The sequence below is a fragment of the Actomonas spartinae genome, from assembly GCF_051209155.1.
In the GTDB taxonomy this organism is placed as follows: domain Bacteria; phylum Verrucomicrobiota; class Verrucomicrobiia; order Opitutales; family Opitutaceae; genus Actomonas.
In genome coordinates this window covers 403,345-459,592 of the sequence record NZ_JBPJGB010000004.1, presented here as the reverse complement: position 1 = coordinate 459,592, position 56,248 = coordinate 403,345, and the positions used below count along the sequence as shown (strand labels likewise).

Below are 56,248 nucleotides of genomic sequence, written 5' to 3'. Positions count from 1 at the left end.
CCGTCCAACCAGTTACGCGGTGGCCCTCCGTTCAACGTCGCGAGGGTTTTCATCTTCGGGTCATCGATCGAATTTTTTCCGTATTTGAGGCAAACTAGATCGATTAAATTGAACTTCTTAACGTCATCAATTTCTGGTGCCTCTTTTCGAGTGAGAACATTGTATCGGTGGGCAAGGGCCTCAAAACCGTAGGTACTGGTGCTCATGTTCCAATGAATCCAGAAGCAGTTCAATCGGTCTCGAACGAACTCGAAGAAGTCGGACAAAAGTTCGGCCTCCAACTCGTCGTAGTTGTCACGAATTAGCTCGCGGGAAATGTTTCGCCTCTCGGCTACGAGGTGGATAGCGAAGCTTTTCGTAATTGAGGTTGTGTAATTGCAGACCGCGATGGAAGCGATTCGCGGAGAAAGTCCATCGTCTCGATCCCCGAGGTTCTGGCAGGAATAATGAATCAAGAGAATGTTATCTTTCGCGGTTCGAAGGCGATGAAGTATGTCCTTGAGGTTCATGGCTCGGGGGTCGGTGCTTAGTGAATCCTGAGGACTTGTTTTGTTCGTCGAACAAACTCCGGGTCCGAGGGGAGCTGTTTTTTAATATCGGTCAAGCCAAGATAAGTCAAAGAGTGTCGGCCGACCGTTCGTTTGAAGTGGAGCGAAAGTTTTAAAGTCGGCTTCGGGACAAAATATGAATAAGAGGTCGGTTACTTCGAATACCAAATCTCCGAAATGACGCCACTCGCGTTCATGGGTCGCGTCGAAGCTATCCTTGATCACGTTGATGTACGGGTGCAGTTCCTTCGGAACGAAGTGATAGACCTTTCGGTAGGGACGTGAGGAATGAGTAGCTTTCTTCAATAAGGACTCGCGGATATTCAGGCATGGATTCGCCCCCTTTTCAAAAAGCCACTTTCGGTCGAATCCGATCCCGTACTTCGCGTTGAACACGCTTTGGTGGGCACTTAAGCCGCTGAGGGTTGCTTCTGTGAAGCAAACCGATTCCGGCACCTCTAGATTTACGAAACTTAACGTAGAGGGATCAAATGTATCGCTTTCGGGCTGGTAGGGGTACCATCCCGCAGGGGCGGCTTTCAGCCTCGGCGGGCTACCGTCTACTAGACCGAGAATTAAGCTTAGTATTTCCCGCGCTTGTTCGTCAGTTCGCCACTCGTGCTGACGAATGAGGTGACTGACTAGAAAACCGCAGTCTATGGACAGTCGTGCGAGCTTGGCTGCGTCTTTGGGGTTTGATTTCGCCATAATTCAGGTGGTGTAGAGCCAGACCAGGGCGGCCAGTCGTGGACCGGGGTTCAATTCGGTCGCACCACAGAGGCCTTCTGCCCGGAATACGATTCGCGAGCCAGGTTGAGGAATCGTGCGCGGAGCGACTGGAGAGTGTTACCAAATTCTTGTGCCTCGGTTTCGTTTAAACACGAAGTGTCTACCTCAAATGCCTGCGAGAAAAACTCGGTGATCTTTCCGTGAAGGTTCGCAAGGTCGTTAATGATTTTCTGCGCCTCGGGAATCTCGGCGAGAACTACTAAGCTCTCTAGCGAGCTCAAGCGATCGAGCATGGAGACGTTTTTGAATTCTTCTTCGTACCGTTTCGAAATCTCATTTCGCGCATGTGAAAGCAGTGCAGGATCATCCCGATGGCGTGCTGCCGCCCTCGCCAGATGACATTCGCTGTAAAACGCTTTCGTAATTGATGAAAAATCTGAAACAGCTCGTTCAATCAGGTCGCGGCGTCTGTTGCGATTCTCTGCCAATATTTCATTCCGAACTCGGTGTTGGGCGAGGAGGTACGCGGTGAGTAGGCCGACCAAGCCACCGCCTAGTATCTTGATCGCATCGGAGAGAAGAACAAAGAGTTCGGGCGGCATGGGCTCAGGAGGACGCTGGCTGCCGTTCGTTTACGGTTCGACCGGAATCGACTGAAGGCGGACGTCCAGGACCCCGTTTGAAATATTCCGGAGGGATCGCAGCAAGTGCGCGAAGGGCAAATCCGGGTTTAAGGTCCGAGAATTTCGAAACCAGAACGGCGCCGAATGCCGATGCTTGCATATGATCAACTGCAGCTACCTCGCCGAGTCGGGAGATCACTTCTTCGTCTACACGGACATTGAAACTCTTCTTGGCCATGCTCGAAAAGTGTAGAAATTTCTTGCACCTAGCAATAAACTGCTGCAAGACACTCGCAATCAGCATCTTCGGAAGCCCTGTTTATTGTGCGTTACGCAGGGTAGGATTCGACCGGAAAGATTCTGGCCGAATAACTGAGCTGCTCAGGCACTCTTTTACCACGGATGGACACAGATTCACACGGATCGATTTCAGGCTAAGGCCGAGACGACTTGCAGCTGTCGGGCGTAAAGCCCGCCTCAAATATCTGCCGCGCGAATCGGGTCGGACTCGCTGAGCGAGAGCGATTGGACGAGACCACAGCGGATCTGTGTCCATCTGTGTTCATCCGTGGTCAAAATTCCGAATCAGGGCGCGATGCCCCAGTGGCTTGTGAACGGATAATAGATGAACAAGGGCCGGCCGACGACGTCTTCGGCTGGGATCGCGCCCCAATAGCGTCCGTCGAGGCTGCTGGCGGAATTATCGCCCATGGCAAAATAATGGTCCTCCGGGACCGTGATGATATCACCCCGGCCCATGTCGCCGACATTCCGGTATCCGGGATATCGGTCGATTTGCTCTGAATTTTTCGCGAACGCATCCGAGCCTTCGATCGGTTCACCATTCCGATACAGCACGGGCGATTTGATCTCCAGCTCGTCACCCGGCACCCCCACCAAACGTTTAATGTAATATTGATCCTTCGGCGCGCCAGGCATCATGGCGTGCAGTCGCGTGAGCTGTTTCGTCCGGAAAACGAAACCGTCGCCGACACTGGGCTTCACAAAATGGTAACTGATGCGATCCACGAAGAGCTGATCCCCCGTCAGGATGTCGAACGACAGGATCCGGTCGCCGGTTCTGGCCCGACGCTCGGTATCGATCACGTATTCGCGTTCGGCCACCAGTTGCACCCGCGGATCGCTGCGTGACGGCCAGCCGTCCTCGTCCGGGAAGAACGTATCGGTGAGCAAACGATCGATGTCGAAATCAGCCGGCACGGTGAATCGCACCGGCGTGGTCCCTACCCGCATTTCGATCTGCTTGAGCTTGGCTGGAATCACGAGCCACTTGCGGCCGCTGACTTCTTTGTGCGGCAGGATGATGCTGATATCACCGCTGGCCGGCGCGTCGATGCGCACGGGTTTGGCGAGTTGCGTCACGAAGCGCACCGCTTGCATCGCGGTCCCGGGTTCGTCGGCCCGATCCTCGAAGGTCTGCGCGGTCATGCCGTTGTAGCTCGGCCACATCGAGTTGGTCGGGATCTTGAACGGCTGCACAAAATACGCGCGGATGCCGAGGATCACGATGGCCGCGACGAGGAAGAACTCGACGTATTCGACCAGCGAGCGCTTCGGGTAGAACGTGCCGCCGGTTTTGCGGAGCACGGCTTCGAGCTGCTCGATCGCTTCCTTGAGTTGCGCGGCGTCGGCCTTGTCGCGAACGAGTTTCTTGAGCTGTTCCTGACCGCGTTGCAGCTCGATCAGGTCGGCCGGCGGCAGGACATCGCGGCGGTAATCCTCCACCTTCTCCGCGAGCTCCAGCCAGTTGCTGGCATGGGATCGCAATTTGCGTTCTTGGGAAGCGAAAGGACCAAACACGATGAAGGAGAATTAAAGGCGGCGGATCAATGAGATGCCCACGAAACATACGAAAAGACACGAAAGAAAACCGAGGTTCGGACCTTTTCGTGTGCTTTCGTGTATTTCGTGGGCCATCAGCACGCTCAGTTTTTGAGGACTTGGATGAAGGCGTCGGGCGGGATGGAGACTTTGCCGATGAGCTTCATCTTCTTCTTACCCTCTTTCTGCTTTTCGAGCAGCTTGCGCTTACGGGAGATGTCGCCGCCGTAGCACTTGGCGGTCACGTCCTTGCGCATGACGCGGACGTTTTCGCGGGCGATGACGTTGCCGCCGATGGCCGCCTGAATGGCGACCTTGAACATCTGCGGCGGAATGATGTCGGCCAGCTTTTCGCAGAGCTCCCTGCCCTTTCCTGCCGCTTTTTCGCGATGCACGATACTCGAGAACGCGTCGACCGGCTCACCGTTGATGAGGATATCCATCTTCACGAGGTCGCTTTCCCGGTATTCGCCCAGCTCGTAGTCCATCGAGCCGTAGCCGCGGGTGATGCTCTTCAGCCGGTCGTTGAAATCGACCAGGATTTCATTGAGCGGCAGGGTGCAGGTGAGCATGACGCGGGTGGCGTCGAGGGTGTCGGTGTGGTCGATCGAACCGCGCTTTTCCATTACCAGGGACATGATGTCGCCCATCGCCGTATTCGGAATATGGATCGAGGCCTGGATGGTCGGCTCGCGAATCTCGTTGATCGAGCTGGGGTCCGGCAGCATGACCGGATTGTCGACCAGGATCATGTCACCACCCGCTGGATACACGTGGTAAACCACGCTGGGGTAGGTTGAGATGATCTCCACGTCGTGCTCGCGGCGGATACGCTCCTGGATGATCTCCATGTGCAACAGGCCGAGGAAGCCGCAGCGGAAGCCGAAGCCAAGCGCGAGCGAGCTCTCCGACTGATACACGAAGGCGGCGTCGTTGAGGCGCAGACGGCCGAGCGCAGCCTTGAGTTTTTCGTAGTCGTTGGATTCGAGCGGATAGATGCCGCAGAAGACCATCGGTCGCACCTCCTGATAACCCGGTAGCATCTCGGTGGCGGGTTTGATCGCGGTGGTGATGGTGTCGCCGGTGTTGATCTCGGCGGTGTCCTTGATGGTGGAAACGATGTAGCCCACGTCACCGGCATCGAGCGACGGCTTCTTGGTCATCTTCGGGGTGAAGACGCCGACCTCTTTGATTTCGCTCTTCAGTCCCGTGCTCATGAGCTGCAGGTTTTCACCGGGCTTGAGGCTGCCGGAAAAGACGCGGGTGTAGGCGATGACCCCGCGGTAGGCGTCGTAGAGCGAATCGAACACGAGCGCCCGGGTGTGCGGATGGTCGTGCCAGCGCGGCGGCGGGATCTGCTTCACGACGGCTTCGAGGATCTCATCAATGCCGATGCCGGACTTGCCGCTGGCGAGAATCGCCTCCTCGCCCGGGATCATGAGGATGTCCTCGAGCTGCTGCATGCAGAGGTCGAGGTTGGCGCTCGGCAGGTCGATCTTGTTGATGACCGGAATGACCTTGAGGTTCTGTGAGAACGCGAGGTGAGCGTTGGCGACGGTCTGCGCCTCCACGCCTTGGGCGGCATCGATCAGGAGCAAGGCGCCTTCGCAGGCCGCGAGACTGCGCGAGACCTCATAGGAGAAGTCCACGTGGCCCGGTGTATCCATCAGATTGAGCTTATAGATGTGCCCATCCTTGGCCGGATAGTTCATCGTCACCGGATGGCTCTTGATGGTGATGCCGCGCTCGCGCTCGAGGTCCATCGCATCGAGGTGCTGGGCGGTGAGCACGCGTTGCTCAACGGTGCGGGTGTGCTCCAGCAGCCGGTCGGACAAGGTCGTCTTGCCGTGGTCGACGTGGGCGATGATGCAGAAGTTGCGAGTAAGAGATACGTCCATGGAGGGCGTGAAAGGCGTTGGGCGAAGGAGGCTGACCGCGGGCGGTGATCAGCCCTCCAAATCGGCCATCTCGGCGAAGCTGGTGACCGACCAGGCGCGCTCGGTGCGACGTGCGAGTCCGGCGAGCACCCCACCCGGCCCGAGCTCCCAGAAGGAATCGGCGCTGGCGGCGGCGGCGCGCATGCAGTCTTCCCAAAGCACGGAGGAAACAACCTGCTGCTCGAGGGCGGATTTGATGGCGGCGGGATCGCTGATGGCGGCGCCGGTGGTGTTGGTGAACACGGTGAGTTGCGGCGCGTTGAACGGGATGTCGGCGAGGAACGCGGCAAAGCGCTCACGCGCCGGCTCCATCAGGCGGCTGTGGTAGGCGCCGGCGACGTTGAGCGGCATGACGCGCTTCATGCCGGCGGCTTTGCCGGCCTCGACGGCGGCGGCGATTTTGCCCTTTTCGCCGGAGATGATGATCTGGCCCGGGGCGTTGAAGTTGGCGGCCTGCACGTCGTTGGCGGCGCAGAGTTCGGCCACGGCTTCGCGGCTTTCGCCGATGATGGCGGCCATGGAACCGGAGGTGGCCTCGCAGGCTTCCTGCATGAGACGGCCGCGGGCAGCGACGATCCGCAGGCCGGTGGCGAAATCGTAAACGCCGGCGGCGCAGTAGGCGGTCAGTTCGCCGAGGCTGAGGCCGAGCGCCATGGTGACGTCGCTGAGTTTGCCCTGCTCCTGCAGGATAGTGTGCAGCGCCATGCCGTGCACGAAGAGCGCCGGCTGGCAGACCTTGGTCTGGGTCAGCTCTTCGTCCGGACCTTCAAACGAGACCTTGGCGAGGTCCCAGCCCAGCACGTCGGACGCCTCCGCATAGAGAGCCCGCACCGATTCCGATGCGTCGTGGAGAGACTTTCCCATGCCCACTTTTTGGGCACCTTGTCCGGCGAAAAGAAGCGCTGTAGCCATGATGTAAACGATCAGGGCTAGAGTCGCCCCGACATGAAACCAAGCCCTAAAAGCGGTTCAACCGGGGGAAGTATTTTTCGTCGTCGCGAGCGGGTGGCTGCCAAGCCGAAGCGGGCTTTTTTTCCTCACTGTCCGCGGGGTTGCTCAAGGTGGCGGCCGGGGGCTGGTTGCCGAGTTGGATCTCCGTCGCCATGGGTTGCAAAGTGTTGGCGCTGGCCGGACCGGGGTCGTTGAGGCCGGGCACGGTGAATGCCGGCTCCCGCTCGCCCCCACCGGTCCCACCGAGAGAAAAATCCTGCCAGTCCGCCAAAAACGGGTTGGCCGTTTCCCGGGGATCGCCGACACGGCGGGTGGACGTGCGATGGGCGCCAGGGTTGGCGGAGAGGAAGGCAGCCAGGCCATCGGCTTCCACCACAGCGCGGTCTGCCGCCTTGGCACCAAGTTGAGCGAGCAGGGTCTTTTCCGCGTTGGCTGCCTGGGCGCTGGCTTCATCGGCCATCAATCGCCGACTGTCGGAGCTGAGCCACCCGGCCATGAAGTCGCCGAGGGGATTTTCGCGGACGACCGACTGCTTTCCACCCGAGGGCTCGTTAACCGCAGCGTTATCGCGTCGGTTGGAGTCGTCTTTGCTTTGCATGTCGACGGCCAGCGCGAGCCAATGCTCGGCGGAGCCTGAATCTGGCAGGGATGAATCCGGTTCAGTCGCATCGACCTCGGTCCCCATGATTTCCTCGGCCAACGCCGCCTCGTCGGCGGCCAATTCGCTGCGGCGCATGCCATCGACCAACCAGTTGTCTTTCTCCCATTGCTCGCGCCGCAATTCCTCCAGAGTCTGCGCCGCATCTTCGGAACCATTCTGCGGAACGATGGGAAGGATGGCTTCCGCCGCGGCGGCTTTCTGATCCAGACTGGCGTTGTTCAACAAGCGCGAGGTCGAGAGGTCGCTCGCCGATTGATCGGTGACGATGCCCTTTTCCATGAGCCTGAGGTTCTCCAAGCCCTGCACCGTCGCCGTGACGTTGTCCTTTTTGGCTGGTTCCGCGGCGCGGTGGGTTTGACCACGCAGTCCCGCGCTCAGGCAACACGTCCCCACCAGCGCGGCCAGCGCCGCGCGAAGTCGCGCTTGGCCTGACGGGCCGCTGGGCATGATCAGTTGAAGAAAATACCCTTCAGGTTCATCTCGAGCGCCTGTGGGTTCGGCGAGTAGCGCACGCCGTCGGCCTTGGAGATCTTGCCCTCTTTGATAAGGCGCATGATCTCACGATTAAACGAGAAGCTGTGCGAGTCGGTGCCGGCATCCAGCAGGCTCTGAATCTTGTCGTTCTTCCCTTCGAGAATGAGGTTCTTCACCGTGGCGTCGGCGGCCAGGATCTCATTGGCGGGCACGCGGCCCTCACCCTCGATCGTGGGAATCAGTTTTTGGCAAATGAAGCCGCGCAGCGAACCCGCGATCTGGCGACGGGCCTGGGCGAGTTGCTCCGGCGGGAAAAATTCGAAGAGGCGCGTCAGCGATTGTGCCACCGTGGCGGCGTGCATCGTCGAGAAAACCAAGTGGCCGGTTTCGGCCGCGGAGATGGCGGTCTCAAAGGTTTCCCGGTCACGCATCTCACCGATCAGAATGATGTCCGGATTTTGGCGCAGCACGGCTTTGATCGCCAACTCGAAGTTGGGCACATCGGTGCCGATCTCGCGCTGCTGGAAGACCGATTTGTCGTCGATGAAGGTGTATTCGATCGGATCCTCGATGGTGACGATGTGGCGGTCGAGGTTGCGGTTAATCCAGTTGAGCATCGCCGCCATGGTGGAGCTCTTACCCGAACCGGTGGCGCCGCAGACGAGCAGGATGCCGTCCTTGGCCTGGGCTAGATTGAGCAAGGGTTCGCCGTTGAGGCCGAGTTCCTCAAACTCCGGCACGCGGCTCTTGATGTGGCGAAACACGATGCTCGGCGTGCCGCGCTGGTGGAAGGCGTTGACGCGGAAGCGGCCGACATCTTCGGCCGCGTAGGCGAAGTCGACCTGGTTGTTGTCTTCCCAATTCTGCTTGAAGACGCGCGGCACGTGCTCGTCGACGAAGGCGCGCACCTCCTCGGCGGTGATCGGGTCCATGTCGACGGACTTGAGCTTGCCGGCGAGGCGCACGAAACCGGGCTTGTTGGACTTGATGACGACGTCGCTGACGCCGCTGTCGACCGCGAGTTTGAGCAGGTCGTTGAAAATCTCGGTATGGGGAGTCATGAGAGGAGGCCGCTCCAGAAAAGGGTTGCGGTGGTGCTAAAGTGGCATGGTCTGCTCGGCAAGGTCCATTTCCCTCCCAAGCACCCATGAAGCAACCCAGATTGACCGGCACCATCACCGCATTGGTGACCCCGTTTTCACGAGGTCACGTCGCCCACGACGACCTGCGGAAACTGGTCAAATCGCAGTTGCGGGCCGGCATCAATGGTCTCGTGCCGGTGGGCACGACCGGCGAATCGCCGACGCTCACGCACGAGGAGCACATGGATGTCGTGCGCCTCGTGGTGGAAACCGTCGCGGGCAAGGTGCCGGTCATCGCCGGCACGGGGTCCAACTCGACCACCGAGGCCGTGGCCCTCACCCGTGCCGCGCACGACGCCGGCGCCGATGCCATGCTCGTGGTGGCGCCCTACTACAACAAGCCGAGCCAGCCCGGGTTGGTGGCCCATTTTTCCCAGATCGCCGAAGCGACCGATCGCCCCATCGTGCTCTACTCGATCCCCGGCCGTTGCGGCATCGAGATTGGCGTGAAGACGGTCGAGGCCCTGCGCGCCAAGTATCCACACGTTTGTTACATCAAGGAAGCCGGCGGCTCGGTCGATCGCGTCGACCAATTGAAGGCCGCCCTCGGCCGCGATCTCACGGTATTGAGCGGTGACGACTCGCTCACCCTGCCCTTCATGTCCGTCGGCGCCGAAGGCGTGATCAGCGTCGCGTCCAACCTGCTGCCACGCCAAGTCGGCAAGATGGTCGCCCACGCGGCCGCCAACGATTTCGCCAAGGCCACCAAGCTGCACCGCAAGCTTTACCCGCTGTTCAAAGCCCTGTTCGTCGAACCCAATCCGGTCCCGGTCAAGGTCGCCATGCAACGCGCCGGCATGATCAGCTCGGCCGATGTGCGCCTGCCGCTCTGCCCCCTGTCGGCCGACGGTGACAAGGTGTTGTCTGCCGCCCTCGCCAACCTCTGATTCTGCATTTCCCGTGAGTTCTCCCCGCTTGGTCATCGTGGGCTCCGCTGGTCGCATGGGCCAGGCCCTGCACTCCGCCGCGACAGCCGCTTCCCTCAACGTCGTTGCCTCGCTTGATCAAGGCGACGACCTCGCCGCCGGCATCGCGCAAGGCGACGTCGTGATCGACTTCAGTTTTCACAGCGCGACCGCCGACGTCATCCGCGCCGCGGTCGACCAGCAGAAGGCCCTGGTGGTCGGCACCACCGGTCACAGCGCCGATGAGAAAGCCAGGTTGCTCGAGGCGGCCGCCGCGATTCCGACCGTGTGGGCCGGCAACTACTCTGTCGGCGTCAATCTGCTCTACGCCCTCACCCGTCGCGCGGCCGCAGTCCTGGGCGCCGACTACGATGCCGAGGTCATCGAGATGCACCATCGTTTCAAAAAGGACGCGCCCAGCGGCACCGCCGCGCGCCTGTTGGAAATCATCCTGGAAGAGCGCAAGCTCGGCGCGGAAGCCCTGCGCCACGGCCGCGAAGGCATCACCGGCGAACGCACCTCAACCGAGGTCGGCATTCACGCGCTCCGCGGCGGCGATGTCGTGGGCGAACACACCGCCATGTTTGCCGCCCTCGGCGAACGCATCGAACTGACTCACAAAGCCACCGACCGCGCCATCTTCGCCAAAGGCGCCTTGCGCGCCGCGCAGTGGGTCGTGGACCAGCCCAAGGGCGTCTACGACATGCAGCACGTGCTCGGTCTGCAGTAATCCGCGCCATGATCACCTACCTCGCCGGCACCTTGGTCGAAGCCACCCCGCTCCGCGCGGTCGTGGAAAACAACGGGCTCGGTTACGAGGTCCACATCCCGGTGACCACCGCCGAGCGCCTGCCGCAGGCCGGGGCCACGGTGAAGCTGCACACGCACGTCGTGTATCGCGAGGACTCGCAAACGCTCTACGGCTTCGCCGGCACGGAAGATCGGGACTTTTTTCGTATGCTCATCGAGCACGTGAGTGGTGTGGGGCCCAAGGTTGCGCTCAGCATCATGAGCCGGCTTTCCCTGCCCTTGCTGGAGAATGCCATCCGCGACGGCGATGTTGCGACCCTCGCCAAGTGCCCGGGCATCGGAAAAAAGACGGCCGAGCGTCTGGTCGTCGAACTCCGCAATCGCCTGGGTGCCGCGAAATCGGCGCCCTCGCCCGTTGCCGGAGGTTCCGCCAGCGAGGCCGCGGCGTCCCCCGTCGGAAGCTCCGTGGCCGACGCCGTGGCGGCATTGACGGTGCTCGGCTACAAGACTGCCGATGCGGACAAGGCCGTGCGTCAGGCCATGGTCGCCTTGGGCGGCACGCCCACGACCGAGCAACTGATCAAAAAGGCTCTGGGGCGCTAAGCCATCCCCCTCCAAGTGGCTGCGAGCGTAGGCGAGTGGTTGGTAAACCACCGCGGAGACGCCCGCAAAAAAGCCACGCCGCTTGGGCGTGGCTTCGAAGTGAGGGACTGCGTTCGAGCGTCTTAGCGCTGGAACTGGAAGGCGGCCGATTCGGACAACGGCGGCGTGTCATCCAATCCTGGATACGGATAGGAGAACGCCGGCAGGTTGCGCACTTCCATGGGCGATGCGGTGCGAAACTCGAGTGTATCCACCCGCACCGGGCGGATCGGTTCGAACTGCACCTGCGCCATCCATGCAAACGGATCTTCCGTCGCGCTCGGGTTGGCGAGGCGCAGGCCGTTGCCATTGTCACCCGATTCGAGCACGAGCACCGTGCGATAGTCGGTGGAATCGGTGCCGGCAAAGGCCAAGGCGGCATTGTCGTCGGGACCGATGGCCAGCGTTGGCGTCGGGTTGACCGTGGCGACCTCAGCGGTGGCGGGCGAAACCGTTTCGGTGTCCTGCGCGGTTTGCACCGTTCCGGTGTAGACGCCGAAGGCCAGCGCGGCTGCGGCCATGCCGCTGAGGGCTCCCCAGCCCCAGCCGGAACGGGGGCGAGACTCACGGCGGGCAGCCGGCGCCACCGGAGAGGCGGCCGGAAAGGCCACCACCTCGGCTTCGTCTTCGCGCCGGGCGGCCGCGAGAATCGCATCGAGTTTGGGCCTCGGCGCGCTCTGGACGTCGTTGGCGAGCAGGTGTTCGCAGGCCCGCTGAATCTTGCAATACTGAGCGTAGGTTGCCTGGCGCTCAGGACTGGCAGCGATGGCCTCTTCGATCTCCTGGATCTCGGGACCGCTGAGTTCGCGGTCGATGTAGAGATTCAGCAATTCGATGAATCGTTCGTTGGTCATTGAAAGTCCTCCCCGAGTTTGCTGCGCAGGCTTTCACGAGCCCGCGCGATGCGGCTTTTGACCGTGCCGATGGAGATGTCGAGGATCTCGGCGATCTCCTCGTAGGTCAGGTTTTTCACGTTTCTTAGGATGAGTATTTCCCGGTGTTTCGGGCTAAGTTTTTCCATGCCGGCGGCAATGCCGTCGACAAGCTCTTGAGTGACCGTCGCATCCTCCGGGGTTTCCGCCTCGGTGACGAAAATTTCGGAAAGCGGCGTGCTGTTGTCGTCGCCCACGGGTTGGTCGAAGGAGATGGTCTTGTCGCGCTTGCGGCGCCACCAATACCAGTAGCGGTTGCGCGCGAGGTTGGTGGCAATCTGGTAAAGCCAGGTCGAAAAAGCGGAGTCGCCGCGAAAGTTCACGAGGCCGCGGTGGGCGCGAATGAAGGCATCCTGCGTCACCTCTTCAGCATCCTGCGGATTGCGCAGAAGCTGATGAACCATTGCGTAAATTCGATCCCAATAGCGACTTACCATTTCCTCAAACGCGGACTGGTCCCCGTTTTTGAAACGGAGCACGAGCGCGTGGTCGAGGGCGACTTCTTGAGCTTTGCTGGCAGACATGGAGTTTACGGGGTTCAGACGCTCCGATGGGTCATTTGTTCCCGTGCTCATATCAGGTTCTTTTACGCCGATTCCGGACTTGCGTTGGTTGGGGTTAATTTCTGCGCCACAGCAGCTTGAGACATTAAAGTCCGACCTGGTTCAAAAACTTCTTGCCACCTTCCCGAGGCGAAACGTATTCGGTTCTTTTCGGCGACGGGTTGATAGCTCAATCGGTAGAGCAGTTGACTTTTAATCAATAGGTTCAGGGTTCGAGTCCCTGTCAACCCACCACCGTAGCGGCGGAAGTGAGGACATCTCCTGATGGCATCTCGCAGCGATTTAGGGTCAAGTATGGCCCCATCGGTCCGAAGGACGAATTGCTTTACGATTGCGTAATTTCTGCCAGCTGCCCTCTTACGACATTTTAGATACTCCAAATGAAACGCCTCATCATCATCGAAGATCAGACCGCCATTCGCGAAATGCTGGTCGAGATTCTCCGCACCGAACCAGGTTATGACCTCATCGGGGAGAGCGGCGATGGCCACACGGCCTTGGCGCTTTGTTTGGAAAAGAAGCCGGATCTGCTCGTGCTCGACGCCAAACTTCCGGGGCTGAACGGCGTCGATCTTCTGCGCCGCTTGGTCAAGCAATTGCCGAACATCCGCGTCCTCGTGTTTTCCGGCTACGAGAATCCGGTCCTCGTGCGGGAAATGTTGGAGGCGGGCGCCCACGGATTTGTGGAGAAGACCGCCGGCCTGCTTGAGTTCAAAAAGGGCCTCGAAACCGTCGCCAATGGCGGCACCTACTTTGGCCCCGCGGTGGCCGCCCTCCTCCGCAACGTCGTCGCCAATCCCGCTGCCAGTTCGACCGCCGACTTCCTCACCGATCGCGAACGCGAGATCCTTCAGCTCGTGGCCGAGAGCCACAGCACCAAGGAGATCGCCCTCAAGCTCGGCATCAGTGTGAAGACCGTCGACAACCACCGCACCAATTTGATGCGGAAGCTGAATCTTCACGACGTCGCCAGTCTTACGCGCTACGCGGTGGAGATCGGACTTATCGAGTCCAAAACAACGCTCTGAGCGTCGCGACTTCTCCCTCTACTTTGGCCGCCTCGACCCAGGCGGCCTTTTTTTGCCCTCAGGCTTCGGCGGCCACGCACGCGCGCCAGCGCCGTTCCAGCAAACCTAGCACCGCCGGCCCTTCGCCCAATAGCGAGGTGAAGCGGAGTTGCACGTGCGGGGAGTCTGCCAAGGCCGTCGCGCAAATCTCCGCGATGTCACCTCCGGGACCGGCATGTCGTCCGGCCTGCAGGAACTGCAATGCGATGACGATTTCCTCCGCCCCCGCCGCCACTGCTTCGACAAGTGCGCGCTCCAGCAAGGGCTCGTTGAAGGCATACGACGCGCCGGGACGGCGTTCCATCGATGCGGCCGTGACCGGCACGCGGCTCGCCTGCAACCCTGCCTCCAGGCGCGTTGCGATCAAATCCCGCACGGCCGTCACGGCCGGCAACGGACTCCCGTGGTCGACCATGATCACGTGTCGCCTCGGGGCACCGTCGCCCGCCTTCAGCGATTCGATCGATTGCCGCATCTCCTCCGCAATCTCGTCAGCGGAATCGTCCGTCGGCAGCACCAGCGGATCGGCCAACCGCACCGCCAACAAGGGATGCGCGGCGCGGATCGAAGCCAGGCGCTCCGGCACGTAGCCTGTGAGGGCTCCGCTTGGTCCGAAGAACAACGGCAGCAATACTGCTTCGCGTCCACCCACCGCCGCGAAGTGTTGCAGCGCCGGCTCCAGCAGCTCCGCCGGTTTACCATCAAGTTCCGCGGCCGCCACTCCGCTCGAATGCAACAGCGAGACCGGCTTCACCGCCGACGCCAAACGATCCTGCAAACGTCGGGCAATGCGCCGCAGGCTCAAGGTCGACGCCGCGCGCAGCGAACCGTTGTCGAAAAGAAACGTGAGTGAAGGGTCAAAGTCTGCCACGCTGCCGTTAAATAACTTGCGGAGCTAAAATCGATAACCGATAAGGTCAAAAACACTGCCCCTTTCCCGTCTCATGAGCCACTTTGCCAAGAAATTCCTCCTCGTTCTCACCGTCGCAACCCTCGCTCTCACGGGCTGCACGAAGAAGCCGGTTCGGCCGGATCCCAGCTCCACGGCGATGGGCATGCAGGGCGCGGGGAACAACGCGGCCTACAATGATTCCCTGCTGAACCAGGGCATCGATACGGGAGGCATGGGTTCGTTGGTTGATGACCCGAATAGCGAGCTGACCTTGCGCGGTGACGGCTACTACGAGGATGATCAAATGATCAGAGGCCTGCTTGAGCCGGTCTACTTCGACTTTGATCAGAGCGGCATCAAGACCTCCGAGCGCATCAAGCTCGAGGCCGCCATCGATTACCTCAACGCCAACCCGCAGCACCGCCTCCTCCTCGAAGGGCACTGCGACTGGAAAGGCACCGCCGAATACAACCTCGGTCTCGGTGACCGCCGCTCCGGCTCCGCCCGTCAGTTCCTCGAAACCGCCGGTGTCGCCGCCTCCCGCCTCGAAACCGCCTCCAAGGGCGACCTCGAAGCCGTTGAGAACGCCAGCGACTCCCAGATGGCTCAGGATCGCCGCGTCGAGCTGATCATTCTGAAGCAGTAACGCGGCCTCGCCCTCCCCTTTCAGCAGAACGCCCGGTTCCTCGCGGACCGGGCGTTCGTGTTTGTGACTGGGTTCCTCCTTCAACTGCGGCCCGGCACATGCACCGGCCCTACACAAGCGCGCGGCTCGCCTTGCTGTAGCCGGGGTCGTCGACCCCGGTGGTGACGTGGTGACCGCCAATCCGTCGTGACCGGGGTCACCGACCCCGGCTACAGGAACTGGCGCATCTCACCGGCCTGCGAGCTTCCGCAGGACGCGCTGACTCACCTCCATGCCACGCTGCATGACTTTGAGGTTAAAGGACTCGTTGGGCGCGTGCAGGTTGTCCTCCGGCAGGAAGAGACCAAACATCACCGAATCCAAACCGAGCACCCGCTTGATGGCGGCGATGATCGGCACGCTGCCGCCTTCGCGCAGGTAAAGCGGGGCCTTGCCGAAGACCTGCTTCACCGCCTCGTCGGTCGCACGAAACGCGTCGGCGAGCACCGGTGATTGATCCGCCGGCGTATTCGGTCGATCCGGCGGCACGACCACGTAGGCGCTGCCTTGATGTTGGTCGATGATGCGGTAGCTCACATCCTTGGGCATCCGTTCGGCCACCGTGGCATAAAGCAGCTCGCGAATCTTGTCGGGGTCTTGGTTCGCCACCAGCCGGCAGCTCACCTTCACCATCGCCTTGCTCGGGATGACGGTCTTCGACCCCTCCCCTTGGTAGCCGCCGCCGATGCCGTTGAAATCAAGGGTCGGCATGAAGCGAATGGCTTCGAACGGACCGAAATCTTTCACGGTGTAGAAGTCAGGAATACCGAGGAATTTTTTATACGCCTCGGTGTCGCTGCCATACTTCTTCAGTTCGTCGCGTTCCCATTGTTCGACGTCCAACACATCGTCGTAGAAACCGGGCACATTGACGCGTCCGTCGGCGTCGTGCAGCGAGGCGCAAAATTCGGTCAGCGCCTGAATCGGGTTGCGCAACACACCGCCATGCAATCCGGAATGCAGGTCGGACTTGGCGGTCGTGACTTCGAGGTCGAAGAGCACGAGACCGCGCAAGCCGCAGGTGATGACCACTTGGTCTTCGGTGGGGATGCCGGTGTCGGAGAGGAACACAAAATCTGCTTCGCCGAGTCGTTCGCGGTGCGCCTGCAGAAAACCTTCAAAGCTCGGGCTCCCCATCTCCTCTTCACCCTCGACCATGAAGGTAATGCGCAGCGGTAGATCGGGCTCCTGTTCCAGCAGCGACGCCACCGCGGCGATGTGGGTCATCAGCGGGCCCTTGTTGTCGGCCGTGCCGCGGCCGTAGAGCCGACCATCGCGCTCCGTCGGTTCGAAAGCGGGCGTTTCCCAAAGGTTGAGCGGGTCCGCCGGTTGCACGTCGTAGTGACCGTAGATGATCACATGCGGCCAAGCCGGATCGCCGCCGCGGCTGGCCAGCACGACCGGATGCAAGGGCGTCTTCACCACCTCGACCTCAAAACCGATCGAGGTGAAGAGCTCGTGCAGAAAGCCTTGAGCGCCTTGCATACCCTCGGCGAAAGCCGAGTCGGCGGACACGCTTTGGTGCCGGATGAATTCCTTCAGTTTTTCGACGGGATCAAACATGCCGTCGACGCTGACGCATCGCTTCGCGAGCGGCTAGGAGAATTCGCTTCAGCCCACACGCTCACGCACGCAGACCCGGGTCGGCCGATCACTGGACCTGGCGGTCGCGGTCAGGGCGCGCCAATTTCGCGCTCCGCCAGGGGGGCAATCTCACCCTCTCCCATGGCCGCGTCGTCATACTTCTTTTTCGCCTGCTCGTAGAGCGGCACATATCGCGGCGCCAGTTCGCGCAAATTTTTGATTCGCGTCTCGTTTGACGGGTGCGTCGAAAGCCACTCGGGCGGTCGGGCTTTGCCCTCGTTGGCGGTCTGCATCCGCTGCCAGAACGAAATGGCCGCGCGCGGGTCGTAACCCGCCCCGGCCGCAAACTTCAGGCCAACGGCATCGGCCTCGGATTCGTGCAGACGGGAATACGGCAACATCACGCCGAGCGCTGTGCCCACGCCGAGCGCTGCGCGGACCATATTCCGCTTCTCCGGATCCACGTCCTTCGCTTCCATGGTGACTTCCGACAACACGGTCGCACCGGCCGCCATCATTTGCTGCGACATGCGTTCGCCGCTATGCCGGGAGGTCACGTGAGCAATCTCGTGCCCCATCACCGCTGCCAGCTGATCATCGGTTTCAGCCAGTTTCAGGATGCCCGTGTAGACTCCGACCTTCCCGCCGGGCAAGGCGAACGCGTTGAGCTCTTCCGACTCGAAAACCACGAACTCCCATTTGGCGTTGGGCAGGGAGCGACCCACACTGGCGGCGATGCGTTTGCCGACACGGGCGACCCGGTCGTTGAGCATCGGATTCTGCGAAACCGTTTCCTCCTCCTTGATTTGCGCAAAGGCCGCCAAGCCCATTTGGGCTTCTTGATCGGCCGACGTGAGCAAGAGTTGCCGCCGCCCGGTTTCAGGCACGGTCGAGCAGCCTGAGAGCAGCAACAGCGCGGACGCAAATACCGTGAGCAGACGAAGCGAGAACATGGGCATACGGATAAAAAAAATGCGTGAGGCACGCAATGCCTCACGCAAATCGATGACCACAAATTTGTGGCTTGGTTCTTAGTGCTTAAAGTGGCGGATGCCGGTGAAGACCATCGCCATGTCGCGCTCATCGGCGGCGGCGATCACCTCGGCGTCGCGCACCGAACCACCCGGCTGGATGGCGCAGGTTGCACCGGCGTCGGCCGCGGCGATCAAGCCGTCCGCAAAGGGGAACAAGGCTTCACTGGCGACGACCGAGCCTTTGAGGTCGAGTCCGGCCTCGCCGGCCTTCCACACCGCGATGCGCGAGCTGTCAACACGGGCCATTTGCCCGGCACCGACGCCGAGGGTGCGCTCGCCTTTGCAGTAGACAATGGAGTTGGACTTCACGTGTTTGCCGATCTTCCAACCAAACATCATCGAGGCCCATTCTTCGGCGGTGGGCTGACGCTTGGTGACCACCTTGAACTCGGCCTGCTTGCCCAGGGTGCGGTCGCGATCCTGCAGCAGCACGCCACCGATCACTGAGCGCACCTCCTGCAGCGAATCGGCGCCGATACCGTCCTTGGCGATCATGAGGCGCAGGTTCTTTTTCTTCGCGAAGATTTCCAGCGCCTCATCGCTGAAGCGCGGGGCGATGATCACTTCCGTGAAGATGCCGGCGATCGTCGCGGCCAGCTCCGGTCCCATCGTTTGGTTCACGATGATGATGCCGCCAAACGGGGCCTGACGATCCGTCGCGAAAGCGTGCTCCCAAGCCTCCTCGAGGGTGTCCGCGCTCGCCACGCCGCAGGGATTGGTGTGCTTGAGGATGGCGACGGTCGGACGCTCGAACTCGCCGATCAAGTAGGCGGCCGAGGTGATGTCCAAAATGTTATTGTAGCTGAGTGCCTTGCCCTGGAGCTGCTCGAAGTGGTCGTGGAAGGTGCCGTAGAGCGCGGCCTTCTGATGCGGATTCTCCCCGTAGCGCAGCTCCTGCGCCTTGGTCAGGTCGAGCGATAGCTTCTTGGGGAAGCCGCTCAATGCCTCCAGGTCGGGCTCGTCGGCGTTGGCCTCGAGGTAGGCCGAGATCGCCGCGTCGTAGCTGGCGGTGCGCTGGAAGACCTTGAGCGCCAGCTTGCGGCGCAGCGGGCGGATCTTGGCGTCGTCGCCGAGCGCCTCGATCACCGCGCCGTAATCGGCCGGGTCGCACACGACGGTGACCGCTTCGTGGTTCTTGGCCGCACTGCGCAGCATGGACGGGCCGCCGATGTCGATGTTCTCGATCGCCTCTTCGCGGGAGACGTCGGGCTTCGCGACCGTGGCTTCGAACGGATAGAGGTTGACCACCACCAGGTCGATCAGAGCGATGTCGTTGGCCTTCGCTGCGTCGAGGTGGTCGGCCTTGTCGCGGCGACACAACAGTCCGCCGTGAATCTTCGGGTGCAGGGTCTTCACGCGGCCTTCCATCATTTCCGGGAAGCCGGTGTGCTCGCTCACCTCGGTGACCGGCAGGCCCTTCTCGGCCAGCAGGCGGGCGGTGCCGCCCGTCGACAGCAAGCGATAGCCGTGCTGCTCCACCAAGGCGGTGGCGAAGTCCGCCAGACCGCTTTTGTCACTCACCGATAGTAGGGCCAATTTTTCCATGGAAACGCCGTTCTGCGCCCCGGCCAAATTGAGGGCAAGAACGGAGTGCCCGCGCGGCGCTTTCGCCGCCAAGAAGCCCTACCCGGGCAGCACCAAATGTTCGTGAAACCAATGGTGCACCGTCGCGTCGCCGCGGAGAATGGTGAGCACGCCGAGCAGAATCAGCACCGCGCCGGCCGCCTGCATGAGCCACGCCCGGCGTTCCGCCCCGAGCTTGGGCAACAGCCACGCCGTCGCGGCGAGCCCCGGCAGCGTGGCCAGGCTGAAGAGTAGGCCGCCGGCCACCACCGTTTCCACGGAGCGGGTCGCGACGAGGTAGAGCAAGGCAGCCCAGGACAGTCCACAGGGCAGAAATCCGTTCAACCAACCGATCAAGAGTCCCTTGAAGGGCGACTGGCTTTGGCCCAATCCTGCCAGCACCCCGCAGGCTCGCGACCCTTGCCACCAACGCTGAACGCCTTGTGGCAAACGACGGCCCAACAATTGCGCGGCGCCCAGTGCCACCATCAACAGCCCGACGGTCCAGCCAAGCGCGTTCCGCACGACATCGACCGGTGCGCGCGTCTCGATCAGTCGCATCGCGGCCAGCACGGCGATGCCCACGAACACGTAGGCGATGCCTTTGCCGAGTTGATAGGCCAGTTGTCGGGACCACCAAACCGCGCGACCGCCTCCTCCCGTGCCGGCCGCCAGCGCGAACGCACCACACATGCCGATGCAGTGACCGGTCCCGAGCAGGGCCAGCAACACTACATGGAGCAAATCGGCGGCGAACATCCCGCGCACCTTCGCCTGAGCACGGCCCGGCGCAATGGAAATCCGGAATGCGAATGCCGGTTGCATCACCGCCTCCGCTCCATCCATTTGGAAAGGTGCCCTCTTCGCAGGAACTTCCCGGACTCACCGCTCGCCTTGATCGATTGGTTTATCATCACGGCGGCTCCAGCCTGCCGCCCGATAAGCCGCACGCCTTCGTCTACTTTGTGACCATCCGCAACGAGTCCGACCGCACGGTCAAACTACTCGGTCGGAAGTGGCTGGTGGAACAGGCCGATGGCGAACGCCTCGTGATCGAGGGCGACAAGATCGTCGGGGAAACCCCGCGCCTCGCTCCCGGCGAATCGTTTTCCTACAACAGCTACCACGTCACCGGCTGCAACGCCCGCGTGGTCGGCAGTTTTCATGGTCAGGACGATGCAGGGAACCGCATCCACGTGATCCTCCCGCCGTTCGACATGGCGATTCCCGCGGCCGAATAGCCCTCCCCCGCTCAACTTGTGGTCTTGCACCCCGGCGGCGCATGGCTCTCGTTGATCCTTTACGGCATGAAATTACTCGACCTCAACCGCCACGGCGGCATCGGCGCCAATGCGCTCTTCGTCCAACTCGGCGGTGTTAACCTTCTCATCGACAGCGGCTTGCACCCCAAGCATGTGGGGCGGGCCGCCATGCCCGACTTCGGAAAAATCCGCGGCCAACGCGTCGACCTCATCCTCATCACCCACTGCCACCTGGACCACATTGGCTCGCTGCCGGTCGCCATGCGGGAATTTCCAGACGCTCCGGTGGTCATGTCGGCCTCCAGCCGCCTGCTCATTGAGCGCATGCTGCACAACTCGGCCAACGTCATGAAGCGGCAGAAAGAGGAAGCCGACATTCCGGAGTATCCGCTCTTCACCCACGATGAGATCGACCGCTGCGCCCGGCGCATGATCGGCCTCAACTTCGGCATGGCCAAAACCTTCGCCGGCCTGAACCCGAAGGACGAAATCGAGCTCGTCCTGCACCCGGCGGGCCACGTCGCCGGCGCCGCCGCCGTCGAACTGCGCCACAAGCACCGCGCGATCTTTTTCACCGGCGACGTGCTCTTCGACGATCTGCGCACGCTGCAAGGCGCGCGTTTTCCGACCGGCCACTTCGACACCGTGGTCACCGAAACCACCCGCGGTCTCACCGAGCGCCCTGCCGGCCAGGAACGTGTGCACGAGGTCGATCGCCTGATCAAGTCGATCAACGACACCATCGGCCGCGGCGGTTCCTTCCTGTTGCCGGTCTTCGCGCTCGGCCGCATGCAGGAGATCCTCACCATCCTGCACGACGCCCGCCGTTTCGGCAAACTGGTCGATTGCCCGATCATCGGCACCGGTCTTGGCCTCGACCTCTGCGACTACTTTGACGAGGTGCGTCGCAAGACCGGCCACGTGCAGTTCAACCGCTCCATTCTCAAGGAGCTGAAACTCAAGTCCCTGCCCCGCAAACTCACCCCCGGCAAGGACCCCGAGCGCAACGGCCTCTACATCGTGAGCTCCGGCATGATGGTGGAAAACACCCCGAGCTACACCCTTGCCTCCGGTCTGCTCGGCCACCACCGCAACACCATTGGCTTCGTGGGCTACTGCGACCCCGATACCCCGGGCGGCGCGCTCATGGCCAGCAAACCCGGCGATGACTTCATCTTCGAAACCCTGCATGTGCGCACCCGGGTGAAAGCCCGCGTCGAACGCTTCGAGCTCAGCGGTCACGCCGAGCGCGAGGAGTTGCTCGAGTTCGCCCTGCAGGCCACGCCTCGCGCGATCGTGCTCACCCATGGTGACCCCGAAGCCCGCCAGTGGTTTGCCCGGCAAATCGCCGAGCGCGACGAAAAGATCAGCGTGCTCGATCCCACCCCCGGCGAGACCTACCAGGTCTGATCGGCGGCGGGGGATCACCGTGCATGGTCGACAATGTGGCGCACCAACTCTGCCCGCGTCTCCATGTGCGGGTTGTGCCCGGCGCCGGCGATGATCTCCACCGCCGCGCGCGGAAAATGCCGCGAGATCGCCGCCAGGTCGCCGGCGCTCACGTAGCGTGATTTTCCGCCGGTGACGAAGAGCGTCGGGCCGTCGAACGATTCCTGCTCGCCGAGCGGATTCTTTTCCAGTGTCGGCAAGGCCGACGTGATCGCCGGCAGGTTGATCGACCAGCGCCAACCGCTGCCGGATTCATCGCGCTCGAGATTCGTGGTGAGAAATTTCCGCATGCCCCAATCCGGCACCCGCGACTCCATTTTCATTTCCGCATCCGCGCGGGATCGCAGCTCGCTCAGTCGCAACTCATGCATCGCCGCAAACTCCGCACGGTGACCATGCGACAGGTAGTCCTTGGGCGCGATGTCGACCACCACCAGCCGCCGCACGCGCTCGGGATGCCGGCAGGCCAAGACCATACCGAGTTTGCCGCCCATGCTGTGCCCTACGATCTCCGCCGCGGCCAAGCCACGCGCGTCCATCCACGCGAGCACGTCCGCGGCCATGGCTTCGTAATCCATCGGCCCCGCGTGCGGCGACTTGCCGTGGTTGCGCAGATCCAAGGCGTGCACCTGCCAGCCCTGGGCCGCCAAGTCCGCGCCGGCGCTCAGCCAGTTGCGCGAGGACCCCAACATCCCGTGCAGCACCAGCATCGGCGCACCGCCCTCCCCGCCCAAGTCTCTGGAAAATAGCTCAACCACGAATCAACACAGATGAACCCAGACCCGATTTGAAAAGCCGGAAGTTCCCCGGGGGCGTAGCCTTCCGTTCTCATCGGTGTCCATCCGTGGTTAAAAAAACACGTGAACTCCGCGCGTTTCGTGGTTTCGCTCCGTCGCTCATGTGTGCCGCCAAGAAGCTTACCCCGATGATGCAGCAGTATTTCGAGGTGAAGCGCGGACTGCCCAAAGGGACGCTGCTTCTCTTCCGTCTCGGCGACTTTTATGAGATCTTCTACGACGACGCGAAGATCGCCTCACAGGTCTGCGGACTCACCCTGACCAAACGCCAGGACTACCCGATGGCGGGCGTGCCGCACCACGCGATCGACAACTACGTGCCCAAGCTGCTCGCCGCCGGCCACAAGGTCGCGATCTGCGACCAGGCCGAACCCGCCCAGGCCGGCAAACTGGTCAAGCGCGCCCTCACCCGTATCCTTTCGCCCGGCACCACGCTCGCCGCCAACCAGCTCGACGAATCGCGCAACCACTACCTCTGCGCACTGCATCGCGATAAACACGGTCTCCACGCCGCGTGGCTTGATCTCTCCACCGGCGAGTTTCAGCTCGCCACCGACCGTCAGGTCAACGACCTGCTGCCCGTCCTCACCGCCCTCGAACCGGCCGAACTCCTCCTCATTGAAGGCGACGCCGACAAGTGGCGCCACGCCCCGCATGACGACGTCGATGGCCATGCGCTCGGCGACTTCTGCCACGGCCGCCTCATCACCGAGTTGCCCGGCTATCATTTTGAAACCGCCGGCGGTGCGCGCACCGTGCTCGACGCGCTGGGCGTGCTCAACCTCGAGGGTTTCGGTCTCGACGAAAAACACCCCGGACTCGGTCCGGCCGGTGCGCTCGTTTATTACGCCACCGAAAACCTCTGCGCCAAACCGGAGAACCTGCGCGGCCTGCGCGAATACCGCAGTGCGGCCACCCTGCTCATCGACCCGGCGACCCTGCGCAACCTCGAGATTTTCCAGTCCTCGCGCGGCACGCGCCAAGGTTCCCTGCTGCACGCCATCAACCGCACCTCAACCGCCGCCGGCGCTCGTTTGCTCGAGCGTTGGTTAAGCGCCCCCAGCCTCGACCTCACCGAGATTCGCCGGCGCTCCGCCACCGTCGGCGAGCTCTTGGCCGAACCGATGTTGCTCGGTGAGCTGCGCGAAACCCTCGGGTCCGTGCGCGACATTCCGCGCATCCTCGGTCGCCTGCAAAACCGCCTGCGTAATCCGCGCGAACTCGGTGGCATCCGCGACACGCTGCTGCAGGTGCCCGACGTGCACCGCCTACTCGCCGACTTCGGCCAAACCCTCGGCGCCGACTATCCCGCGCGCATCGCCGAGCTCCCCGATCTGCGCGACTTGTTGCAACGCGCCCTCGCCGATGAAATGCCCAACGATATCGCCGAGGGCGGCGCCATTCGCGAGGGTTTCGACGCCGAACTCGACCGCATTCGCGCGCTCACCCGTGACAACAAAACCTGGCTTTCCGAACTCGAAACCGCCGAACAGGCGCGCACCGGCATCAAGAGCCTGAAGGTCAAATACACCGGCAACTTCGGCTATTACATCGAGGTCACCAAGGCCAACCTGAAGCTGGTGCCCGACAACTACATCCGCCGCCAGACCACGGTGAACGCGGAACGTTTTATCACCGATGAGCTCAAGCAGAAGGAAAAGGAAATCCTGCACGCGGAGGACAACGCCCTCGCCCGCGAGCGCGAACTTTTCGGCGAACTCATCACCGCCATCCTCGACGAATCTGTCGCCCTCAGTCACACCGCCGACGCCCTCGCTGAACTCGACGTGCTCGCCGGCTGGGCGGTGCTCGCTCGCGAATGGGACTACCGCCAACCCGAGCTTGATGACAGCGACGTGCTCGAGATCACCGAGGGCCGCCACCCGGTTGTGGAACAGATGCTCAAGGCGCCGGACACCGCGGTCATTCGCGGCAACCAAAGCTTCGTGCCCAACGACACGATCCTATCCTCCTCCGGTGAACAGCTCGCCCTCATCACCGGCCCCAACATGGCCGGTAAATCGACCTACATCCGCCAGGTCGCGCTCATTACCCTGTTGGCCGAAATCGGCTGCTGGGTGCCGGCCGCCAAATGCCGCATCGGCCTGGTCGACCGCATCTTCTCCCGCGTCGGTGCCAGCGACGACCTCGCGCGCGGCAACTCAACCTTCATGGTCGAGATGAACGAGACCGCGAATATCCTCAACAACGCCACGAACCAGTCGCTCATCATCCTCGATGAAATCGGTCGCGGCACCTCAACCTACGACGGGCTTTCGATCGCCTGGGCCGTTGTCGAGCACCTGCATGGCACCGCCGAGGCCGGCCCGCGCACCCTTTTCGCCACGCACTACCAGGAGCTCACCCAGCTCGACAAACACCTGTCACGACTCCGCAACTACAGCGTCGCGGTGAAGGAATGGAACGACGAGATCATCTTCGTCCACCGCATCCAACCCGGCGCCGCTGATCGCAGCTACGGCATTCAAGTCGCGCGTCTTGCCGGTTTGCCGCCGGCCGTCATCGATCGCGCCAAATCGATCCTGGGTAAACTTGAGTCCGACGACACCAGCGTCGAACTCACCGCGCCGCAGGCGAAACCGCGCAAGAAGATCTCGGTGAAACCCGCCGACGACTCCCAGCTCAGCTTGCTATGAGCGAAGAAGCTCCAGCGCTCCTCCCGCGTCGCATGAGTCATCCGGTGGTCGCCGGCCCGCAGGCCCTGTCGCTGTCGGCGAGCGATCCCGCCCTGCGCCTCCCGGTCGAACAGCACCGCGGTCGGGTCACCCTCACCCTCCCACCGGAAGCCGCCAACTTTGCCGACCTGCAGTGGCGCCAAAACGGCCTCGCCCTGCCGGACCAGCACGGCCCGAGTCTGCGCCTCGCCGACCTCTCACTCGACGACACCGATAGCTACCACGCCACCTGGACCGATGCGTCGGGTAAGACCTGTTCCTCGCAAGGTGCGATCATCGTCGTTTACCCGGGCCACACCCTGGCCAACCACTCCGCACGCGGATTCGTCGCGCCCGGGCAGCCGGTCATCGCCGGTTTTGTGGTGGGTCGTTCGCGCGGACCCGTTCGCGCCAAACGTTACCTCATTCGCGTCGTGAGCACCTCCCTGCAGCGCTTCGGGATCGAGCGACCACTCGCCAATCCGATCATCGGATTTTCCCGCCGCACCAAGGACTGCCTGGAGCTGCTGCAAACCGACCCTGCGCTCGTTGCCGCGGGCAATGCCGAGGTCGGCGCGTTTGCTTTGGACGCCGACGCCGATGAATTCGCGGCGGTGGCCGACCTGCCGCCGGGGCCCTATTGTGTGATGGTCAACGCGCCCGCCGACTCCGCTGGTGGCGAAGTCCTCGTCGAAGTCTACGAAACGCAGCAATGATACCGCTCACCGACCTGTCGCACGTTCACGCCAGCGAGCTGGTCTCTCCGCGCGACGAGATGGTGTTCCCGGGGGCCGAAGCCCAATACTTTGAAATCGGGCGACGAGCGCTCGAACTCATCACCCTCGCCGCACGCCTCTGCAATCGACCGAGCTACCAACGTATCCTCGACTTACCCTGCGGCCACGGCCGGGTCATGCGCTGGCTGCGCGCGGCGTATCCGCAGGCAGAGATCACCGCCTGCGACCTCAATCGCGACGGGGTGGACTTTTGCCGGGACCGCTTCGGTGCGACCGCCCTTTACAGCGAACCAGACCTGCGCGCCCTGGGCCCCGACGCGTCTTTCGACCTCGTCTGGTGCGGTTCGTTGCTGACGCATTTGCCGATCGAGGTCGCGCTGCGCACCCTGGACTGCTTGTTCGATTGGGCCTGCGACGACGGGGTGATTTTGTTCTCCACCCAGGGCCGCTATCTCAGTTCGGTGCTGGCTCGCGGCGAGGGTGACTACGCGGACAACGTCGACGTCGTGTCCTTGCTCGATGAATACACCCGCACTGGCGCGGCGTTTCAGCCCTACTACGAAGACCCCGCGGGCCACTACGGCCTGTCGCTGCTCTCGCCCGAGTTTCTATTGCGCCACCTGCAAAGCCGGCCGGACATCATCGTGCGCGGGTTCCACGAACAGGCCTGGGGCGTGCAGGACGTGACGATCGCTTATCGCAAGAGCGGTTTTTACGAACCGCTGCTCGGCGCCTGAATCGAACCCGCCGCCGAACGCATCGCCCGGGGCTGAGAACGACTGCGGCGGCGCGACCTCGGCTGGCGATAAGCCGCGTTCATGCGCCAATGGGCAATGGCCATTCCGGTGAAGATCGCAGCGGCGAATACGCCGAGGTAAATCCAGATGTCTTGTTGCATGGGGTGAAGGATTGTTGGCAGACCGCGCGCACCGAGAAACCGGAGCGACTACCCTCCCAAGCGTAACCGGACCTGGAAAGGTGCCATCGCCTAGTAACAACCCATCAGTCCAAAGCAGATTGATCAGCTTAAACGGCCTATTGTAACTGATTTACGACATTTTTTCTTTTCGCCGGTGCTTTCGATGCCCACGCTCCCGGCCTCGTGGACGACTCTGAGTTGGCACAGCTCTTCAAGCGGATTGAGGCCGGCGATGAGGCCGCGGCGGCGCAGTTGTTGCCCCTCGTCTACGACGAATTGCGACGCCTGGCGGCCTCCAAAATGGCGCGCGAAGCGCCCGGTCAAACCCTGCAGCCCACCGCCTTGGTGCACGAAGCCTGGCTGCGGCTCGGCGGTGAAGCCCAGCCGGCCTGGCAGAACCGTGCCCACTTCTTCGCCGCCGCGGCCGAAAGTATGCGGCGCATCCTGATCGACAACGCCCGGCGCAAACGCGCGATTCGCCATGGCGGCGCCCTCGCCAAAGTCAGCGCCGATCAAACGGGTTTCGATTTGGCCGAACCCAGTGGAAACGATCAGGAACTGCTGTTGGTGCACGAGGCCATCGGCGCGTTCGAGCAGCATGATCCCCGCAAGGCCGAGTTGGTAAAACTGAAGTATTTCGCCGGCCTCACCCTCGAGGAAGCCGGCAGCGTGCTGGGAATCTCAGAGCGCACCGCCAAACGCGACTGGGCCTACGCCCGGGCCTGGCTCTTCAATGAAGTGCAGCGACTGCGGGATGCGTGAGCACCATGGCCCGTTCCGGTTCCGGATTTCGCATCGATTGACATGCTCTACCACCGGCAAACGCGCCCGATTTCATGAACCGCGATGACGAAGTCTTCGCGGAGGCGCTGGACCTCTCGCCCGACGATCGTCGGAAATACCTGGAGCAAATCGGCCGGGAAGACCCGGCGCTGCGCGAGCGGGTCGAGGCCTTGCTCGCCGGCTTTGAGGCCGCCGGCGGTTTTCTCGAGCAACCGGCGATCGAGCGGCCGCCCGAGATCCCCGAGGAGCAGCCCGGCGACAAACTCGGTCGCTACACGCTGATCCGCAAATTGGGTGAAGGGGGCTGCGGCATGGTCTACCTGGCGGAGCAATCCGAACCGGTCCGGCGCCAGGTGGCGCTCAAGGTCATCAAACTCGGCATGGATACGAAGGAGGTCATCACCCGCTTCGAAGCCGAGCGCCAGGCGCTGGCGATGATGGATCACCCCGACATTGCCCGCGTGTTTGATGCCGGTTCCACAACGAACGGGCGGCCCTATTTTGTGATGGAGTTCGTCGATGGCGTGCCCGTCACCCGTTATTGCGATCAGCACAAGCTGGCCATGCCACAGCGCCTGGAGTTGTTCGCGCGCATCTGCGTCGCGCTGCAGCACGCCCACCAGAAGGGCATCATTCATCGCGACATCAAACCCTCGAACATCCTGGTCTCCGAACGTGACGGCGAGGCGGCGCCCAAGATCATCGACTTCGGCATCGCCAAAGCCACGCAGGGGCGGCTCACCGAACAAACGCTGCTCACCGCGCTGCATCAGTTCATCGGCACCCCCGCCTACATGAGTCCGGAGCAGGCCGAGCTGCGTGAACTCGATGTCGATACCCGCAGCGACGTCTACTCACTCGGCGTGTTGCTCTACGAGTTGCTCACCGGGCAACCGCCCTACGACCCGCGCTCCCTCCAGCAAGCCGGCATTGACGAAATCCGCCGCATCATTCGCGAGATCGACCCACCCCGCCCGTCGGCCGCCGTGTCGACCCTCACGGAGGCGGACCGCACCACCGTCGCGGCCTACCGGCGAGCGGTGCCGACACGTCTCACCTCCGTGCTCGCCGGCGACCTCGATTGGATCGTCATGCGTTGCCTCGAAAAGCAGCGCAGTCGGCGCTACGATTCGGCCTCCGCACTCGCCGAGGACATCCGCCGGCATCTGCGCAAGGAGCCGGTCATCGCGCGGCCCCCTTCCCTCACCTACAAGACGCGTAGATTTGTGGCCCGCAACCGACTCGCCTGCGCGAGTGCCGCGGCCGTATTGCTCTCGATCATCGCCGGGGCCGTCGTCGCCACCACCCAGGCCATCCGCGCCGCCCGCGCCGAACGCGTTGCGGTGGCCGAGCGCGACGCGGCCGAGGCGGCGCGCGTGGCGGAGGCCGTCGCGCGGGAAGATGCGCAGCGCCGCCAGGAACAAGCCGAGGAGTTGCTGACCTTCATGATCGGCGATTTCCGCACCGGCCTGCGGGAGCTGGGGCGACTGGACTTGCTGGATGCGGTGGGCGAACGCGCCATGGCCTACTTCGACGAAGCCGCACCGCAGGATCTGACCGATACCGCTCTCACCCGGCAGGCCCGAGCGATCACCCAACTGGGCGAGGTGCGCGTCGAGCAGGCCCGGTTCGACGCCGCCGCGGCCGCTTTTCGCTCCGCCTTCGAACGCGCCTCGGCGCTGGCGCTCCGGTATCCAGATAATCCTGACATGCTGTTCGAAAGGGCCCAGGCGGAGTATTGGATCGGTTACGTCGCCAAGCTGCGCGGCGAACCGGCCGTCACCCGGGAGTGGTATGGGCGCTACCGGGACTCGGCCCTTGAGCTCGCCCGCCTCGAAGGGCCGACCGCTCGGGCCCGCCAGGAGTTGATTTACGGCCATCACAACGTGGCCGCCGCCGACTACTATGCAGGAGACTACGCGCTCGCGGCCGAAGGCTTCGCCGCCGAGCGCCGCGAGATCGACGCACAACTGGCGACTGCCCCGGATAACCGCGTGTTGAGATACGACCTGGTCGACGTGGAATCCTGGTTGGGCTGGACCGCCGAACGCGAAGGCCGCTATCAAGCCGCGCACGATCACTACACCCGGATGATCGAAGGGATCACTCGCCTGCGACAGGAGGACGCTGAGCGTCCAAACTGGCGCCTCAAGCACGCGCTGGGCCTCAACTTTCTCGGTGACCTGGAGGCCAATCGCGGCAACCCCTCCGCCGCGGCGGAGGCGTATGCCGAAGCGGTCGAACTCCTGCGCAGCCTCACCGCGCAGGACCCCGATAACAAGTCGTGGAGTTCCGCGCTGCTGAGCACCCAAGTGCGACAACTCTTGCTGGAATTGGCCGGTGGCGGAAACCCGAACTTGGGGGCTCGGATCGATGAGGTCCTCACTGAATTGCAGCAACTCTTCGCGGCGGAGCCCACGGCGCAGAAACTCGCGCGCAACCTTGCCGCCGCTTGGCGCCTGCGTGCCCTGCACCTCAATTCGCTCGACCCAAGCGCCGCCCGGCAGGCCATCGATCAAGCGCTCGACCTCCTCGACCAATGGAGCAGCGATGCAGAATTTGACCGGCCCCACCTGGTGGAATACGCGCGGTCGCTCGCGACCGCCGCGCAGCTCGAGCGCGACGATGAAGCGCGCCGCCAATCCCTCGCGACGCAGACACTGGATCTGCTAACACCTTGGCTCGATCGCGCTTCCCGCGACGAAGGTATTCTCGTTCCCGCCATCGCGGCGGCACACCTGCTTGGCGACGATGCTCGCGCTCGTGAATGGAGCGACCTTCTCGAAGCTATCGGGTATCGCGCCCACGATCCTTTGCTCCGGCCTTTGACCTCAACGGCCAGCAACTCCCAACCTCAACCCTGAAACTCGACCAGTATGTATTCCGCTTCCGTCAGTGTTAACGTCACGACCTTCGTCCAAACCAACGGCGTGATTTCCCCCGACTCCTCCATCACCGCGACCCTGTCCAATCTCGTTCCGGCTGCCGGGACTCCCCCAGGTGTCTTCACCCTCAGTGGAAACAACATCACCGCCCAGCTTCCCGAGGGCAGTTCGGAACAGGTGGTCTTGACCTACAACCTCGTCTCCGACGACTACACCCTGCTCGGCGTTGCCTTCCTCGCCTCCGGTTCATCGGGCCATACCGGTATCAATCAATACCCGAACTACACGGTCACCCGCGAAGTCGGATCGAGCTCCCTGGTGCTGACCGATGCAGCGTTGTCCGCGGACAGCGGCATCAGCTTCACCTACGGCATCATCATCCAACAACTCAGCACCAGTCTGGTCGGCATCTTTGACCCGCGCGACGAGACCGACAATTGATCGAGGCCAAGAGCCCGCAGCACGAAAGTTTCAACGCCCCGCAGCCCCTGGCTTGCGGGGCGTTTGTTTTGGCAGAGATTCACAGCATGGTTCTTCGCGCCACCTATCCCTCCTCGGCTCATCGGCGCCGGTGGTGTCGCGTCCTGTTGCTCTGCGGGCTGCTGCTGCCGGTCGCCGCCCAGATGCCGAGCGATACTCCGGCCCGCAGGAGTTTCGCCGCACTGTTCGCGCCCGACTATGCGTTCCCCTATTTTCAGCACGCCGCCGGATCGCCCGCCGTTGCCGATGTGCCAGCGGCGTCCTGGTCCTTGGAGCGCGCGGCGCTGTTCGCTCAGTTAAGCCTGTTGGTTTATCTACCGGAGGTAGACGACGTCAGGGCTCGCCTGGCGCCGCTGAACCTGGTCCGCAGTCGCTTCATCGAACGAGCCGGCAGTCAGGTTTGGGTCTTCGAATTCGAGGAGGATGTCGCCGTGGTTTTTCGAGGCACCGAGCCCGGCGTCACCGAAGACGCCCTCACGGATCTCAACCTCCTTCCCGTCGCGATCGAGGACGGCATCGCTGCTCACCGCGGGTTCGTGGGCGCACTCGCCGCCATCACCGCCGACCTGGACGCGGCCGTCGCGGAAAGCCCGCGCAAGTCACTCTGGTTGGCTGGCCACAGTCTGGGTGGAGCGCTCGCTCAACTCTACGGTTGGCACCAACGCGAACGTGTGGCCGCCGTTTACACGTTCGGAGCCCCCCGCACCTTTACGAGCGGCAGCACGGCGGCGGTTGAGGACGCGCTACCGGTGTTTCGCGTGGAAAACGGCAACGACCTCGTGACTCACCTGCCAACCCCGCCGCTGTTTGCCCACGTCGGCGAATCCTGGTTTATCGCTCACGACCGCCGTCTGATCCGGGAGCCATCCATGCAGGACGAACTGCGAACCGTCTGGCAAAGCCACCAACAGTTCTTCGACCAGATGCTCGAACGCTGGCGCTCATCCCAACAAATCCAATTGGTTCCCGGCCCCGGATTGGCAGACCATGCGCCGGCCGCTTACGCCGATGCGCTGATCGGCCATCTCCTCCCCACGTCTCCTCGCGAGCGGGAGCTGGAAGCATCACGCTGAGCCGGAGCGATCGCGCATCGTTTTGCCTGTCGGCGAAGATTGCTTTTGAGCCGCGTTCGCACTTCCCGCATATGCGAGCCATGGAGGTCACCGAACCCCACTATTTTGTCACCACCGCCGAGCTGCATCGCTGGTTCGAACGTCACCACGCCACGACGCAGGCGATCTGGCTCGGCTTCCATCGCAAAGCCACCGGTCTACCCTCCCTGGGTTACACCGAGGCGCTCGACGAGGCACTGTGTTGGGGCTGGATCGACGGCATCCGGAAACGCTGGGACGACACGAGCTATGTGCAGCGTTTCACCCCGCGCAAACCGCGTTCGATTTGGAGCAAGGTCAACATCGCCAAAGTGGAGGCGCTGGAAGCAGCCGGGCGCATGCAACCCGCCGGCCGGGCCGCCTTTGCCCAACGCACTGCCGCTCGCACCGGCGTGTATTCATTTGAGCGCGACAAACCGGCCGAATTCGTCCGGGAACGTTTGCGCGCCTTCCGGGCCGACCAAAAGGCATGGCGCTTCTTCGCCGCCCAGGCGCCCTACTACCAACGGATGTGTCGCCACTGGGTTGAGAGTGCCAAGCAGGAAGCCACGCGGAAGCGTCGCTTCGCCAAACTGCTGCTCCACTCCGGTCGCGGCGAACGCCTGCCGGAGTTCACCCCGACGAAAAAGCGCTGAGGCTGGCGTCGGACGCAGCTCAACTGACCACCGGCGTCGGATGGCGCAGGGCCCAGATTTGTTTCGCCTGCTCGATGGTCGACTTCAGCACGGTCGGCGTCAGGGCCTGCTTCGGGTCGTCGCCGATGCCCTTGCTCGGTTCGGCGTGCGCCTCGATGCAGAGCCCGTCCGCCCCGTAGGCCACGGCCGCCAGCGAGCAAGCCGGCACGTAGGCGGCGCGCCCGACGGAATGCGAGGGATCAACCACGACCGGGGCCCAACTCTTTTCCTTGAGCAACGGGGTGATGCTCTCATCGGGATGGTTGCGATAGCCGTCGAGTCCCGGCGAAGTGCCGCGTGGGCACAGCAGCACGTTGGGGTTACCGAAACTCACGATGTATTCGGCGGCGGCGATGAACTCGTTGATCGGGCCCATGTGAATGCTGCGCTTGAGCAGCACCACGGTGTCGCGCTCGGCGATCGCTTTGCCGATGCTGCGCAGCAACGAATAGTTGAGCGCGTTGCGCGCGCCGATCTGCAGCATGTGCACGCCGGCATCGAGCGCCATCTTGAGGTGCTCTTCATCCATCACCTCGGCGTCGACCGGCAAGCCGGTGCGTTGCGAGGCCTCCATGAGGATGTCGAGCGACTTGGTGTCGCCCTGAAAGGTGTAGGGATTGGTGCGAGGCTTCCACACGCCGCCACGCAGGACCTGGGCGCCGGCTTCCTTCACGGCCGCCGCGGTCTCGTAGAAGTAGTTCGGATTCTTCGGGTCGATCGTGCACTGACCGGCGATGACCAAGAGCTCTTCCCCCAGCGTGACGCCGCCGATTTTAACATGGTGCGAAGCCAGGTCGGACCGGCGGTCCATGAGCTTGAAGGGCGACTGAATTCGATCCACGCGGTCGACGTAGTCGAGACCCTCGATGCGGTTGATCATCAACTCATCGCGCTCGTCGCCGAGGATGGCGTAGATGGTGCGCACCGCGCCGATGATCGGTTGAAGGCGGCAACCAAACCCCGCCACGATCTCGTTGAGTTCGGCGACTTGTTCGGTGGAGAGACGGTTGGATTTCGGAAGGATCATGGTGGTGAAAACAAAAAAGCCGCCCGGGGGCGGCTATCGGCGGATGAGGTTTGTCGGAGGGAAAAACGTCTTCGCGTGGCCGCTTAATCAGCTAGGCGGTAGCCAAACCAAAAATAAGCAAAAAAGGCCGGAGCGACGAACATCGCCCAAACGACTGAGTGACCGTTGGTGGCTTGTCAACGCCGCGGAACGGCTCAGGCGCGCGGCCGCGCTTTCACAGGTTCCACGCCGGCACGGTCTGGGTCGTGCAATGGATGAAGCCCATATCCTGGATCATCGCGTCACAATTGATCCAATGCACTTCGCTGCCCGGATAAGCTTCGCGATAGATCCGCTCCACTTCCCGCTCCCACCCGGTCATTCGCTCGGCTTCCGTCGCATCGCGGGGGGAAAAGCGCGGCACCACGAACGCGGTTCGCCCGTCGGGCGCATGCAGAAACAGACTGTTCAGATAGGAACGGTAGCCGGTGGTCCGTTCCGAATAAATCTCCATGTAGCGCGCGAACGAGGGCTGACCGTAGCGCGTCATCAAAGCATCAAATCCGGCTTCGCTCGACAGGTCCACCGGACCCACCTCCTGACGGATGAGCTCCAAGGTGCGCTCCTCCCACCGCGGAGTCGCAGCGTGCGGATTTTGCGCCAGTTCCTGTGCGGACACCACTCCGCGACCCACGGCAATCGCGCCCAGAAACTCGGAGCGGGCTGCACTCAGGATTTCCGCCCGGGTCGCAAACGCGATTGGCGGCATGGGGAGATGCAACAGGCGGACGTTCGGGAAGTGCTTGCGCAGGTAAGCCTCATTGTCCTGCAACACCGACTTCACCGTGCGAGTGAGCTCCGCCCGGTAGCCGTTAAGAGGCGGTGTCGTTGCGTCCTGATAGGTCGGCACGATCGCGGTGCGTTCGTCGACGAACTTGAGGATCATGTCGAGGTGGTTGACGGTTGAACCCGGCAAAGCCCGCAGGAGGTGCAGTCGCTTGGCCGCGAAGTAATGCTGGAACAGGGTTTCGAGCTGCATCTTGTCGCCGCCGTTGCGCACCACGGTCTTGCCCGAAACCAGAATGTTGCCCTGCCCGTCGTGCAGGAAATCGCCTCCGTCCATCCAAAGGGGCGGTCGCACTACTTGCACGCCCGCGTCGAAACGATGCTGCAAATAGACCGCCACATCCCCGGGCATGCCATCCGAAGCCCGGATGCGAAATCGCCGGGAGGACTCCATGGCGGTGGACACCGCGAGATCATCCTCCCGCGGAACGGGACGGTAAACAAAGTCAATCAACGCCAGACTCTGATCCGGCTTGCGACCGAAGAGGGGGCCGTAGTCACGCGTCCAACGGATGACATTGCGCGCGTCCACAAAATGAGTCCGGGCGAGGATTGCCTGGCCATCCGAATGAGCCCTGAGCATCGACAAAAAGAACGCGTAGGCCCGGGTTTGGTCGTCGTCGCAGAAGACGTAGATTTCGACGTAGCGATGCGCGACCGCGAGCAGTTCAACCTGATACTCCGCGTAGCGACGATCGCTCATCAATTCGTCGAAAGAGAGCCCGACCAGCAAGGCACGTTGCGGCTCCCACTCCGTCGCGAGTCGCTCCAAGGGCACGGGGTCGGTGAAACCAAACTGAGGTTCGTCACCGTCGGCCGCGAGCGTCGGATACCGCGCCGGCGCAGGCCCGCCTCGATCGGCCTTGGGGCTGTCGCCCCTTAGAACATTTCCTCCGCAGCCCATGACGGTGCCGACGAGGAAGGTGACCAAAAGCTGACGCGGAAGGGCCAGGAAGCGGGGCTGCATGTGGAGTGAAGGAAGCTGGACGCGATGAGTCAGCGGCTTCCAGCGTTTTGTTCACGCGTTGCGACGAATTTCGACGGCTAGCGGGACGAAAGCGAGAAGCCCTCCGGCAACGGAGCCTCCGCCTGAAATTTCACCATCTGCCCCTGCCACTCGTAGTCGAAGGCGGTGCGGAAGGAATGCAGGAACAGCCGCTTCTGCCCGGTGCGTTTGGCAAACGCCCGGTTGAGGCGAAAATCGCCGTAGGTGGCGTCGCCCACGATCGGCAAACGGCGCTGCGCGCATTGCACGCGCAATTGATGACTGCGGCCGGTGCGAGGCTCCAATTGCAGCAAGCTCAGCGGCGGGCTGACACGTGGGTTGCTTTCGGCGCAAACCATGACCGACTCGGCCGGAATATTTCCCCGGGCCGCCGTGCGAATCTGCCCCCCCTGCTTCTGCACCGCGAGTTGGTCCCGCCACACCTCGCGACGAGTGGTCGGCCGGCCAAAGACCAAGGCTGCATACACTTTTTGGATACGCTTGGTCTTGAACAGCGCGCGGATGTGCGCGGCCAGCTCGGGGTCGGTGGCAACCATGAGGATGCCGGAGGTCGCGGAATCGAGACGGTTGAGCAACCACGCCCGCCGCTCCACCCCGCCGGCGGCGTCATCGCGCCACAGGTAGCTCTCCGCGGACAAATCGTAGGACGCATCGAGCAGCGCGCGGCTGCGTTCGCCATCGTGGTTGGGGTGGGACAAGGTGCCTGCCGGTTTCGCCAACGCGATGAGCCCGGCGGCATCTTCGCGGATCACGTCCACCCCGCGCCCCAGCGGAGCGTGCTGCGCAAATACACTGCTGCCCGTCGCCATCAGCGGTAAAGAAAAGTCATCCGAATCGGCGTGCTTTCACCGAGCACGGCCACCATGTCATCGGACCACTCACCAAATCCGTCGGCGTGACGCGCGGGCGCCGCGATGGCATCGACCGCGACCCCGTCCCAGAGCGGGCCGGCGTTGCCTTCAACGTTGTCGATCGTGGCGGAACCATCCTTGTGCAAGGTCCACCAGACGGTGACACGACTCCCATCGAGCGGAAAACCGAGGCGGCGCTCGATCTTGGCTTGGATGTCAAAGCGCCACCCCTGATCGATGACGCCGATGATTTTTTCGAAGTAGGCCCCATACGTGGTCTTGAGCGCATTGTGCGCAGCCACCCCGATGTTGTCCGTCCCGGATACACGGTTGGCAAAAACCGCCGGCCGCAGTTGCGACTGCGCCAGGGTCGGCCGACTCGCAGGGCGATTGGGGTCGGGACGGAAATACAAGCTCCGCCCCTGCGGCGAAGCCTGCTCCGGATCGGTGACTCCTTCCACCTTTTCCGCGACCTCGGCCTGCGGGTTCTCGGGCAATTTCACCACGTTGGTGCCGTAACTCTCCTCGTTGTCGCCCTGCACGGCCTCGGTTCCGCTGAGCGGATCCTGCGCAAGCGCGGGCAGGCTTTGCTCCTCGGTGGTTTCGGTGGGTTCGACGACTTCGGGCGTCGGCGGTTCGGGCGGGGTCGGCGGCACGGGATCGGCCCCGTCACCAGACACGATCGCGGTCGACTCGAGGTCATCCTCACCTTCGGTCGATGGCATGTCGCCGAGCTCCTCCGCCGCCTCCTCCTGTGCCAGCTGCTGGTTGCGATCGGAGAAGTGGTCGGTCTCGTCCGGCACATTGTCGGGCGCATCCGGATTGGATTCCACGAAGGTCTGTGGCGGAATCTCCTCGGGCATGATCTCGATATCAAAGCGCCGCTCTTCCGGTGTGCGCGTGGTGCCAATCGTCGCGTTTCCGGCCGCGAGAAAGTGGTTCTCAAACTTGGGCGCCAGCCACAGCAGGATAACGTGGGCCAGCAAGGTGCCTGCGATGCCCGCGCGGACGGAACGAGATCGTCGTGGCCCCAGCACCCAGCCGGCCCCCGGCCGCGAAGCGGGACCGGATGGACGGGCGGTTACAGAGGACGGACGGCGGGATTTGGGCATCTCTTGACAAGTGCGGCGCTCGCAAAAATCAGTCGATGAGACGCTGCTCCGTCAAAATTTGTTTCAGGACTTCCAACGGGAGCCCGACGATGTTGGAAAACGAGCCGTCCTGCCGGGCGATGATCAGTTCCCCGTGCTCTTGGATCGCGTAGCCTCCCGCTTTGTCGAGGGTGTGCACCTTGCTGAGGTAACGCTCGATGCTCGCCTCATCGAGGGACTTGAAGGTCACGTCGCTGGCGACGCCTTGGTCGATCTTCACGCCTTTCGTGGTCTGCCGCAGTGCGAGCCCCGTAAAGACGGTGTGCGTGCGGCCGCTGAGTCGTCGCAACATGGCACGAGCCTCCGCGTCGTTGGCCGGCTTGTTGAGCGCGTGGCCGTCGATGAAGACGGTGGTGTCCGCGCCCAGCACCCAGGCGTCGGGATGGCGGGCCGCGACCCAGTCGGCCTTCAAAGCGGCGTTGTGGGCCACCATCTCGCGCGGATCCGTCGTGCTGTCCTCGTGCTCGGTCACGTCCGCGACTACGACCTCGAAGGCGAGTCCAAGTTGGCTCAGCAACTCGCGTCGACGTGGGGATGCCGACGCCAGAATAAAACGAAACGCCGGCGCGTTCATCGCACCTGCTCGGCGAGAATATCGCGCACGTCGCCGGTGGCGCGGGCGACCTCAACCCGACTCAGGTTGTATTGGTGGGTTGCCTCCAGGAGATTGTCGCTGGCGACGGCGAGCCGGTTTTGCGCTTCGATCACCTCACGGTTGTCGGCGGCTCCCTGTTCGAAACGGATCTGCGCCAGGCGCAGTTCATCCTCGGCCAGCGCCAGGCTGGTCTGGGCTACCTCGATCTGCGCGCGACGCGAGCGGGTGTTCTGCACCGCCAGCCGCACTTCGGCGCCAATGGCATCGGCAAGATCGGCCTGGCGCAGCTCGTTGGCGCGACGACGCGAAAGCGCGAGGCGCGTCAGTGAACCGGTGCGCAAGCCGTCGAAAACAGGCACGCTCACCGAAATGCCGGTCGACCAGACCAAGGCGTCGTTGCCATCAAAGGCACGTTCGGACGCACGGCCGTAGCTGCCGTTGAGCGACAAAGACGGCAGCCGATTGAACTTCGCCGCCCGCACCTCCAGCGCGGATTGGTCGAGCAAACGATTGGCCCGCTCGAAGTCGGAACGTCTTTCCAGCGCCTCCGTCTCGGCCGCCGCGGCGGAGGGTTCGGTTTGCGTGACGCGCAATTGCACGGGGGCCAGGGACACCTCGGATTCGGGCGAGAGTCCGAGGAGGCGTTTGAAACGCAATTCCGAGGCGCTGAGCTCCGTCTCCTGTTGCAGACGCGCTTGTTGGGCGATGGCGAGTTGCGCCTGGGCCCGGGTCACGTCGATTTGTGTGGCCACTCCAGCGTCGCGTTGCCGCACCGCGAGGTCGAGCAACGCGTCGGCGCGGGCAATGTTGGCATCGATGAGGTCGAGCCGCGCCAGGTTGCGGCGGTGTTGCAGGTAAACATTGGCAACCGCCGCGCGAATCGTCTCGCGGGTGGTCTCACTGTCGAGTTCGGCCACGTCGACGCCGAGCTTGGCCGCCTGGTGGCTGGCGATGTTTTGCGCATCGAGCAGGTCCACCCGACCGTTCAGCCCCATGTCGAAACGACTGTTGATGCCCGAGCGCACCACGGTGCTGCCGAAGGAGGCGGACTGAGAGCGGCGCTGTGCGGCGTCGAAGGTCACGTTGGGCAGCAGGTTGGCGCGGTTGTTCCGCGCGGACTCCTGCGCCTGCAGCACGGATTCACGGCTGAGCAATACGCTGAGGTTGGCGTCCTCCACGGCCTCCAGCGCCGACGCGAGGGTGTAGGTTTCCGCGTTCAGCGAACCAGCGGCGATCGCACCGCCGCAAATGACGGCGAGCAATGAGCGCGTTAAAGGGATGCGGAGAACAGCAACGAAACGAGGAATCATCAGGAGAACGGTGACCGAAGGAAACCCGCGCGCTCCGCGGGTGCAAGGCGGCGGCACGGTTGGCGTGGTGGAGGTTGAGCGGGAACGGGATTGTCAGCCCCGGAGCGCGCCACCACCTTCTGCAGGCTTCGCTTATGCGCATCGGCCTCGCCCAACTCAACACCACCGTCGGCGACCTGCCGGGCAATCGGGACAAGATCATCGGCGCTTACCGCCGTCTGGTGGACGCGGGGGCGGAGTTGGTCGTATTTCCCGAACTCGCGGTCACGGGTTACCCGCCAAAGGACCTGCTTTTCCAGCGCCGCTTTGCCGACGATGCCGAAAGCGCATTGCTGGAGATCGCGGCCGCGACCGGCCCGGTGCCGGCGCTGGTCGGGGCCTTGGATGCGAATCCCCATGGGGCCGGACGGCCGTTTTTTAATGCGGCCGCGTTTTGTCACGATGGCGTCGTGCAAGGCTTCGCCCGCAAGTGTCTGCTGCCGAGCTACGACGTGTTTGATGAGGATCGCTATTTCGAGCCCTTCACCGCGCCCTCGGTATTTTTTTTCCAAGGCCGACGCATCGGTGTCTCAATCTGCGAGGACCTTTGGTCCGGCGTGCCGGTGGGGTGGCGTTATCGCCACCGTTTCGATCCCATCGCGCAGATGGCCGGGTCGCCTGTGGATTTGATGGTCAACTTGTCCGCGAGTCCGTGGCACAGCGGCAAGCTCGCGCTGCGCCAGCAGGTCGTGCGCGACGCCGCCCGCCGCTTGGGCGCGCCGGTCGTCTACGTGAACGCGGTCGGCGGCAACGATGAGTTGATCTTCGACGGCCGCTCCATGGTGGTCGACGCGCAGGGCGAGCTGCTGGTTGGACTGCCCGGCAACGTGAGTGACGAGACCGTGGTCGACTTGGCGACCTGTGTTCCCGGCGCACGGCCCATCGCCGCCGACTTCGCGGAGGACGGTCTCGCGGCGATTCACGACGCGCTGGTGCTGGGTATTCGCGACTACGCGACCAAGACCGGCTTTCAACGTGCGCTGGTGGCGTTGAGCGGCGGCATCGACTCGGCAGTGGTCGCGGTGCTCGCGGCCGAAGCGCTCGGTCCGCAAAACGTCACCGGAGTATCCCTACCGTCGGTTCACTCCAGCACTCACTCGGTCGAAGACGCTGCCGATCTCGCAGCCAACCTCGGCATCACCTTGCGCTCGTTCTCGATCGCCGATGCCGTGGCGGCCTGCGAGTCCACGCTCGGGTCAGCGATCGATCCGCACGCTCCCGGCGTCACGCAGGAGAACCTGCAAGCGAGGCTGCGTGGAGTCTTGATGATGGCGCTCTCCAACCAGAGCGGTGATCTGTTGCTCACGACCGGCAACAAGAGCGAACTCGCGGTGGGCTATTGCACACTTTACGGCGACATGTGCGGTGGTCTGGCCGCGATCTCCGACGTCTACAAAACCCAGGTCTACGAGCTCGCTCGTTGGATGAATCGCGCCCGCGAACGGATTCCCCGCTCCACCCTGACCAAAGAACCCAGCGCCGAGCTGCGGCCGGAGCAACGCGATGCTGACAGTTTGCCGCCCTACGATGTGCTGGATCGGATCTTGCAGGGCTATATTGAGGAAGGCCTGTCGGCGCGCGAACTCATCGCCCGCGGTGACGCCGCCGCGACCGTGCGGGACATCCTGCGCAAAGTGGATCGCAACGAATACAAACGTCGCCAAGCCGCCCCAGGATTGAAAATCACTCCCCTCGCCTTTGGCGTTGGCCGCCGCCTGCCCTTGGCCCAAGGCTACATCTCCTAACCATGTCCTCCGCTTCCCTTTTTGCTCGTGCCCAGGAACTCATCCCCGGCGGCGTCAACTCGCCTGTCCGCGCTTTTCGCTCGGTCGGCGGCGCACCTTTTTTCGTGAAAAGCGCCCAGGGCGCGACGCTCACCACGGAGGATGGTCAGGACTTGATCGACTTTGTCTGCACCTGGGGTCCGGCCATTCACGGTCACAACCACGCGGTGATTCGCGAGGCCATCGCCGAGGCGTTGGGGCGCGGCACCTCCTTCGGCACGCCGAACCCCTACGAAGTGGAGATGGCCGAGCTGATTGTGCGCTTTGTCCCCTCAATCAAGAAGGTGCGGATGTGCAATAGCGGCACTGAGGCCACGATGTCAGCCATCCGCCTCGCGCGTGGTTTCACCAAACGCGACAAGATCATCAAATTTGCCGGCTGTTACCACGGCCACTCCGACTCCCTGCTCATCAAAGCTGGCTCCGGTGCCCTCACCCACGGCCACCCCGACAGCGCCGGGGTGCCGGCCTCGTTCGCCCAGGAAACGATCGTGCTGCCTTTCAATGACCGCGAGGCGTTGGAACAGGCCTTCGCCGCCAACCTGGATCAGATTGCGGGCGTGATCCTGGAACCTTATCCCGCCAATGTCGGCCTTATCCGACCTGAGGAAGGTTACCTGGATTTCCTGCGGGAAATCACCGCTCGGGCGGGCACGGTGCTCATTTTTGATGAGGTCATGACCGGATTTCGTCTGGCCAAGGGCGGCGTGCAGGAGCTCGAACGCATCACGCCCGACCTCACCACCCTCGGAAAGATCATCGGCGGCGGTCTGCCGGTCGGCGCCTTTGGTGGTCGTGCTGAGATCATGGATTGTCTCGCGCCCGTGGGGCCGGTTTATCAGGCCGGCACCTTGAGCGGCAACCCGCTGGCCATGGCCGCCGGAATCGCGGCCCTGAAACTCCTCGAGGCTCCAGGCACCTACGAACGACTGGCCGCGCTCGGGCAACAAATCCAGTTGGCCCTCGCGTCGGCGTTGAAGGCCAAAGGCTTACCTGCGCAGGTCCCGCAAGTCGGCTCAATGTTCTGCACCTATTTTACCGATACGCCCGTGCGCGATTTGGCCTCGGCCCAAACCACGGACGCGGCGCTGTTCGGCCGCTTTTTCCGGGAATGTCTGGCACAGGGGGTTTACCTCCCGCCCAGCGCCTACGAAGGCTGCTTCATCAGCACGGCCCACGAAGGTGCCGCCATTGATCGGGCGTGCGAGATCACGACCCAAGTGATCGCCGCGCTTTGACGATCGCTGCGTCACCCCTGCGCCGGTTACCCGGTCGGCGGCGGATTGAGCAGACCGATCTCCACCGCGTAACGAGATAGTTGCGCCACACGATGCAAACCGGTCTTTCGCATGAGGTTGCTCCGGTGGTTGACCACGGTGTGCATGCTGAGCCCCAACTTCTCGGCGATCTCCTTTGAGCTCATCCCCTCAGCCAACATCGTCAGCACGGAGCGTTCACGGGGACTGAGTTCAACCGTGCGCTTTTCGGTGCGTTTCTCCCGCACGAGATGACGCAGGAAATCGGCGGCGGAGCTCGAATAGAACGGCGTGCCTTCAGCCGCACTACGCAAGGCCTCGCGCAATTCGCTCAAAGGAGCGCCTTTGTCGACGATCCCCAAGACCCCCGCCGCCATCGCGGAACGCACGGCACTGAGCGTAAGATTGCCGGAGTAAACGAGATACTTGGTCTGCGGACTGTTGCGTCGCAATTCGTCGATGAGCCGCAAACCCGCCGCCCCACGATCGAGCACGAGGTCCAGAATCACCAAATCAGGCCGCTGTTCGGCGCCGACCTTGCAGCCCTCGTCAACCGTGGTCGCTTGGCCAACCACCTCGAAGCCGCCAAGGCTATCCAGAAACTGAATCACCATTTCCACCACCGAAACATGATCGTCCACGACCATCACTCGTTTGAGGTTCACTTCGGTTTGGGCGGAAATAGCGGCGGACATGGGTGACTGTTACGCGGCCGTTTCACTAATTTCTATCAAATCCATTCGGATAGGTGAAAAATAGGGTAAAGGGCTTACGACCGGTATTAGTATGAACATTTCTGGCATCGGGAAATCGCCCCAGCCCAAACGTCGTGACAAGTTCTATTCGGGGTCAGGCCCGAGGGTGCGCATTGGCATGAACTTCCTTGAGGCGGGCCATGGAAACATGGGTGTAGATCTGGGTTGTTGCCAGGTTGGCGTGGCCGAGCAACTCCTGCACGAGCCTCAAATCTGCCCCGGCGTTCAGGAGGTGGGTGGCATAACTGTGCCGCAGTTTGTGCGGCGTGAGATCCAAGGGCAGCTCGGCGAGCGCCAGATAACGCTTGAGCATGGCTTGGACCTGGCGAGGCGTCATGGCCGACCCGTTCGTGTTCTGCAAAACCGTGCTGGCGGGACGCGTATCCGGCGCATGGTGCGAGCGCCAATGCTCCAGCACGGCCATGGCGACACGCCCCAAGGGACACAGTCGCTCCTTGCCGCCTTTGCCGAGAATTCGAGCGCAACCGGATGCCGCATCGATGGCGGCGTAGCGGAGGTTGCACCCTTCACTCACGCGCAGTCCACCGCCGTAAAGCAGCTCCATCGCCAAACGATCCCGCCACGCCGTGAAAGGGTCGATCGCCTCATTTTCCATCAGGCGCTGAGGGCCGAGCAAGAGGCGCTTGATCTGACTCTCGGTCAGAAACTGTGGCAGTCGCTTCTCCAGCTTCGGCAGCGGGATGCCCGTGAAGGGATTGCGCAACATGCGCCCGCGCGAAATCCAGAAACGGAAAAACGCCCGCAGGCCCGAGACATGCAAATGCAGGGTGCGACGGTCGAGCGCGCGTTGCGACTCAATCACGAAGTCTCGCATCTCCCGCCGCGTGAGCTCGTCAAACGGCTTGGCCTCGATCCCGGCGCCCTGCAGCCAGCCGAAAAACCGCACAAAAGCATGGCGGTAGTTCCGCACCGTGTGCGGCGAGTAGCGCCGTTCCTTCGCCAACCACGTCAGGAACGGATCGAGCCAAACGGACGCGACCTCCGCCGGGAGACCGCCCTCGCCTTCCTCCGCTGAGGGCTCAATCGCTTTGCTGGGCTTGTTCGACATCGTGCATCAATCGATCCGACTGCCGACGCAGCGCGCCCTCCGGGTCGAGCCCCCGCTCCCTGGCCGCAGCGGCGAGGACGAACAGCTCCCGCCCCAATGATTCGTCATCCAGCCCCGCACGCTTGGCTGCCACCGCGTCACTCAGCGCCGTATCCGGCACCACCAGGTTTTGCTTGCGGATCTGTTTCCAGACCGCCTCGGCCAGCATGGTGGCGGGCAGGCGCGGCGGCTGCGCTTTGAACAGGCCTTGTTTGGCCGGGCCGTTTTTCTTTTCAGTGGCTTTGATCTCCTCCCATTTGGTGATCACCTCACCGGCCGTGCCAAGCCGGGCGTGGTCGCCAAACACGTGCGGGTGCCGTCGGATCAGTTTCTCGTTCACGTCGCGGGCGACATCCTCGAGGTCAAACTGGCCTGCTTCCTCTGCGATTTGGGCGTGGAAGTAGACCTGAATCAGCACGTCGCCCAATTCCTCCCGCATGTGGTCGACATCCTCCCGGTCGATCGTGTCGATCAATTCGCTCACTTCGTCGATCAAGCAACGCACCAGCGACGCATGCGTCTGTTCTTGATCCCAAGGGCATCCATCGGGTGCGCGCAGGCGGGCGATGGTGGTCCGCAGCTCATGGAGAGAACTCATACCCAGGGAGGAAAACGGCAAAGCGGCAGCCCCAACAACCACAACCTTCGGTGCCGGCGTAAAAAGCGGCCAAATCAGTTCTCGTTTTCACGCGCCGCGTGTGTTTCGTGCCCCTTTGCCCTATGGCCGACAAACTGGATGAAATCATGGCTTGGAAGCGCGAAGAAGTCGCGCCGTTCGTGCGCGATGTTTCGCTCGACGAGCTGTCGACCCTCAACGCGCAGCTCCCTGCGGCACCTTCCTTTGCGGGGGCTCTTCGCCGCGGTGACGGCTCGCTCGCCGTGATCGCCGAGATCAAAAGACGTTCGCCATCGGCCGGAGCCATTGCCACCGGCGTCGATGCCCCGACGCAGGCTGGCCGCTACCAGACTGCTGGCGCGGATTGCCTGTCCGTCCTGACCGACGAGCGCTACTTTGGCGGCACGCTGCAGGATCTGGAACGCGTCACCGCTTTGTTCCGTTCCCAGCCTCCCGCGGTGCCCTGTCTGCGGAAAGATTTTATGGTGCACCCGATCCAAGTGCGGCAGGCGCGCGAAGCGGGGGCCAGCGCCATCCTCATCATCGTCCGTGCCCTTTCAGACGCCGATATCGCATCCCTCTTTGCCGCAGCGACGGCGGCCGGCCTGGATGCTCTGTTCGAAATCCATTCCGAACCTGAATTGGAACGTGCGGTGGCGGCCGGGGCCAAAATCATCGGCGTCAACAATCGTGATCTGGCGATCTTCAGAACCGACCTCGCGTTGAGCGAACGCCTGATTCCACAGATTCCAGACGGAGTGATCACCGTCAGTGAAAGTGGCATTCACACAGCCGCCGACGCCGGCCGCGCCAAGGCCTGCGGAGCCAACGCCGTGTTGGTCGGCGAATCTCTAATGAAGGCGCCGGACCCGGCCGTTCTGTTGCAGTCGTTCCGCTAGAGCGAAAAAACAAACGGGCGACCCCGTGAAGGATCGCCCGTTCAAGCAGCTGTGCAATCGGCGCGGGATTAGGCCGATTTGCCCTCCTGGTAGAGATGCACGTCGCGCTGCGGATACGGGATGGAGCAGCCAGCAGCCTCCAACTCGACCTTCAAGCGCTCGGTCATGTCCATCTTGGTGGTGAGGAAATCCGGGGAGTTGACCCAGAACCAGGCCACGATGTCGACGCTGCTCGCGCCGAGTTCCATCACACCGATGATGGGCGCCGGATCCTTGAGGATGCGTTCGTCGGATTCGATGACCTTGGTGATGGTTTCCTTGGCCACCTTGAGGTCATCGTCGTAGCTCACGCCGAGGGTGAGATCGATACGGCGGGTCTCCTTGACGGAATAGTTGACGATGGTGCCGCCCATGATCTGCCCGTTGGGCACGATCACCACCTGATTCTGCGGCGTGCGCATGTTCGTATTGAAAATACTGATACCCTCGACGATGCCCTTGGTGCCGCCGGCTTCAATGAAGTTGCCCACGGTGAAGGGACGGAAAATGATGATCATCACCCCGGCCGCGAAGTTAGACAAAGAACCCTGCAGCGCCAGGCCGACGGCCAAGCCGGCGGCACCGAGGATGGCCACCAGCGAAGTGGTTTCGACTCCGAGCTTTTCCAGCGCAGCCATGACCACCACGGCCAACATCAAAACATTGGCAATTTTCGCGAGGAAACCGGCCAGTGTGTCATCGACCTTGGCCTTTTTGAAGGCCTTGAGGATGAGGCCGGTAATGAAGCTGACCACCATGCGACCGATGACGAAGATCGCGAGGGCCAGAACGATTTTGATGGCCCAGTCCACACCCGTGGTGGAGAGCCATTCTTGCGGAGTAACTGCTAGAAGAGTTGGATGCATGACAGCGCCATCATCTTGCATAAATCTCAGCGGTCAAGTCGGGCTGGGAATCCTTGATTGATTTTGATGTGATGGTTATCTCGCTTTTTTAGATGCAGTTATGTCGCTGACCCCCTCCACCACCCGTGACCGCCTGGCTCGCCTGGGGCACCACCCGAAACGCGCTCTCGGGCAAAACTTTCTGGTGGATGCCAACATCGTTCGAAAGTCCGTCGAGCTGGGACGAGTGGCACAGCGAGAGGTTGTCGTCGAGGTCGGTCCAGGACTTGGCACGCTTACCCAGGAACTGCTCGATCACGGGGCGCAGGTCTGGGCGGTGGAGCGCGACGCGCGTTTGGCGACCTTCCTGCGTGATGAATTTTCGGGGCCGATCACTTCCGCTCAGCTCAACCTCCTGGAGGGCGACGCCATGGACCACCCACGCGCTGGTCTGCCCCCGGCCCTTGCCGCCGCCGGATTCAAAGTCGTCGCCAATCTTCCCTACGCGATTTCAACACCGTGGTTGGACGCGATGTTGGAGGACCCGCTCCCGACCCGCATGGTGCTTATGTTGCAGTGGGAGGCGGCTCAACGCTACATGGCTCAGCCCGGCACCAAACAATTCGGCGGCATTTCCATCTTCCTCCAAGCTGCGTTCGATATCGCTCCGGGCCACAAGGTTCCGGCGTCCTGCTTCCATCCCCGGCCAGACGTGGATTCCTACTTACTGCATGTCGTGCGGAAGACCTCCCCTTTCCTGTTCAGCTCCGCGCAACGCCAATTGATCCGCCGTTGCTTTCAACAGCGCCGCAAGCAGATCGCCGCCCTGTTGCGCGGACGCTTGGCTGACGATGGCCAAGCTTGGATTGCGTCGTTGAGCCAGTGGAGTCTCGACGGAAAAGCGCGCCCGGAAGCAATTCCAGTCGCGGCCTGGCGCACCCTGCCGACGGCTTGAAATCGGCACCGATTTGAGGTCACTATTGGTCATGCGCGTGACGCGACTTCTTTCGCACCTGTCCCTTGCGGGGGCGCTGGCGGTGACCCACTTCGTTTCCGCCCAGCAAACCGGGTTTCTCTACGGGTCCATTGCCGACAATCGCTACGAAGCACCGAGCGGGGAATACTCACTCAAATTGCCGGCCCAAATCGGATTGGCGGGTGAAGTGGTCGACACCCCCGAGGTCGTCACGCTGCAGGATCACGTGCGACTCCACGCCAGTGTCGCCTGTTTTGGTCTGGATATTGGGTTGAAGCGTCGCGATGAGACTCTCGGCCGGCGCGATTTTTTGGTCGGGTTCTTCCGGGAGCACGTGCAGCCGCAATTTTCCCAGCGCTTCGCGGGGGCTAAGATCGAGAGCGCCCGCTTCACGCCCGAACTCCTTCATGGCGCGCTCTTCGTCTTCAACTTGCTGCCAGGTGGTTCCATGTTTGGTGAGCGCGTGGTCACGCTGCCCGATGGATCCCCACCCGTGGCCAAACGAGGCAACCTGCTCTTTCTGCACAACAATCATATCTACGTTCTGAGCATCGAACTGGCGGAGAAGGTTCTCGATCCCGCCGGTTTCGAGTTGGACGAAGAGGCGCAGAACAGGGTTCTCCAGGAGCGCTTGCTCGAACTGGTCGGGCGAATGGATTTCCGTCAACCCCTGCCGCTGCCCGAACTCGACTCGCCGGATCGTTTGGGGTGAGCGGGTTGGTGCGGCGGGCACGTTGGTTCCCCGCCAGCTTGCCCGTCATTTGCGATCTACGGGCATTGTGAACTGGAGCACCAGCTTGGCGGAGCCCCCGGCCATATGCTTGAGCAAGGCATTGAGGAAAATCAATACGCCCCCCATCTCCATCGACTCCTCCAGGGCGGTCCAAATGTTGTAAGGCAGGGTGTCGAGCAGATCATTTTCCAGAAAAGGCTCGGTCAGCAGTTCCACGCCAACCGCACCGCCCAGATAAATCGCGCCGCCAATCACAAACCAAATGGCGGTGCGGCGCGGAAGCTTCAGCAGAAACCGGAGGAACATCAAACCAACCAAGGCCCCCACAATCCCTCCGGGAACGGCCCACGAGAAATCAGTCACGCTGTTCAGCGTTTCGTGCATTCCCGCAATTTCATCCACCGAAAGAAACAGGAACCCACCGGCCAGTCCTTTCCACGGCAACAAGCCCTGCTCGTGGGCACTTGATTTCCCCCAGGCATGAACCGCCAGGCACGCCGCCGTCACAAACAGGGCCGTGGCTGAATACCAAGTCGGGAAACTGTCTTCTTCATCCACATCGAAGATCTGCCGGACCAGCCAAGGCAACTCCCGCACCTCATAGTGGATGAATGTAAGGACAACATGGATACCCACCAAAACACCGACCGTCGTCCACAGCGTTTTGAGCAAGGTGACACGGGACAGGCTCAAGGAAATGGGCGCGGACGACATGGGGGCAATGGACTGGGTGAAATGATGACGGCGGTGCGCGACGGAGCAGATTGCGCTGAAGAGCCGATACAAAAAGGGACTCCCTTTCGAGAGTCCCTTTGAAAATCAAAGCCGGGTGAATTTAGCCCCACCAACCGAACCAGCCCCACGAGCTGCCGCTCGACTGGCCGGGTTTGCCCGACTTTCCGGATTTGGAAGATTGGTGCGAGGACTTGCCGCCGGAGTCGGAGCCGCCACAGCTATGACCGCGCTTGCCCTTCTTGCTGCATTGTCCCCACCAGTTGTAATCACAGCTGTCGCCGCGCTTGTCGGACTTACCGTAACGGTCGGACTTACCCGACTTCGACGACTGGTCGGACTTGCCCGACTTGCCAGACTGTTCGTCCTTGCCGGATTTACCCGACTTGCCGGAGTCACCGCAATCATGGCCGCGGTCGCCCTGCTTCTTGCAGTGGCCCCACCAGTTGTATTCGCAGTTGTCGTTCTTGCCGGACTTACCGGACTTACCCGACTTGCTGGAGTGGTCGGACTTGCCGGATTTGCTCGACTTGCCGCCACCACAATCGTGGCCGCGGTCGCCCTTCTTCTTGCAGTGCCCCCACCAGTCGTAGTCGCAGTTGTCGCCCTTACCGGACTTGCCCGAATGGCCCGACTTGCCTGACTTATCCGAATAGCCCGACTTGCCTGACTTGCAGGACTGGCCCGACTTACCCGACTTACCGGATTTGCCCGACTTCCCGGACTTGTCCGATTTGCAGCCGCAATCCGCCGCGGTGGTGAAGAGCTTGGACGAAAGCAGATTCATGTCGGCTGAACCGACCGCTTTGGGGCGATAGACCTCAACGCGATAAGTGTGATCGCCTTCGGCAGTGCTGAAGGACGCCGAATAGACGACCCCGTCGATCGTATAAGTATCATCGCCGGCGGAAGCGCCGTAGGTGAAATACCATTCTTCGCCGGTGTCTTCGTCGACGACGACCACGACGACTTCCTGGTCCGTGACCGAACTGCAATCATCGCAGTGCAGAGTGAATTCCAAGACCGCATCGTCGCCGCCGCAGAACACCTTGCCGCGAGCAATGTCGCCCTTCCAGGCCACCGAGGTCGGGCAGTTGTCGTCGCCGCCCGGATCAGACTTCTCCGTGACAGTAACGGTGATGGAATCAGTCGCGGACTTATTTTGGTCGCTGATACCTGTGACCGAGATATCGTAGTTCGCGGTTTCGGACGAAGTGATCGTGGCGCTACCGGTAACGACTGCCTGCCCCAAACCGCTGTGGGTCGGAACGACCGGCTGGCCATTGATCGTCACAATCAGATCCTCGATCGTGCCGTAAGAAACCGAGGTCTCGAAGGTGAAGGTGATTTCCGTCGGTGCATCGCTTTCGAAGCGAGTGACCTCAAGCCCGTCATCAGGCGTGAGAATGGTCGCGACGGGATCCGGGTAGGTGCCCACCACGGTGAAGCTGTTGCTGGTCGCCGCGAAACCATACGCCGTCTCACTGCGGGCAGTGATCGTGTAGGTGCCGGGGGCATTCAGCACGAGCGTATCGGTGCCAGTGGCCGAGACGGTGCCCATGCCGGCAAGAACCGGGGTCAGCGTCTGCGGGCCGTTCGGTGTGCTGAGGGACGCGATCAACTCGTCGATCGTGCCAAAGTCGGTATCGGTCGTGATGCTCACCGGCACCGTCGCGCCAGGGCCGCCGAACTCAAAGGTGAAGACGTCGCCGTCTGCCGGAGTATCAATCGAAATCACTGGCGGTTCCGCCGTCAGCTCGACCACGGAGAGCGTGATGCTGTCGGTCGCCGTGCCGCCTTCGCTGACCACGGTGACTTCGATGGTGAAGCTATCGGCAATCGAGGTCGTGATCGTGCCGGAACCGTTGATCGAACCCGTCAAAACGCCGAAGGATTCAAATTCGAAGTCGGCCGGCTGCCCCTCGCCGTCGAGCACGGTCACGGAAACGCTCTCAATCGCACCATAGGCGACACCGCCTTCGTAGGTGAACGAAATCACCGAGGCAGGGTCACCTTGAATACGCGTGAAAGTCGCGCCATTGTTTGGGCTGGTGATGGTGACTTCCGGCTCAGGCAAAAGTCCCTGCACCTGGAAGGTCGCCGAAGCCGTATCCGTCCCGTGGGGAGTGGAGGTCGTCGCGTAGAGCGTGTAGGTGCCTTCCGGCAGCACTTCGCTCCCCGTGCCATAGGCGTCGAGCTCACCGATCGTCCATCCCGTGAGGGTCACCGGAACGGAGCCGTCGCGAGTCAGCGTGAGGGTTTGAATGCCCTCCACTGCTCCGCCGTCCGCAAAGGTCGTGGCGTTCACCAGGTATGGGATCGTCGCGCCGGTCTCGACGCCAAGGGTGTAGGTGTAAACCTGCACACTCGGGGGAAGCGGATTGACGATGGAGAGCTCCGGGGGAGCCACCACGCGAAGGATTTCAAAATCCGTGGAGGTCGTCGCCTCGCCGATACTGTTGGTGGCGGTCGCAGACACCGTGTAGATGCCCGCCTGCGTGTAACCCAATGAGGCCAAGCCAGTGGCGAGCGTGGTGTTCAGGTCGGAGTAAGTGATTTCGTTGGTGCCGAGCGTCCCGCGATCGCTTACGGAAACCGTGAGGTCCGTGACCTCGTAGCCATCGGTGGCCGCGCCGGTCACTTCGATCGGAACGATGACCGGGCTGCCACCCACGATGTAGGTGAATTGCTCTCCGTCACCGGGAGAGGCGATGCCCACCGTCGGCGGCTCGCCCGAGATCGGGTTGTTGATGAAGACATTGATGTAGGTCGCGTCGTTGAGCACGGTGCCCACGCCGCCCGGGAGGGCCGCCTCACCCGGGAATCCTTCAAATCGCAGGCCATAGGCATAGTCGCCAGCCACCGCGTCGGAGGGACCGCGGAAAAAGATACCGATAGCCCGCTTCAGGTTGGTGGACGAAAAGCTAAGGTCGTTCGGCGAAGCGCCCTCACCTTGGATCCAAGCCGTCACCTCTGCCTCGTCCCGGTTCTTGCCGGTGTTGATCCAGCTGGGCGGGAGGACGGAATTGTCCGGCAGTTGAATGACTTCCAGGTAACTCAACGCGGTTGCATCATCGACGCCGTCCGGGGCACTGATCACCCGCCACACCAAGTTCGGCTGCACGACAGTCTGGAGACCGGAGGGCGCAGTGACCGTCACCGAGTGAAACCAGAACAGCGGCGCATCACCCTCCACCGTTTGGTCGTTCGGGGTGTAGCCTACGGTCGGGTCACGACCAGCTGCGGATGCGTTGTGCACAGCACACAGCGAGAGGGCGACCGAGAGGAGGCCGGCGATGAGTGCGTTTCGTCGATGTTTCATAAGCGTTCGGGAGCTTTTGCGAATAAAGCGCATTTGGTAACCAGAAGTCTAGGTGAATCTCCCTAGACATGCGCCTTTTTAAGTCCAAACGGGTCTACTAATTCAAGGTAGGAAACTACTTAATCGCAGATCCCAAAGTGCCGCAATTGCTTAGCTGCGGTTTGCTCGGGAGAAAAAAGTTCACTTTCGCTGAGCGGAAGGCTCCTCAACCCCACCGATTCGTGGAAAAACCAAAGGGAATCAGCCGTCACATGAACCCCCAGTGCCGTGTGACATCCCCCACCCAGCCGATTCTGAAACGCTCTTTCCAAGGTCACACGAGCATGTGTGGTCGGGTCGAAGCATGATGCCCAATCTCCGCCCTCTCCTCTGCGACATTGCACGGCGATGGCGGCCTGGGCCACCGCCGGCACCATGGTTTCAACCCCCAGCACGCGAAACTCCAGCCCCGGCCATTCGCCAATCCCCAGTCGCGCAAGACCGGCGGCGGCCAGGACCGTCGCATCGGCGACGCCATCCTGGGCAATCTTCCGTAAACGCGTATCCACGTTGCCCCGGATTTCGCAGTATTCCACGTCCGGATACAGCATCTCCAGCTGGAGACGACGGCGGGGGCTGCTCGTGGCAATCGTCCTCGGGCGATCCACCCCTTCGCGAATGATCAGAACATCCCGCGGATCCGCCCGAGGCAAATACCCCGCAATGGCCAGACCCTCCGGTTGGTCACCCGGCAGGTCCTTGGCGCTGTGCACCGCGAGGTCTGCGCGGCCATCCAACAAGGCCTGTTCAAGTTCCTTGGTGAACAGACCTTTGCCGCCCCGCTTCTCCAGTGACCATGCCGTTTGTTTGTCCCCGGTGGTGACCATTTGCAGGAGCTCGATCTCGACCCCCAAGGCCGCATGCAGGCTCGCCGCGACCATATTGGTCTGAGCAAGCGCCAGAGGACTTTTGCGAGTGGCGATGGTGAGTTTCGACATGGACAAGGTGGGTCTGGGTTCGCGGGCGAACCTTCAACACAACACGCCCACGCCGCGCAGCAAGAGCAACCTGCTCCCTTGGCTGAGCCAAAAAAAGCGCGGCCGGAGCCGCGCTGGGAGAACTGAATTCGCCGAAGCTTAGTAGCTGGCAGCGACGCCCTTGATGTTCTTCTTGGCCATCCACGGCATCATGCCGCGCAGGCGGGCGCCCGTCTTCTCGATCGGGTGCTTTTCGCCGGCCTTGAGCAACTTGTTGTAGTTCTTGAGGCCGCCCTTGTGCTCCTTGACCCACTCCTTGGTGAACTTGCCGGTCTGAATCTCCTTCAGGATCTTCTTCATCTCGGTCTTGGTCTTGGCGTTGATGACACGCGGACCGCGGGTGATGTCACCATACTTCGCGGTCTCGGAAATCGAGAAGCGCATGCCGGCGATACCGGACTCATACATGAGGTCGCAAATGAGCTTCAGCTCGTGCAAGCACTCAAAGTAAGCCATCTCCGGCTGGTAACCGGCCTCGACGAGGGTTTCGAAACCGGCCTGCACCAGCGCGCTGGCGCCACCGCAGAGCACGGCCTGCTCACCGAAGAGGTCCGTTTCGGTTTCCTCCTTGAAGGTCGTCTCGAGCACCCCGGCGCGGGTGGAACCGATGCCCTTGGCCCAAGCGAGGGCGGTCTTCTTGGCCTTGCGGGACTTGTTCTGGGCGACGGCGATGAGCGCCGGCATGCCCTTGCCCTCTTGATAGAGGCGGCGAACCATGTGGCCCGGGCCCTTCGGCGCGACCATGATGCAGTCGACGTCTTCCGGCAGTTTGATCAGGTCGAAGTGAACGGCGAGACCGTGCGAGAAGAGCAGCGTCTTGCCCTTGGTCAGGTTCGGCGCGATGTCCTGCTCGTAGATCTCAGCCTGCTTCATGTCCGGCAAGCCGACCATGATGACGTCGGCCTGACGCACGGCTTCAGCCGTCTCGACGACCTTGAAGCCCTGTTTCTTGGCCACGGCGGCGGACTTGGAGCCTTTATAGAGGCCGATGATGACGTTTACGCCGGAGTCCTTCAGGTTGAGGGCGTGGGCATGGCCTTGGGAGCCATAGCCGAGCACGGCGATCGTCTTGTCTTTAAAGAGGCTGAGGTCGCCGTCTTTGTCGGTGTATACTTTGGCGGGCATGGTTTGGTATTTGGGAATTGGTGGGGGTTCGGGAGGGTCAGCGGGTCAACGCGAGTTGCCCGGTGCGGGCCAGCTCGGAGATGCCGAAGGGTTCAAGTAGATTGAGGAACGCGGCGACTTTGCCTTCGTCGCCGGTAAGCTCGATGATGACCTCATCGGCGGAGACATTGACGATCTTAGCGCGGAAGATGTCGCAGATCTGCAGGATTTCCGAACGCGACTTCGCGTCGGCCTGGACTTTCACCAGCAGCAGCTCACGCGTCACGGCCTGACCGCTGTCGAAGTCGGTGACGTCGACGACATTGATGAGCTTGCGGAGCTGCTTGATCGCGAGATCGAGGGCGGAATCGTCCCCTTTCAATACCACCGTGATGCGAGACAGGGCCGCGTCGTGGGTCGGCGCGACGTTAAGGGAGTCGATGTTAAAGCCGCGGCCGGAAAACATGCCGGCAACACGCGCCAAAACACCGAACTTGTTCTCAACGAGGACAGAGATCGTGTGTCGCATGGTGATGGGTGGTGAGGTTTGTGGAGGAAAAATCGAAGCTGGGGCCCTGGTCCGGTCCGGCGGTTCGGAGAACCTGCCGCACTGGTGGACGCCGAGGGACTCGAACCCCCGACCCTCTCGGTGTAAACGAGATGCTCTAACCAACTGAGCTAGGCGTCCGGGCCGAAGGATGAACTAAGCGGTGCAGGCTACCCCCTGACAAGGGTTATTTGCGGGACCGTTTCAGCGTTGGTGGTGGATAAAAAGTTAAACGCCGGCCTTGGCCTTCAACCACCCGCGTTCGACCATGAGTTCGGCGTTCTGCACCGCGTTCAGGGCGGCGCCTTTCCAGAGGTTGTCGCCGCTCACCCAGAACGAAAGCGCGTTGTCGAAGGCGGTGTCGATGCGCAGGCGCCCCACCCCGCACTTCACCTTCTCGGCAAAGTCCAAGGGG

General features: G+C 62.3%; 53 protein-coding genes and 2 tRNA genes (2 of these 55 running past the window's edge). 21 read left to right on the top strand and 34 right to left on the bottom strand.

The window, feature by feature from the left end; all coding sequences use genetic code 11:
* From AC0MRV_RS18800 to AC0MRV_RS18765, 8 genes are all read right to left on the bottom strand, one after another.
* Nucleotides 1–509, bottom strand: partial view of a hypothetical protein gene (locus AC0MRV_RS18800; protein WP_472766054.1) — the 5' portion only. The gene continues 262 nt to the left of window position 1, outside the view; only the first 509 of its 771 coding nucleotides appear in the window; its start codon is at nt 507–509; the stop codon falls past the left edge of the window.
* Nucleotides 510–590: 81 nt separating this feature from the next.
* On the bottom strand, nt 591–1,256 hold the full coding sequence (locus tag AC0MRV_RS18795; protein WP_472766053.1) for a hypothetical protein: 666 nt from the start codon (nt 1,254–1,256) through the stop codon (nt 591–593).
* Nucleotides 1,257–1,306: 50 nt separating this feature from the next.
* Nucleotides 1,307–1,879: a hypothetical protein gene (locus AC0MRV_RS18790; protein WP_472766052.1), complete on the bottom strand. Its 573-nt coding sequence runs from the start codon at nt 1,877–1,879 to the stop codon at nt 1,307–1,309.
* 606 nt (nt 1,880–2,485) lie between these two features.
* Complete coding sequence (gene lepB / locus AC0MRV_RS18785) at nt 2,486–3,721, bottom strand: signal peptidase I (RefSeq protein ID WP_472766051.1); 1,236 nt, start codon at nt 3,719–3,721, stop codon at nt 2,486–2,488.
* A 125-nt stretch (nt 3,722–3,846) separates the two neighbouring features.
* Nucleotides 3,847–5,640: a translation elongation factor 4 gene (lepA, locus tag AC0MRV_RS18780; RefSeq protein ID WP_472766050.1), complete on the bottom strand. Its 1,794-nt coding sequence runs from the start codon at nt 5,638–5,640 to the stop codon at nt 3,847–3,849.
* 48 nt (nt 5,641–5,688) lie between these two features.
* Complete coding sequence (gene fabD, locus AC0MRV_RS18775) at nt 5,689–6,591, bottom strand: ACP S-malonyltransferase (protein WP_472766049.1); 903 nt, start codon at nt 6,589–6,591, stop codon at nt 5,689–5,691.
* Nucleotides 6,592–6,637: 46 nt separating this feature from the next.
* Nucleotides 6,638–7,738: a hypothetical protein gene (locus tag AC0MRV_RS18770; protein ID WP_472766048.1), complete on the bottom strand. Its 1,101-nt coding sequence runs from the start codon at nt 7,736–7,738 to the stop codon at nt 6,638–6,640.
* Between the two features lie 2 nt (nt 7,739–7,740).
* Nucleotides 7,741–8,826 (bottom strand): type IV pilus twitching motility protein PilT, encoded by a 1,086-nt coding sequence (locus AC0MRV_RS18765; protein WP_472766047.1) that lies wholly within the window; start codon nt 8,824–8,826, stop codon nt 7,741–7,743.
* Nucleotides 8,827–8,912: 86 nt separating this feature from the next.
* Between AC0MRV_RS18765 and dapA the strand changes: the two genes are divergently transcribed.
* The 3 genes from dapA to ruvA are packed head-to-tail and all read left to right on the top strand — an operon-like array spanning nt 8,913 to nt 11,165.
* Complete coding sequence (gene dapA, locus AC0MRV_RS18760; protein ID WP_472766046.1) at nt 8,913–9,794, top strand: 4-hydroxy-tetrahydrodipicolinate synthase; 882 nt, start codon at nt 8,913–8,915, stop codon at nt 9,792–9,794.
* Nucleotides 9,795–9,807: 13 nt separating this feature from the next.
* Nucleotides 9,808–10,542, top strand: a complete 735-nt coding sequence (gene dapB / locus AC0MRV_RS18755) for a 4-hydroxy-tetrahydrodipicolinate reductase (RefSeq protein WP_472766045.1) — start codon at nt 9,808–9,810, stop codon at nt 10,540–10,542.
* Between the two features lie 8 nt (nt 10,543–10,550).
* Nucleotides 10,551–11,165 carry a Holliday junction branch migration protein RuvA gene (gene ruvA / locus AC0MRV_RS18750; RefSeq protein WP_472766044.1) on the top strand — a complete coding sequence of 205 codons (615 nt, stop codon included), beginning with the start codon at nt 10,551–10,553 and terminating at the stop codon, nt 11,163–11,165.
* 122 nt (nt 11,166–11,287) lie between these two features.
* Here the strand turns inward: ruvA and AC0MRV_RS18745 are convergent, their stop codons facing one another.
* Nucleotides 11,288–12,058 (bottom strand): anti-sigma factor family protein, encoded by a 771-nt coding sequence (locus AC0MRV_RS18745; protein ID WP_472766043.1) that lies wholly within the window; start codon nt 12,056–12,058, stop codon nt 11,288–11,290.
* Nucleotides 12,055–12,660 (bottom strand): RNA polymerase sigma factor, encoded by a 606-nt coding sequence (locus AC0MRV_RS18740; protein WP_472766042.1) that lies wholly within the window; start codon nt 12,658–12,660, stop codon nt 12,055–12,057. Before AC0MRV_RS18740 ends, AC0MRV_RS18745 begins: the two co-directional genes overlap by 4 nt.
* A 197-nt stretch (nt 12,661–12,857) precedes the next feature.
* Between AC0MRV_RS18740 and AC0MRV_RS18735 the strand changes: the two genes are divergently transcribed.
* Nucleotides 12,858–12,933, top strand: a tRNA-Lys gene (locus AC0MRV_RS18735).
* A gap of 146 nt (nt 12,934–13,079) precedes the next feature.
* Nucleotides 13,080–13,727 (top strand): response regulator, encoded by a 648-nt coding sequence (locus tag AC0MRV_RS18730; protein ID WP_472766041.1) that lies wholly within the window; start codon nt 13,080–13,082, stop codon nt 13,725–13,727.
* A 58-nt stretch (nt 13,728–13,785) separates the two neighbouring features.
* Here AC0MRV_RS18730 and AC0MRV_RS18725 read toward each other — a convergent pair whose 3' ends face one another.
* The gene (locus AC0MRV_RS18725; RefSeq protein WP_472766040.1) at nt 13,786–14,637 is read right to left on the bottom strand and encodes a sirohydrochlorin chelatase; all 852 of its coding nucleotides are present in this window, start codon (nt 14,635–14,637) and stop codon (nt 13,786–13,788) included.
* A 73-nt stretch (nt 14,638–14,710) separates the two neighbouring features.
* Between AC0MRV_RS18725 and AC0MRV_RS18720 the strand changes: the two genes are divergently transcribed.
* A complete protein-coding gene (locus AC0MRV_RS18720; RefSeq protein ID WP_472766039.1) occupies nt 14,711–15,304 on the top strand; it encodes an OmpA family protein in 594 nt (197 codons plus the stop codon).
* A gap of 228 nt (nt 15,305–15,532) precedes the next feature.
* Here AC0MRV_RS18720 and AC0MRV_RS18715 read toward each other — a convergent pair whose 3' ends face one another.
* The 4 genes from AC0MRV_RS18715 to AC0MRV_RS18700 form a co-directional block, all read right to left on the bottom strand.
* Nucleotides 15,533–16,906, bottom strand: a complete 1,374-nt coding sequence (locus tag AC0MRV_RS18715) for a M20/M25/M40 family metallo-hydrolase (protein ID WP_472766038.1) — start codon at nt 16,904–16,906, stop codon at nt 15,533–15,535.
* Nucleotides 16,907–17,016: 110 nt separating this feature from the next.
* Entirely contained in the window at nt 17,017–17,880 is an 864-nt protein-coding gene (locus tag AC0MRV_RS18710; RefSeq protein WP_472766037.1) for a M48 family metallopeptidase, read from the bottom strand.
* A 78-nt stretch (nt 17,881–17,958) separates the two neighbouring features.
* Nucleotides 17,959–19,506 (bottom strand): bifunctional phosphoribosylaminoimidazolecarboxamide formyltransferase/IMP cyclohydrolase, encoded by a 1,548-nt coding sequence (gene purH, locus AC0MRV_RS18705; protein WP_472766036.1) that lies wholly within the window; start codon nt 19,504–19,506, stop codon nt 17,959–17,961.
* Between the two features lie 78 nt (nt 19,507–19,584).
* Entirely contained in the window at nt 19,585–20,283 is a 699-nt protein-coding gene (locus AC0MRV_RS18700; protein ID WP_472766035.1) for a sulfite exporter TauE/SafE family protein, read from the bottom strand.
* A gap of 95 nt (nt 20,284–20,378) precedes the next feature.
* On the opposite strand from AC0MRV_RS18700, the gene AC0MRV_RS18695 reads away from it, so the two are divergent.
* Together AC0MRV_RS18695 and AC0MRV_RS18690 are read left to right on the top strand one after the other, a co-directional pair.
* Complete coding sequence (locus AC0MRV_RS18695; protein ID WP_472766034.1) at nt 20,379–20,765, top strand: Co(2+)/Mg(2+) efflux protein ApaG; 387 nt, start codon at nt 20,379–20,381, stop codon at nt 20,763–20,765.
* A 66-nt stretch (nt 20,766–20,831) separates the two neighbouring features.
* Entirely contained in the window at nt 20,832–22,196 is a 1,365-nt protein-coding gene (locus tag AC0MRV_RS18690; RefSeq protein WP_472766033.1) for an MBL fold metallo-hydrolase, read from the top strand.
* Nucleotides 22,197–22,210: 14 nt separating this feature from the next.
* Here AC0MRV_RS18690 and AC0MRV_RS18685 read toward each other — a convergent pair whose 3' ends face one another.
* Nucleotides 22,211–22,945 (bottom strand): alpha/beta fold hydrolase, encoded by a 735-nt coding sequence (locus tag AC0MRV_RS18685; RefSeq protein ID WP_472766032.1) that lies wholly within the window; start codon nt 22,943–22,945, stop codon nt 22,211–22,213.
* 134 nt (nt 22,946–23,079) lie between these two features.
* Between AC0MRV_RS18685 and mutS the strand changes: the two genes are divergently transcribed.
* The 3 genes from mutS to AC0MRV_RS18670 are packed head-to-tail and all read left to right on the top strand — an operon-like array spanning nt 23,080 to nt 27,181.
* The gene (mutS, locus tag AC0MRV_RS18680) at nt 23,080–25,689 is read left to right on the top strand and encodes a DNA mismatch repair protein MutS (RefSeq protein ID WP_472766031.1); all 2,610 of its coding nucleotides are present in this window, start codon (nt 23,080–23,082) and stop codon (nt 25,687–25,689) included.
* On the top strand, nt 25,686–26,423 hold the full coding sequence (locus AC0MRV_RS18675) for a hypothetical protein (protein ID WP_472766030.1): 738 nt from the start codon (nt 25,686–25,688) through the stop codon (nt 26,421–26,423). Before mutS ends, AC0MRV_RS18675 begins: the two co-directional genes overlap by 4 nt.
* Nucleotides 26,420–27,181 (top strand): class I SAM-dependent methyltransferase, encoded by a 762-nt coding sequence (locus AC0MRV_RS18670; RefSeq protein WP_472766029.1) that lies wholly within the window; start codon nt 26,420–26,422, stop codon nt 27,179–27,181. Before AC0MRV_RS18675 ends, AC0MRV_RS18670 begins: the two co-directional genes overlap by 4 nt.
* On the opposite strand, the gene AC0MRV_RS18665 is transcribed toward AC0MRV_RS18670, so the two are convergent.
* Nucleotides 27,157–27,342 carry a hypothetical protein gene (locus AC0MRV_RS18665; RefSeq protein ID WP_472766028.1) on the bottom strand — a complete coding sequence of 62 codons (186 nt, stop codon included), beginning with the start codon at nt 27,340–27,342 and terminating at the stop codon, nt 27,157–27,159. The genes AC0MRV_RS18670 and AC0MRV_RS18665 overlap by 25 nt on opposite strands.
* A 204-nt stretch (nt 27,343–27,546) precedes the next feature.
* On the opposite strand from AC0MRV_RS18665, the gene AC0MRV_RS18660 reads away from it, so the two are divergent.
* From AC0MRV_RS18660 to AC0MRV_RS18640, 5 genes are all read left to right on the top strand, one after another.
* The gene (locus AC0MRV_RS18660; RefSeq protein WP_472766027.1) at nt 27,547–28,125 is read left to right on the top strand and encodes a sigma-70 family RNA polymerase sigma factor; all 579 of its coding nucleotides are present in this window, start codon (nt 27,547–27,549) and stop codon (nt 28,123–28,125) included.
* 74 nt (nt 28,126–28,199) lie between these two features.
* A complete protein-coding gene (locus AC0MRV_RS18655; protein WP_472766026.1) occupies nt 28,200–31,010 on the top strand; it encodes a serine/threonine-protein kinase in 2,811 nt (936 codons plus the stop codon).
* Nucleotides 31,011–31,022: 12 nt separating this feature from the next.
* Entirely contained in the window at nt 31,023–31,472 is a 450-nt protein-coding gene (locus AC0MRV_RS18650) for a hypothetical protein (RefSeq protein ID WP_472766025.1), read from the top strand.
* Between the two features lie 86 nt (nt 31,473–31,558).
* Nucleotides 31,559–32,584: a lipase family protein gene (locus tag AC0MRV_RS18645; RefSeq protein ID WP_472766024.1), complete on the top strand. Its 1,026-nt coding sequence runs from the start codon at nt 31,559–31,561 to the stop codon at nt 32,582–32,584.
* A gap of 80 nt (nt 32,585–32,664) precedes the next feature.
* Nucleotides 32,665–33,258 (top strand): YdeI/OmpD-associated family protein, encoded by a 594-nt coding sequence (locus AC0MRV_RS18640; protein ID WP_472766023.1) that lies wholly within the window; start codon nt 32,665–32,667, stop codon nt 33,256–33,258.
* A 19-nt stretch (nt 33,259–33,277) separates the two neighbouring features.
* Here the strand turns inward: AC0MRV_RS18640 and AC0MRV_RS18635 are convergent, their stop codons facing one another.
* The 6 genes from AC0MRV_RS18635 to AC0MRV_RS18610 all read right to left on the bottom strand — a co-directional run bounded on the left by AC0MRV_RS18635 (nt 33,278) and on the right by AC0MRV_RS18610 (nt 40,014).
* Nucleotides 33,278–34,324 (bottom strand): hypothetical protein, encoded by a 1,047-nt coding sequence (locus AC0MRV_RS18635; protein WP_472766022.1) that lies wholly within the window; start codon nt 34,322–34,324, stop codon nt 33,278–33,280.
* A gap of 214 nt (nt 34,325–34,538) precedes the next feature.
* Nucleotides 34,539–36,116: an agmatine deiminase family protein gene (locus AC0MRV_RS18630; RefSeq protein WP_472766021.1), complete on the bottom strand. Its 1,578-nt coding sequence runs from the start codon at nt 36,114–36,116 to the stop codon at nt 34,539–34,541.
* Between the two features lie 77 nt (nt 36,117–36,193).
* On the bottom strand, nt 36,194–36,964 hold the full coding sequence (locus AC0MRV_RS18625) for an RluA family pseudouridine synthase (RefSeq protein ID WP_472766020.1): 771 nt from the start codon (nt 36,962–36,964) through the stop codon (nt 36,194–36,196).
* Nucleotides 36,964–37,992 carry a hypothetical protein gene (locus AC0MRV_RS18620; RefSeq protein WP_472766019.1) on the bottom strand — a complete coding sequence of 343 codons (1,029 nt, stop codon included), beginning with the start codon at nt 37,990–37,992 and terminating at the stop codon, nt 36,964–36,966. The genes AC0MRV_RS18625 and AC0MRV_RS18620 overlap by 1 nt, the downstream gene beginning before the upstream one ends.
* Before the next feature lie 154 nt (nt 37,993–38,146).
* Nucleotides 38,147–38,731 carry a Maf family protein gene (locus AC0MRV_RS18615; RefSeq protein ID WP_472766018.1) on the bottom strand — a complete coding sequence of 195 codons (585 nt, stop codon included), beginning with the start codon at nt 38,729–38,731 and terminating at the stop codon, nt 38,147–38,149.
* Nucleotides 38,728–40,014 carry a TolC family protein gene (locus AC0MRV_RS18610; protein ID WP_472766017.1) on the bottom strand — a complete coding sequence of 429 codons (1,287 nt, stop codon included), beginning with the start codon at nt 40,012–40,014 and terminating at the stop codon, nt 38,728–38,730. Before AC0MRV_RS18610 ends, AC0MRV_RS18615 begins: the two co-directional genes overlap by 4 nt.
* A 182-nt stretch (nt 40,015–40,196) precedes the next feature.
* Between AC0MRV_RS18610 and AC0MRV_RS18605 the strand changes: the two genes are divergently transcribed.
* Nucleotides 40,197–41,846 carry an NAD+ synthase gene (locus AC0MRV_RS18605; protein WP_472766016.1) on the top strand — a complete coding sequence of 550 codons (1,650 nt, stop codon included), beginning with the start codon at nt 40,197–40,199 and terminating at the stop codon, nt 41,844–41,846.
* 2 nt (nt 41,847–41,848) lie between these two features.
* Entirely contained in the window at nt 41,849–43,123 is a 1,275-nt protein-coding gene (gene hemL, locus AC0MRV_RS18600; RefSeq protein WP_472766015.1) for a glutamate-1-semialdehyde 2,1-aminomutase, read from the top strand.
* 26 nt (nt 43,124–43,149) lie between these two features.
* On the opposite strand, the gene AC0MRV_RS18595 is transcribed toward hemL, so the two are convergent.
* From AC0MRV_RS18595 to AC0MRV_RS18585, 3 genes are all read right to left on the bottom strand, one after another.
* On the bottom strand, nt 43,150–43,836 hold the full coding sequence (locus tag AC0MRV_RS18595) for a LuxR C-terminal-related transcriptional regulator (RefSeq protein WP_472766014.1): 687 nt from the start codon (nt 43,834–43,836) through the stop codon (nt 43,150–43,152).
* A gap of 154 nt (nt 43,837–43,990) precedes the next feature.
* Entirely contained in the window at nt 43,991–44,965 is a 975-nt protein-coding gene (locus tag AC0MRV_RS18590; protein WP_472766013.1) for a tyrosine recombinase XerC, read from the bottom strand.
* Nucleotides 44,937–45,602, bottom strand: coding sequence for a MazG family protein (locus AC0MRV_RS18585; RefSeq protein WP_472766012.1), 666 nt, complete (start codon nt 45,600–45,602; stop codon nt 44,937–44,939). The genes AC0MRV_RS18590 and AC0MRV_RS18585 overlap by 29 nt, the downstream gene beginning before the upstream one ends.
* Before the next feature lie 122 nt (nt 45,603–45,724).
* Here AC0MRV_RS18585 and trpC point away from each other — a divergent pair, with 122 nt between their 5' ends.
* Nucleotides 45,725–46,519: an indole-3-glycerol phosphate synthase TrpC gene (gene trpC / locus AC0MRV_RS18580; protein ID WP_472766011.1), complete on the top strand. Its 795-nt coding sequence runs from the start codon at nt 45,725–45,727 to the stop codon at nt 46,517–46,519.
* A gap of 68 nt (nt 46,520–46,587) precedes the next feature.
* Here trpC and AC0MRV_RS18575 read toward each other — a convergent pair whose 3' ends face one another.
* Nucleotides 46,588–47,424, bottom strand: coding sequence for a mechanosensitive ion channel family protein (locus tag AC0MRV_RS18575; protein ID WP_472766010.1), 837 nt, complete (start codon nt 47,422–47,424; stop codon nt 46,588–46,590).
* Between the two features lie 100 nt (nt 47,425–47,524).
* Between AC0MRV_RS18575 and rsmA the strand changes: the two genes are divergently transcribed.
* Nucleotides 47,525–48,358, top strand: coding sequence for a 16S rRNA (adenine(1518)-N(6)/adenine(1519)-N(6))-dimethyltransferase RsmA (gene rsmA, locus AC0MRV_RS18570; protein WP_472766009.1), 834 nt, complete (start codon nt 47,525–47,527; stop codon nt 48,356–48,358).
* A gap of 37 nt (nt 48,359–48,395) precedes the next feature.
* Nucleotides 48,396–49,091: a hypothetical protein gene (locus tag AC0MRV_RS18565; RefSeq protein WP_472766008.1), complete on the top strand. Its 696-nt coding sequence runs from the start codon at nt 48,396–48,398 to the stop codon at nt 49,089–49,091.
* A gap of 45 nt (nt 49,092–49,136) precedes the next feature.
* Here AC0MRV_RS18565 and AC0MRV_RS18560 read toward each other — a convergent pair whose 3' ends face one another.
* The 7 genes from AC0MRV_RS18560 to AC0MRV_RS18530 form a co-directional block, all read right to left on the bottom strand.
* Nucleotides 49,137–49,826, bottom strand: coding sequence for a hypothetical protein (locus AC0MRV_RS18560; RefSeq protein WP_472766007.1), 690 nt, complete (start codon nt 49,824–49,826; stop codon nt 49,137–49,139).
* 121 nt (nt 49,827–49,947) lie between these two features.
* A complete protein-coding gene (locus AC0MRV_RS18555) occupies nt 49,948–53,166 on the bottom strand; it encodes a hypothetical protein (RefSeq protein WP_472766006.1) in 3,219 nt (1,072 codons plus the stop codon).
* A 119-nt stretch (nt 53,167–53,285) separates the two neighbouring features.
* The gene (gene hemC, locus AC0MRV_RS18550) at nt 53,286–54,143 is read right to left on the bottom strand and encodes a hydroxymethylbilane synthase (protein WP_472766005.1); all 858 of its coding nucleotides are present in this window, start codon (nt 54,141–54,143) and stop codon (nt 53,286–53,288) included.
* A gap of 138 nt (nt 54,144–54,281) precedes the next feature.
* The gene (ilvC, locus tag AC0MRV_RS18545; RefSeq protein ID WP_472766004.1) at nt 54,282–55,307 is read right to left on the bottom strand and encodes a ketol-acid reductoisomerase; all 1,026 of its coding nucleotides are present in this window, start codon (nt 55,305–55,307) and stop codon (nt 54,282–54,284) included.
* Between the two features lie 37 nt (nt 55,308–55,344).
* Entirely contained in the window at nt 55,345–55,815 is a 471-nt protein-coding gene (gene ilvN, locus AC0MRV_RS18540) for an acetolactate synthase small subunit (protein ID WP_472766003.1), read from the bottom strand.
* Between the two features lie 82 nt (nt 55,816–55,897).
* Nucleotides 55,898–55,974 (bottom strand) — tRNA-Val (locus AC0MRV_RS18535).
* A gap of 87 nt (nt 55,975–56,061) precedes the next feature.
* Nucleotides 56,062–56,248: the end of an aspartate-semialdehyde dehydrogenase gene (locus AC0MRV_RS18530; protein ID WP_472766002.1), read on the bottom strand. Its footprint extends 881 nt past the window's final position; the window shows 187 of its 1,068 coding nt (coding positions 882–1,068); the start codon falls outside the window, past its right edge; its stop codon occupies nt 56,062–56,064.

Coding starts and splice junctions, on each gene's coding strand:
- AC0MRV_RS18795 (WP_472766053.1), bottom strand. CDS start 1,256: ATGGCGAAATCAAACCCCAAAGACGCAGCCAAGCTCGCACGACTGTCC.
- AC0MRV_RS18790 (WP_472766052.1), bottom strand. CDS start 1,879: ATGCCGCCCGAACTCTTTGTTCTTCTCTCCGATGCGATCAAGATACTA.
- lepA (WP_472766050.1), bottom strand. CDS start 5,640: ATGGACGTATCTCTTACTCGCAACTTCTGCATCATCGCCCACGTCGAC.
- fabD (WP_472766049.1), bottom strand. CDS start 6,591: ATGGCTACAGCGCTTCTTTTCGCCGGACAAGGTGCCCAAAAAGTGGGC.
- AC0MRV_RS18770 (WP_472766048.1), bottom strand. CDS start 7,738: ATGCCCAGCGGCCCGTCAGGCCAAGCGCGACTTCGCGCGGCGCTGGCC.
- AC0MRV_RS18765 (WP_472766047.1), bottom strand. CDS start 8,826: ATGACTCCCCATACCGAGATTTTCAACGACCTGCTCAAACTCGCGGTC.
- dapA (WP_472766046.1), top strand. CDS start 8,913: ATGAAGCAACCCAGATTGACCGGCACCATCACCGCATTGGTGACCCCG.
- ruvA (WP_472766044.1), top strand. CDS start 10,551: ATGATCACCTACCTCGCCGGCACCTTGGTCGAAGCCACCCCGCTCCGC.
- AC0MRV_RS18745 (WP_472766043.1), bottom strand. CDS start 12,058: ATGACCAACGAACGATTCATCGAATTGCTGAATCTCTACATCGACCGC.
- AC0MRV_RS18740 (WP_472766042.1), bottom strand. CDS start 12,660: ATGTCTGCCAGCAAAGCTCAAGAAGTCGCCCTCGACCACGCGCTCGTG.
- AC0MRV_RS18730 (WP_472766041.1), top strand. CDS start 13,080: ATGAAACGCCTCATCATCATCGAAGATCAGACCGCCATTCGCGAAATG.
- AC0MRV_RS18720 (WP_472766039.1), top strand. CDS start 14,711: ATGAGCCACTTTGCCAAGAAATTCCTCCTCGTTCTCACCGTCGCAACC.
- AC0MRV_RS18715 (WP_472766038.1), bottom strand. CDS start 16,906: ATGTTTGATCCCGTCGAAAAACTGAAGGAATTCATCCGGCACCAAAGC.
- AC0MRV_RS18710 (WP_472766037.1), bottom strand. CDS start 17,880: ATGTTCTCGCTTCGTCTGCTCACGGTATTTGCGTCCGCGCTGTTGCTG.
- purH (WP_472766036.1), bottom strand. CDS start 19,506: ATGGAAAAATTGGCCCTACTATCGGTGAGTGACAAAAGCGGTCTGGCG.
- AC0MRV_RS18700 (WP_472766035.1), bottom strand. CDS start 20,283: ATGTTCGCCGCCGATTTGCTCCATGTAGTGTTGCTGGCCCTGCTCGGG.
- AC0MRV_RS18690 (WP_472766033.1), top strand. CDS start 20,832: ATGAAATTACTCGACCTCAACCGCCACGGCGGCATCGGCGCCAATGCG.
- AC0MRV_RS18685 (WP_472766032.1), bottom strand. CDS start 22,945: ATGCTGGTGCTGCACGGGATGTTGGGGTCCTCGCGCAACTGGCTGAGC.
- AC0MRV_RS18675 (WP_472766030.1), top strand. CDS start 25,686: ATGAGCGAAGAAGCTCCAGCGCTCCTCCCGCGTCGCATGAGTCATCCG.
- AC0MRV_RS18670 (WP_472766029.1), top strand. CDS start 26,420: ATGATACCGCTCACCGACCTGTCGCACGTTCACGCCAGCGAGCTGGTC.
- AC0MRV_RS18665 (WP_472766028.1), bottom strand. CDS start 27,342: ATGCAACAAGACATCTGGATTTACCTCGGCGTATTCGCCGCTGCGATC.
- AC0MRV_RS18655 (WP_472766026.1), top strand. CDS start 28,200: ATGAACCGCGATGACGAAGTCTTCGCGGAGGCGCTGGACCTCTCGCCC.
- AC0MRV_RS18650 (WP_472766025.1), top strand. CDS start 31,023: ATGTATTCCGCTTCCGTCAGTGTTAACGTCACGACCTTCGTCCAAACC.
- AC0MRV_RS18645 (WP_472766024.1), top strand. CDS start 31,559: ATGGTTCTTCGCGCCACCTATCCCTCCTCGGCTCATCGGCGCCGGTGG.
- AC0MRV_RS18640 (WP_472766023.1), top strand. CDS start 32,665: ATGGAGGTCACCGAACCCCACTATTTTGTCACCACCGCCGAGCTGCAT.
- AC0MRV_RS18635 (WP_472766022.1), bottom strand. CDS start 34,324: ATGATCCTTCCGAAATCCAACCGTCTCTCCACCGAACAAGTCGCCGAA.
- AC0MRV_RS18630 (WP_472766021.1), bottom strand. CDS start 36,116: ATGCAGCCCCGCTTCCTGGCCCTTCCGCGTCAGCTTTTGGTCACCTTC.
- AC0MRV_RS18625 (WP_472766020.1), bottom strand. CDS start 36,964: ATGGCGACGGGCAGCAGTGTATTTGCGCAGCACGCTCCGCTGGGGCGC.
- AC0MRV_RS18615 (WP_472766018.1), bottom strand. CDS start 38,731: ATGAACGCGCCGGCGTTTCGTTTTATTCTGGCGTCGGCATCCCCACGT.
- AC0MRV_RS18605 (WP_472766016.1), top strand. CDS start 40,197: ATGCGCATCGGCCTCGCCCAACTCAACACCACCGTCGGCGACCTGCCG.
- hemL (WP_472766015.1), top strand. CDS start 41,849: ATGTCCTCCGCTTCCCTTTTTGCTCGTGCCCAGGAACTCATCCCCGGC.
- AC0MRV_RS18595 (WP_472766014.1), bottom strand. CDS start 43,836: ATGTCCGCCGCTATTTCCGCCCAAACCGAAGTGAACCTCAAACGAGTG.
- AC0MRV_RS18590 (WP_472766013.1), bottom strand. CDS start 44,965: ATGTCGAACAAGCCCAGCAAAGCGATTGAGCCCTCAGCGGAGGAAGGC.
- AC0MRV_RS18585 (WP_472766012.1), bottom strand. CDS start 45,602: ATGAGTTCTCTCCATGAGCTGCGGACCACCATCGCCCGCCTGCGCGCA.
- trpC (WP_472766011.1), top strand. CDS start 45,725: ATGGCCGACAAACTGGATGAAATCATGGCTTGGAAGCGCGAAGAAGTC.
- AC0MRV_RS18575 (WP_472766010.1), bottom strand. CDS start 47,424: ATGCATCCAACTCTTCTAGCAGTTACTCCGCAAGAATGGCTCTCCACC.
- rsmA (WP_472766009.1), top strand. CDS start 47,525: ATGTCGCTGACCCCCTCCACCACCCGTGACCGCCTGGCTCGCCTGGGG.
- AC0MRV_RS18560 (WP_472766007.1), bottom strand. CDS start 49,826: ATGTCGTCCGCGCCCATTTCCTTGAGCCTGTCCCGTGTCACCTTGCTC.
- AC0MRV_RS18555 (WP_472766006.1), bottom strand. CDS start 53,166: ATGAAACATCGACGAAACGCACTCATCGCCGGCCTCCTCTCGGTCGCC.
- hemC (WP_472766005.1), bottom strand. CDS start 54,143: ATGTCGAAACTCACCATCGCCACTCGCAAAAGTCCTCTGGCGCTTGCT.
- ilvC (WP_472766004.1), bottom strand. CDS start 55,307: ATGCCCGCCAAAGTATACACCGACAAAGACGGCGACCTCAGCCTCTTT.
- ilvN (WP_472766003.1), bottom strand. CDS start 55,815: ATGCGACACACGATCTCTGTCCTCGTTGAGAACAAGTTCGGTGTTTTG.